42 protein-coding genes and 1 pseudogene (1 of these 43 running past the window's edge) are annotated in these 57,671 nt (G+C 35.4%); 33 read left to right on the top strand and 10 right to left on the bottom strand.

Features of this window, described 5'->3' with window-relative positions:
* Positions 1 to 225 carry the start of a mechanosensitive ion channel family protein gene (locus J2W48_RS17645; RefSeq protein ID WP_310283016.1) on the bottom strand. It extends 846 nt beyond the left edge of the window, so the window shows 225 of its 1,071 coding nt (coding positions 1–225); it begins with the start codon at positions 223 to 225; the stop codon falls past the left edge of the window.
* Positions 226 to 1,443: 1,218 nt separating this feature from the next.
* Between J2W48_RS17645 and J2W48_RS17640 the strand changes: the two genes are divergently transcribed.
* The 5 genes from J2W48_RS17640 (at position 1,444) to J2W48_RS17620 (ending at position 11,436) form a co-directional block, all read left to right on the top strand.
* On the top strand, positions 1,444 to 1,821 hold the full coding sequence (locus J2W48_RS17640) for a response regulator (RefSeq protein ID WP_310283015.1): 378 nt from the start codon (positions 1,444 to 1,446) through the stop codon (positions 1,819 to 1,821).
* Positions 1,822 to 1,888: 67 nt separating this feature from the next.
* Positions 1,889 to 3,337, top strand: coding sequence for an ATP-binding protein (locus J2W48_RS17635; protein ID WP_310283014.1), 1,449 nt, complete (start codon positions 1,889 to 1,891; stop codon positions 3,335 to 3,337).
* Positions 3,334 to 3,765, top strand: a complete 432-nt coding sequence (locus tag J2W48_RS17630; protein WP_310283013.1) for a response regulator — start codon at positions 3,334 to 3,336, stop codon at positions 3,763 to 3,765. Before J2W48_RS17635 ends, J2W48_RS17630 begins: the two co-directional genes overlap by 4 nt.
* Positions 3,766 to 3,820: 55 nt before the next feature.
* Positions 3,821 to 10,189, top strand: a complete 6,369-nt coding sequence (locus J2W48_RS17625) for a HAMP domain-containing protein (RefSeq protein ID WP_310283011.1) — start codon at positions 3,821 to 3,823, stop codon at positions 10,187 to 10,189.
* A gap of 17 nt (positions 10,190 to 10,206) precedes the next feature.
* Entirely contained in the window at positions 10,207 to 11,436 is a 1,230-nt protein-coding gene (locus J2W48_RS17620; protein WP_310283010.1) for a sensor histidine kinase, read from the top strand.
* Positions 11,437 to 11,532: 96 nt separating this feature from the next.
* Here J2W48_RS17620 and J2W48_RS17615 read toward each other — a convergent pair whose 3' ends face one another.
* A complete protein-coding gene (locus tag J2W48_RS17615) occupies positions 11,533 to 12,273 on the bottom strand; it encodes a GH12 family glycosyl hydrolase domain-containing protein (protein WP_310283009.1) in 741 nt (246 codons plus the stop codon).
* A gap of 633 nt (positions 12,274 to 12,906) precedes the next feature.
* Between J2W48_RS17615 and J2W48_RS17610 the strand changes: the two genes are divergently transcribed.
* From J2W48_RS17610 to J2W48_RS17585, 6 genes are all read left to right on the top strand, one after another.
* Positions 12,907 to 14,439, top strand: a complete 1,533-nt coding sequence (locus J2W48_RS17610) for a T9SS type A sorting domain-containing protein (RefSeq protein ID WP_310283008.1) — start codon at positions 12,907 to 12,909, stop codon at positions 14,437 to 14,439.
* A 5-nt stretch (positions 14,440 to 14,444) separates the two neighbouring features.
* A complete protein-coding gene (locus J2W48_RS17605; RefSeq protein ID WP_310283006.1) occupies positions 14,445 to 15,944 on the top strand; it encodes a hypothetical protein in 1,500 nt (499 codons plus the stop codon).
* A complete protein-coding gene (locus tag J2W48_RS17600) occupies positions 15,922 to 16,224 on the top strand; it encodes a hypothetical protein (RefSeq protein WP_310283005.1) in 303 nt (100 codons plus the stop codon). Before J2W48_RS17605 ends, J2W48_RS17600 begins: the two co-directional genes overlap by 23 nt.
* Positions 16,225 to 16,242: 18 nt before the next feature.
* Positions 16,243 to 16,821 (top strand): DUF6705 family protein, encoded by a 579-nt coding sequence (locus J2W48_RS17595; protein ID WP_310283004.1) that lies wholly within the window; start codon positions 16,243 to 16,245, stop codon positions 16,819 to 16,821.
* 115 nt (positions 16,822 to 16,936) lie between these two features.
* Positions 16,937 to 17,452, top strand: coding sequence for a hypothetical protein (locus J2W48_RS17590; RefSeq protein WP_310283003.1), 516 nt, complete (start codon positions 16,937 to 16,939; stop codon positions 17,450 to 17,452).
* A 61-nt stretch (positions 17,453 to 17,513) separates the two neighbouring features.
* Positions 17,514 to 17,915, top strand: coding sequence for a hypothetical protein (locus J2W48_RS17585; RefSeq protein ID WP_310283002.1), 402 nt, complete (start codon positions 17,514 to 17,516; stop codon positions 17,913 to 17,915).
* A gap of 375 nt (positions 17,916 to 18,290) precedes the next feature.
* On the opposite strand, the gene J2W48_RS17580 is transcribed toward J2W48_RS17585, so the two are convergent.
* Positions 18,291 to 18,767, bottom strand: a complete 477-nt coding sequence (locus J2W48_RS17580) for a CAP domain-containing protein (protein WP_310283000.1) — start codon at positions 18,765 to 18,767, stop codon at positions 18,291 to 18,293.
* Between the two features lie 553 nt (positions 18,768 to 19,320).
* On the opposite strand from J2W48_RS17580, the gene J2W48_RS17575 reads away from it, so the two are divergent.
* From J2W48_RS17575 to J2W48_RS17550, 6 genes are all read left to right on the top strand, one after another.
* Positions 19,321 to 19,977 carry a DUF6766 family protein gene (locus tag J2W48_RS17575; protein WP_310282999.1) on the top strand — a complete coding sequence of 219 codons (657 nt, stop codon included), beginning with the start codon at positions 19,321 to 19,323 and terminating at the stop codon, positions 19,975 to 19,977.
* 51 nt (positions 19,978 to 20,028) lie between these two features.
* Positions 20,029 to 22,215, top strand: coding sequence for a hypothetical protein (locus tag J2W48_RS17570; RefSeq protein ID WP_310282998.1), 2,187 nt, complete (start codon positions 20,029 to 20,031; stop codon positions 22,213 to 22,215).
* Positions 22,216 to 22,269: 54 nt separating this feature from the next.
* Positions 22,270 to 23,028, top strand: a complete 759-nt coding sequence (locus J2W48_RS17565; RefSeq protein ID WP_310282997.1) for an SDR family oxidoreductase — start codon at positions 22,270 to 22,272, stop codon at positions 23,026 to 23,028.
* Between the two features lie 242 nt (positions 23,029 to 23,270).
* Positions 23,271 to 25,412, top strand: coding sequence for a catalase (locus J2W48_RS17560; RefSeq protein ID WP_310282996.1), 2,142 nt, complete (start codon positions 23,271 to 23,273; stop codon positions 25,410 to 25,412).
* Between the two features lie 19 nt (positions 25,413 to 25,431).
* Complete coding sequence (locus J2W48_RS17555) at positions 25,432 to 26,010, top strand: ferritin-like domain-containing protein (RefSeq protein WP_310282995.1); 579 nt, start codon at positions 25,432 to 25,434, stop codon at positions 26,008 to 26,010.
* 227 nt (positions 26,011 to 26,237) lie between these two features.
* Positions 26,238 to 26,744 (top strand): DNA-deoxyinosine glycosylase, encoded by a 507-nt coding sequence (locus J2W48_RS17550; protein WP_310282994.1) that lies wholly within the window; start codon positions 26,238 to 26,240, stop codon positions 26,742 to 26,744.
* 95 nt (positions 26,745 to 26,839) lie between these two features.
* On the opposite strand, the gene J2W48_RS17545 is transcribed toward J2W48_RS17550, so the two are convergent.
* Positions 26,840 to 28,066: a PQQ-dependent sugar dehydrogenase gene (locus J2W48_RS17545; protein ID WP_310282993.1), complete on the bottom strand. Its 1,227-nt coding sequence runs from the start codon at positions 28,064 to 28,066 to the stop codon at positions 26,840 to 26,842.
* 281 nt (positions 28,067 to 28,347) lie between these two features.
* Positions 28,348 to 29,028 carry a Crp/Fnr family transcriptional regulator gene (locus tag J2W48_RS17540; RefSeq protein WP_310282992.1) on the bottom strand — a complete coding sequence of 227 codons (681 nt, stop codon included), beginning with the start codon at positions 29,026 to 29,028 and terminating at the stop codon, positions 28,348 to 28,350.
* Between the two features lie 190 nt (positions 29,029 to 29,218).
* Here J2W48_RS17540 and J2W48_RS17535 point away from each other — a divergent pair, with 190 nt between their 5' ends.
* The 8 genes from J2W48_RS17535 to J2W48_RS17500 all read left to right on the top strand — a co-directional run bounded on the left by J2W48_RS17535 (position 29,219) and on the right by J2W48_RS17500 (position 38,177).
* Complete coding sequence (locus tag J2W48_RS17535) at positions 29,219 to 31,633, top strand: heavy metal translocating P-type ATPase (protein WP_310282991.1); 2,415 nt, start codon at positions 29,219 to 29,221, stop codon at positions 31,631 to 31,633.
* An 81-nt stretch (positions 31,634 to 31,714) separates the two neighbouring features.
* On the top strand, positions 31,715 to 31,906 hold the full coding sequence (gene ccoS, locus J2W48_RS17530) for a cbb3-type cytochrome oxidase assembly protein CcoS (protein ID WP_310282990.1): 192 nt from the start codon (positions 31,715 to 31,717) through the stop codon (positions 31,904 to 31,906).
* A 92-nt stretch (positions 31,907 to 31,998) separates the two neighbouring features.
* Positions 31,999 to 34,185 carry a cytochrome-c oxidase, cbb3-type subunit I gene (ccoN, locus tag J2W48_RS17525; RefSeq protein ID WP_310282989.1) on the top strand — a complete coding sequence of 729 codons (2,187 nt, stop codon included), beginning with the start codon at positions 31,999 to 32,001 and terminating at the stop codon, positions 34,183 to 34,185.
* Between the two features lie 7 nt (positions 34,186 to 34,192).
* Positions 34,193 to 34,387 (top strand): CcoQ/FixQ family Cbb3-type cytochrome c oxidase assembly chaperone, encoded by a 195-nt coding sequence (locus J2W48_RS17520; RefSeq protein ID WP_310282988.1) that lies wholly within the window; start codon positions 34,193 to 34,195, stop codon positions 34,385 to 34,387.
* Position 34,388: 1 nt separating this feature from the next.
* Positions 34,389 to 35,333, top strand: a complete 945-nt coding sequence (locus tag J2W48_RS17515) for a cbb3-type cytochrome c oxidase N-terminal domain-containing protein (protein ID WP_310282987.1) — start codon at positions 34,389 to 34,391, stop codon at positions 35,331 to 35,333.
* A gap of 5 nt (positions 35,334 to 35,338) precedes the next feature.
* The gene (gene ccoG / locus J2W48_RS17510; protein ID WP_310282986.1) at positions 35,339 to 36,757 is read left to right on the top strand and encodes a cytochrome c oxidase accessory protein CcoG; all 1,419 of its coding nucleotides are present in this window, start codon (positions 35,339 to 35,341) and stop codon (positions 36,755 to 36,757) included.
* A gap of 101 nt (positions 36,758 to 36,858) precedes the next feature.
* Positions 36,859 to 37,308 (top strand): FixH family protein, encoded by a 450-nt coding sequence (locus tag J2W48_RS17505; protein WP_310282985.1) that lies wholly within the window; start codon positions 36,859 to 36,861, stop codon positions 37,306 to 37,308.
* A 167-nt stretch (positions 37,309 to 37,475) separates the two neighbouring features.
* Positions 37,476 to 38,177 (top strand): sulfite exporter TauE/SafE family protein, encoded by a 702-nt coding sequence (locus tag J2W48_RS17500; protein WP_310282984.1) that lies wholly within the window; start codon positions 37,476 to 37,478, stop codon positions 38,175 to 38,177.
* Between the two features lie 109 nt (positions 38,178 to 38,286).
* Here the strand turns inward: J2W48_RS17500 and hemN are convergent, their stop codons facing one another.
* Together hemN and J2W48_RS17490 are read right to left on the bottom strand one after the other, a co-directional pair.
* Positions 38,287 to 39,651 carry an oxygen-independent coproporphyrinogen III oxidase gene (gene hemN / locus J2W48_RS17495; RefSeq protein ID WP_310282983.1) on the bottom strand — a complete coding sequence of 455 codons (1,365 nt, stop codon included), beginning with the start codon at positions 39,649 to 39,651 and terminating at the stop codon, positions 38,287 to 38,289.
* A 38-nt stretch (positions 39,652 to 39,689) separates the two neighbouring features.
* Positions 39,690 to 41,504: a hypothetical protein gene (locus J2W48_RS17490; protein WP_310282982.1), complete on the bottom strand. Its 1,815-nt coding sequence runs from the start codon at positions 41,502 to 41,504 to the stop codon at positions 39,690 to 39,692.
* Between the two features lie 308 nt (positions 41,505 to 41,812).
* Between J2W48_RS17490 and J2W48_RS17485 the strand changes: the two genes are divergently transcribed.
* The 5 genes from J2W48_RS17485 (at position 41,813) to J2W48_RS17465 (ending at position 53,359) form a co-directional block, all read left to right on the top strand.
* Complete coding sequence (locus J2W48_RS17485; protein ID WP_310282981.1) at positions 41,813 to 42,262, top strand: response regulator; 450 nt, start codon at positions 41,813 to 41,815, stop codon at positions 42,260 to 42,262.
* Between the two features lie 10 nt (positions 42,263 to 42,272).
* Entirely contained in the window at positions 42,273 to 46,679 is a 4,407-nt protein-coding gene (locus tag J2W48_RS17480; RefSeq protein ID WP_310282980.1) for a PAS domain-containing sensor histidine kinase, read from the top strand.
* Between the two features lie 340 nt (positions 46,680 to 47,019).
* Positions 47,020 to 49,929 carry a sensor histidine kinase gene (locus J2W48_RS17475; RefSeq protein ID WP_310282979.1) on the top strand — a complete coding sequence of 970 codons (2,910 nt, stop codon included), beginning with the start codon at positions 47,020 to 47,022 and terminating at the stop codon, positions 49,927 to 49,929.
* 4 nt (positions 49,930 to 49,933) lie between these two features.
* Positions 49,934 to 50,686: a LytR/AlgR family response regulator transcription factor gene (locus J2W48_RS17470; RefSeq protein WP_310282978.1), complete on the top strand. Its 753-nt coding sequence runs from the start codon at positions 49,934 to 49,936 to the stop codon at positions 50,684 to 50,686.
* 96 nt (positions 50,687 to 50,782) lie between these two features.
* Entirely contained in the window at positions 50,783 to 53,359 is a 2,577-nt protein-coding gene (locus J2W48_RS17465; RefSeq protein ID WP_310282977.1) for a T9SS type A sorting domain-containing protein, read from the top strand.
* 372 nt (positions 53,360 to 53,731) lie between these two features.
* On the opposite strand, the gene J2W48_RS17460 is transcribed toward J2W48_RS17465, so the two are convergent.
* Positions 53,732 to 54,340, bottom strand: coding sequence for a thioredoxin family protein (locus J2W48_RS17460; RefSeq protein WP_310282976.1), 609 nt, complete (start codon positions 54,338 to 54,340; stop codon positions 53,732 to 53,734).
* A 3-nt stretch (positions 54,341 to 54,343) separates the two neighbouring features.
* Positions 54,344 to 54,823 carry a TlpA family protein disulfide reductase gene (locus J2W48_RS17455; protein WP_310282975.1) on the bottom strand — a complete coding sequence of 160 codons (480 nt, stop codon included), beginning with the start codon at positions 54,821 to 54,823 and terminating at the stop codon, positions 54,344 to 54,346.
* Between the two features lie 171 nt (positions 54,824 to 54,994).
* Here J2W48_RS17455 and J2W48_RS17450 point away from each other — a divergent pair, with 171 nt between their 5' ends.
* From J2W48_RS17450 to J2W48_RS17440, 3 genes are all read left to right on the top strand, one after another.
* Complete coding sequence (locus J2W48_RS17450) at positions 54,995 to 55,918, top strand: helix-turn-helix domain-containing protein (RefSeq protein WP_310282974.1); 924 nt, start codon at positions 54,995 to 54,997, stop codon at positions 55,916 to 55,918.
* A 72-nt stretch (positions 55,919 to 55,990) separates the two neighbouring features.
* Positions 55,991 to 56,827, top strand: a complete 837-nt coding sequence (locus J2W48_RS17445; protein ID WP_310282973.1) for a Rossmann-fold NAD(P)-binding domain-containing protein — start codon at positions 55,991 to 55,993, stop codon at positions 56,825 to 56,827.
* A 10-nt stretch (positions 56,828 to 56,837) separates the two neighbouring features.
* Complete coding sequence (locus tag J2W48_RS17440; RefSeq protein ID WP_310282972.1) at positions 56,838 to 57,221, top strand: DUF5367 family protein; 384 nt, start codon at positions 56,838 to 56,840, stop codon at positions 57,219 to 57,221.
* A gap of 279 nt (positions 57,222 to 57,500) precedes the next feature.
* On the opposite strand, the pseudogene J2W48_RS17435 reads toward J2W48_RS17440, so the two are convergent.
* Positions 57,501 to 57,671, bottom strand: a pseudogene (locus J2W48_RS17435) (fructose-6-phosphate aldolase); the annotation flags it as partial.

Raw genomic sequence — 57,671 nt, 5'->3', positions numbered from 1 at the left:
ATATACCGAACTGATGTATAATATAGGAATCACAGAACTTTCCAGAACAGCAATAATAAAATTATCCCACGTTGTTTCTGTTGTAAGTGACCATTTTTTTACCCGCTTTATTACTACGTTTTTCAATATTTTAATACTAAATAGTGCCACTGCTATTATTGCTGCTGCAACTATCCATTGGTAAAGTGTGTTTTCCAGAAAGGTGACATTTAAAATGTTTTCCATAGTAAAAGTTTTAAGTTTGAATTATCTAAATAATTAACTGCAAACAAAACCATGTAAATGGAGGTATAATAGAGACGCAGGGGTACTAATCAGATGGAGTTGCCGGGAAGCTTTACGAAATTCGCCTGTAGAATGAGACAGGCAATGATGAAATAACTATTTTAATAACAGCCATCGATTTATAGCAATAACGAATTATATACACAACTATATTGCATGGTAGTGTGCCGATAATCAGTTTTTCAAAGTTACATATATAAAAAACCGATTCCAAGGTATTTTAATTTAATATCTTTTTTACACCGGGAACAATTGCCATTTGAAAAATAATTGGTTTTAATATCCATGATAAGTTCTCTTTGTGCTGCAACTCTTATAATTGCACTATATTTTTCTCTATCGGAAGGTTGTATCACTATTTATTAGCCACAAATTAATTTGTGAAAATTTATGTAATTCGTGGCTAAATATTTTTTTTGAAGCTAAAGCAAAATCCACTAAAACACCTAGTTGTAAACTATATCTGAGACCAAAATATTCCCTAATTCCTGCTTTGTTTAAATTATTAAACCTGAAATTCTAATAATTTTCCTATTTTAAACATTTTTATTCCTAAATTAAATTTGTATTTTCTATATTTAAAAAATAATATAGCAGGTGTGAATTATATAACTTGTTGTTAAAATTGTATAAATTAAGGTTCGTAATTAGAGTTATCTATGCAATTATAAATATTTCAATATGAAGGAAAATAAGATTACAGGCGTATATGTATCCTTTAACATAGGGATATAATTTTACTGTAATAAGAAGATTTTGTAAGTAAACATAAAATGGAAGATTATGTTTATTATGGACGCCCGTCTCATACATATGTATTTGACGGGTTTTTCATGTTTACGCAATAAAAACACCACATATAACTGATTTACACGACATTAAAGATAATAAACAATCAAATTAGGAGTAAAATATTTGTTATTTATAATTAACTTTTAGCCCATTGTCAGGAAAATGTCATTAATAAATTTATTATATTTGATAGCGCCATTTGAATCTTAGCTTTTTCCATCTGGTAATTAATTCCCTGAAAATCATTTTATATCAGCCAGTTTGATTGCAAAGTAAGTATTACGACAAAAATTTATTTGCATCTGATTCCTTTTGATAAAGCTAAGAATACGATTTTTAATTTTCGAAAAATTTAATGCCCCGGATATGACTTATAAAAATATTTTACAAATAGACGATGATACAGATGATTGTGAATTATTTTTGGAAGCATTACAAGCAATTTCAAGTGCTTTATATACCTCTATTAATGATCCGGTAGACGCATTGCGAAAACTAATTCATAAAGAAATTTCCCCTGATGTCATTTTTCTTGATTTAAATATGCCTGTGATGTCAGGTATGGAATTTTTAACTGAAATTAAAAAGAATGATATCATAAAAAATATTCCAGTTATCATTTTTTCCACTTCGCAATTTGATGAAATTAAGCGTCAGGCAAAAAATAATGGCGCACATGATTTTATTTCAAAGCCAAGTGATTTTAATGAATTAAAAAAAATTTTAAGTCTGTATATTTCATAAATCCCTTATTTTAAATTATGGTTATAATTTTTTAAATTACAAATTGTATCAGGATTAATCAAAAACAATGAAATTATCTACTCAAATTCTTTTAGCATTTACATTGGTAATTTTACTGTCTGTTGCAGATTCGTACAGTAATTATAATTTATCTATCAAAGTGCAGCGTAATTCGCAGTTTCTATCAGAATCAGAAGAAATTATCCGTAACTCCAATAAAGCACACAGGGCGATAATTGAAATGCAGAGTGGCCTTCGTGGATATTTGCTTACTAATGATTCCTCATTTTTAGACTTTTATTATGATGGCCTTAAAAATGTCCCCCCTTTACTTAAGGAACAAAAAAAAAGAATTGGCAAAAATCCTGTGCAGCTATCTTTGTTAGATTCAATTACTGCCCTTCATAATTTATGGCTGGTACGAACAGCTGATCTGATAAACGCCCAGAAAAACAATCCGCAATATTACCAGACAGTTTATGATACAAAACAAAGACTTGTTGGGAAAAACATAAATGATGCTATTACCAAAAAGTTCAAAAAATTTGACAAAATTGAGTACAAGACAAGAAAACATCATAGTGACATGCTGCTTCACTCTTTGAGCAGCACCAGAACCTTTTCCTTAATCTTTCTGTGTTTAACTATTTTTACAGGTCTGTGCAGTACCTTTTATATTGTCCTGATGATAACCAACAGGATTAATTCTATGGTCCGGCTGGCAGATAATATATCCAAAGGTAAATTTACCATTGTCAGAGATTCCAGAAATGATGAGTTAAGTGCTTTGTCTGCTTCACTCAATATCATGTCAGGCAAGCTGGAAAAAAATATCCATGACCTCGAAAACAAAAATGAAGAACTCAACAAGTTTGCTTATGTTGTTTCACACGATCTTAAAGCCCCTATTCGTGGTATACATAACGTAATAACCTGGATCGGGGAAGATTTATCCGATGAACTTTCCCCACAACTAAAAAAATACCTGCAGATTATCCCTCAAAGAACACAACGTATGGAAGCGCTTATAAACGGGTTGCTGGATTACGCGCGAATCAACCGCAAGACCCCAACTGAACTGGTTGACGTCAATGTACTTGTTCATGAAATAGCCGAGTCTATTGTGCCGAGAAATTTTACAATTAATATTGAAAACTTACCGGAAATTTTCACAGAAAGACTTAAACTGGAGCAGATATTTGTTAATTTGATTAGTAATGCCGTAAAATATTCCAAGCCGGAAACGGGATTTATTAAAATTACCGGAAAAAAAACAATGGACTATTTTGAATTTTCGATAAAAGATAACGGGATAGGCATTGCAGTAGAATACCATCAAAAAATTTTTGAAATATTTCAGACCCTTCGGGAAAAGAATGAAATAGAAAGTACCGGAGTGGGTTTGGCTATCGTAAAAAAAATAATTGATGAACAACGGGAAACAATAATTGTAAAATCAGAACTGGGTAAGGGTACCGAATTTATTTTTACCTGGAGAAATAGCAAAACAGTATGAAAAAACCAACCATATTACTTATAGAAGACGATGAACTTGATATTATAAGCGTCGAACGATCATTAAAAAAAATCGAAAGCGGGTATATTCTACATACCGCTTACAACGGAATAGAAGCTTTTAAAATGCTCAGGGATACAACAATGCCTTTAATTCCTGATGTTATTTTATTAGATATCAATATGCCAAGAATGAATGGCATCGAATTTTTGCAACTCCTGAGATCAGATGAAATCTTAAAAGATATAAAAGTTTTTGTAATGACCACATCATCAGAAAGCAGTGATCGATCAGCTGCAGAAGAATTAGGAATATCGGGATATATTTTAAAACCGCTAAATTACACGGACAATACCAAAAGATCAGACTCAATGGATGCTTTTGTTCAGTTTCATCTTCGTAAGATATTGCACAACGAGAATACATAACCCGAAATTTTGATTTAGCAGGCACAGGATTTTATCATTTACAACCTACCAAGACATGAAAAACACAAACCAAACCAATAAAGCTGCCAAAAACAAGGTCTTACTTGCCTTACCCATTATTAGTGGTGAGAAGGAAAAAAAGTCCAAAAGCAAAAAAAATCAGAATGAAGAACCTATACTTACTGATGCTGAGTTTTTGAAAATTTTAATTAAGGTCAAAAATGGTAATTTTTCCCAGCGTTTTCCTACTGACCAAAATGGAACTAAAAGATCTATTTGTGATACACTGAATGAAATTATAGATCTTAATGAACGAATGGTTTTTGAGTTTCAAAAGGTGGGAAAAAGTATTGGTAAACAAGGTAAACTTACAAACAGGGTAGCCCTCGATGGTGCAAGAGGTTCCTGGAGTTCCTGCGTAGATTCTGTAAATACCTTAATTTCAGATCTGGTGCATCCAACAATTGAGATTGCACACGTAATTACATCAGTAGCAAAAGGAAATTTATCACAGGAAATGCCACTATCTATTGAAGGAAACCCGCTGCAGGGAGAATTCCTCAGGATTGCAAAAGAGGTAAACGGAATGGTGAAGCAGCTGAACCTGTTTTCGATGGAGGTGACCCGTGTGGCACGTGAGGTAGGAACTGAAGGTAAACTGGGAGGTCAGGCAAAAGTACGGGGTGTTGGCGGAGTTTGGAAAGATTTGACCGACTCGGTAAATAAAATGGCGAGTAACCTTACCGGACAGGTACGTAACATTGCCGATGTAACCACAGCGGTAGCAAAAGGTGATTTATCTAAAAAGATTACCGTTGACGTAAAAGGAGAAATCTTAGAACTAAAAAACACCATTAATACGATGGTGGATCAGCTGAACTCATTTTCATCTGAGGTAACGCGTGTGGCAAGAGAGGTAGGAACCGAAGGAAAATTAGGCGGTCAGGCACAGGTAAAAGGTGTTGGGGGAACCTGGAAAGATTTAACAGATTCCGTGAATCAGATGGCATCCAACTTAACCGGTCAGGTACGTAATATTGCCGATGTAACCACAGCGGTAGCCAAAGGTGATTTGTCGAAAAAAATTACCGTTGATGTAAAAGGAGAAATCCTGGAACTTAAAAACACCATTAATACCATGGTGGATCAGCTGAACTCTTTCTCTTCAGAAGTTACGCGTGTCGCAGTAGAGGTTGGTTCTGAAGGAAAACTGGGTGGTCAGGCCAAAGTACGTGGTGTTGGTGGGGTTTGGAAAGATCTTACGGATTCGGTAAACCAGATGGCATCGAATTTAACCGGTCAGGTACGTAATATTGCCGAAGTAACAACCGCCGTAGCAAAAGGAGATTTATCTAAAAAGATTACAGTAAACGTTGCCGGAGAAATCCTGGAACTTAAAAATACAATTAATACGATGGTGGATCAGCTGAACTCCTTTGGTGCCGAGGTTACCCGTGTGGCACGTGAGGTAGGTTCAGAAGGAAAACTGGGAGGTCAGGCGAAAGTAAAAGGAGTTGGTGGAACCTGGAAGGATTTAACCGATTCCGTTAACCAAATGGCATCGAATTTAACCGGTCAGGTACGTAACATCGCCGAGGTAACAACCGCAGTGGCAAATGGCGATTTATCGAAAAAAATTACGGCTGTAGCCGAAGGGGAAATCCTGGAGTTGAAGAAAACCATAAATACGATGGTGGATCAGCTGAATTCCTTTTCATCCGAAGTTACGCGTGTGGCACTTGAGGTAGGAACCGAAGGAAAACTGGGAGGTCAGGCGAAAGTAAAAGGGGTTGGTGGAACCTGGAAGGATTTAACAGATTCCGTGAACCAAATGGCATCAAATTTAACAGGACAGGTACGTAATATCGCTGAGGTAACCACAGCAGTAGCTAAAGGAGATTTATCACGCCAGATTACGGTTGATACCAAAGGGGAAATTCTGGAACTTAAAAACACCATTAATACGATGGTGGGCCAGCTGAACTCATTTGCATCAGAAGTAACCCGTGTGGCAAGAGAAGTTGGTACAGAAGGAAAACTGGGCGGACAGGCACAGGTAGAAGGTGTTGGTGGAACCTGGAAAGATTTAACGGATTCGGTAAACCAGATGGCATCGAATCTTACCGGACAAGTACGTAACATTGCCGAGGTAACAACAGCCGTGGCAAAGGGAGATTTATCGTTGCAAATTACTGTAGACGTAAAAGGAGAAATCCTGGAACTTAAAAATACAATTAATACCATGGTGGATCAGCTTCGGGGCTTTGCTTCGGAGGTAACAAGGGTTTCACGTGAGGTGGGTACAGAAGGAAAACTGGGAGGTCAGGCCAATGTACCGGGAGTTGCCGGAACCTGGAAAGATTTAACAGATTCCGTGAACCAAATGGCAGGTAATCTTACCGCTCAGGTACGTAATATTGCCGATGTGGCGATTGCCGTAGCAAATGGCGATATGTCCCGAAAAATTACCGTTGACGTTCGCGGAGAAATTCTCCAATTGAAAGAAACCCTGAATACGATGGTAGACCAGCTTCGTGAGTTTGCATCCGAGGTAACCCGTGTGGCGCGTGAGGTGGGTACAGAAGGAAAACTGGGAGGTCAGGCCAATGTACCCGGAGTTGCCGGAACCTGGAAAGATTTAACAGATTCCGTGAACCAAATGGCGGGTAACTTAACAACTCAGGTGCGTAATATTGCCGAAGTAACCATTGCGGTGGCGAATGGAGATATGTCGAAAAAAATTACTGCTGACGTTCGTGGAGAAATCCTCCAATTAAAAGAAACCGTAAATACGATGGTGGATCAGCTCCGTGCCTTCGCATCCGAGGTAACCCGTGTGGCACGTGAGGTGGGTACCGATGGAAAGCTTGGTGGACAAGCGTTCGTTCCCGGTGTTGCAGGAACGTGGAAAGATTTAACGGATTCCGTGAACCAGATGGCATCGAACTTAACGGATCAGGTACGTAATATTGCTGAGGTTACCAAAGCCGTGGCAAATGGCGACCTTTCGAAACCTATTACCGTTGACGTAAAAGGTGAAATTTTGGATTTGAAAAATACCTTCAATACAATGGTGGAACAGCTGAACTCGTTTGCATCGGAGGTAACCCGTGTGGCGCGTGAAGTTGGTACCGAAGGAAAACTGGGAGGCCAATCTGAGGTAAAAGGTGTTGCAGGAACGTGGAAAGATTTAACAGATTCGGTTAACTTGATGGCTTCGAATTTAACATCCCAGGTACGTGGAATTGCGAAGGTGGTAACATCGGTAGCGAAAGGAAACCTGAAACAAAAATTATCGATTGATGCCAAAGGCGAAGTTGCCCAGCTAACCGATACGATCAATGAAATGATTGATACGCTGGCAACATTCTCAGATCAGGTAACTACAGTTGCACGTGAGGTGGGAGCTGAAGGAAAACTGGGAGGTCAGGCCAATGTACCGGGAGCTTCAGGAACCTGGAAAAATTTAACGGAAAACGTAAATCAGCTTGCCGCGAATTTGACAACGCAGGTACGTGCGATTTCTGAGGTGGCTTCTGCGGTAACCCAAGGAGATTTGACCCGGACCATTGGTGTTGAAGCCAAAGGTGAAGTTGAAGCTTTGAAAGATACCATCAACCAGATGATTTCGAACCTGAAAGCCACTACCCTTCGTAATCAGGAACAAGACTGGCTGAAATCGAATTTGGCAAAATTTACCCAAATGCTCCAGGGGCAAAAAGAACTGAATTCGGTTACCAAAAAAATCCTCTCTGAATTGGCAACAGTAGTAACAGCACAACACGGACTGTTTTACATTCTGCAGGAAGATGAAGAATTTATGGACTCCAAACTGAACCTCATCGCTTCCTATGCCTATATCAAAAGGAAGAACTCCCCTACCCAATATGCCATGGGTGAAGGATTGATTGGTCAGGTTGCTGTTGAAAAGGAAAGGATTATTTTGAGCAATGTTCCGAAAGATTATATCAGAATCAATTCAGGTTTGGGAGATGCCAAACCAAAAGATGTTATTATTTTACCCGTCTTATTTGAAGGACAACTTAAAGCTGTAATTGAATTGGCTTCCCTGGATACCTTTAGCCAGACGCATCTTGATTTCCTGGAAGGTTTAACAGAAAGTATCGGAATTGTATTGAATACCATTGAATCGAATTCAAGAACAGAAGAATTGCTGGTACAATCACAATCGCTTGCCGGAGAGTTAAAAAGCCAACAGGAAGTACTGAAAAATACCAACGAGGAACTGGAAGAAAAAGCATTCCTTTTAGCCAACCAGAAAGAAGAAGTAGAATTGAAAAACCAGGAGGTTGAGGTGGCCAGAAAAGCCCTTGAGGAAAAAGCAGATCAGTTGACCCTTACTTCAAAATACAAATCGGAATTCCTGGCCAATATGTCACACGAGCTACGAACTCCGCTGAACAGTCTGCAGATTCTGGCTAATGAATTAATTGCCAACCGTGACGGAAATTTATCCGAAAAACAAATTCAGTTTGCTAAAACCATCAACGCTTGTGGTGATGACCTGATTCAGTTAATTAATGATATTCTGGATCTTTCCAAAATTGAATCCGGTTATATTTCTGTCGATTACAACCCAATCCGTTTTGCAGAAATCAGTCGATTTGTGGAGTCGACCTTCAACCCTATATCGCAGGCTAAACATCTGCGTTTCCAAATCAATATGGATGACAATCTTCCTGAATTGATGGAAACCGATTCGCAAAGACTGAATCAGATTTTGAAAAACCTGTTATCCAATTCATTCAAATTTACCGAAAAAGGTGAAGTAAGACTGAATATCTATAAGGCCAACAACAATTGGAAAACCAAAAATAACAGTTTAGACAATGCTGAAGCGGTTATCGCTTTTGAAATTTCGGATACCGGTATTGGTATTTCAAAAGAAAAACAAAACATTATATTTGAAGCTTTTCAGCAGGCAGAGGGATCAACCAGCCGTAAATATGGAGGAACAGGTTTGGGATTATCTATCAGCCGTGGGCTTTCAGACTTACTGGGGGGAAGCATCGAATTGGAAAGTGATACTGATGTTGGTAGTAAATTTACCCTGTATCTTCCTTTGAAATTTGTACACATTCCTGAAATTGAAAATATGGATGTCAATGAAGAAAGCAATATAATTGATACTGGAAAAAGCCGTTTAAAATCACTCCCGTCATCTAATTTCAACAGATCGGATATTGATTTATTTTTTGCAGATGAAATTGGTGATGACCGTACCGATATTAAACCGGATGACAAAATACTGTTGATTGCCGAAGATAATTTAATCTTTGCCAGGATAATGCTGGAACAGGCACATCAACATGGTATTAAGGCAATTGTTACCACAAAAGGGAACGATGTTATTGATTTTATTAATCAATTCCAGCCACACGCTATAACCATGGATTTAAACATGCCGGATACAAGCGGATGGAAAATATTAGACCGGTTAAAAACTGATTTTACACTTCGTCATATTCCTGTATACATTATTTCAGGCGAGGACGAAAGAAACAAGGGATTAAAACGCGGAGCGAGAAACTTCCTTCTTAAACCGGTTACAAATGAATCGTTAACATCCCTTTTTAATGATATTCATGAATTTAAAAAGATAAAAAACTTACTCGTTGTAGACGATAATGAATCTGATTTGAATCGAATATTAGAAGCTGTAAACGGCTCTGATATCACTATTCACAGTGCTAAAACGGCTAAAGAAGCTGTGATGCTGATAACTGAGAAATCTTTTGACTGTATCATCCTTGATTTAAAACTTCCGGATGCCGAAGGCCTTGACATTATTAATGATCTGGAAAATAATATTGCAGGACAGGAAACAGCCATTATTATTCATTCTGCCGGAGATGTCAATAAAAAACAACGTACCAGACTAAATAGATTTGCCCACAGCATCATTACTAAAAGCAGTACCTCTCTTGATGAACTGGTAGATCAGACTGCATTATTCATGCATAGGGTCCATAAGGAATTACCAGACAGCATGAGAGAAAGAATAGAGACTTATTATTTGAAAGAAGATGTACTTATAAACAAAAAAGTACTGCTTGTAGATGATGATGTCCGAAATTTATTTGCCTTAACGACAGCACTGGAGCGATTTGGATTAGATGTAATAAGTGCAGAAAGCGGTCATGAGGCTATAGAAATCCTTAATGAGAACCCAAAAATTGATATTGTTCTGATGGACATTATGATGCCTGAACTGGATGGTTATGAAACGATGAAAATTATCAGAAAAAAAGCCAAACACAAAGATCTTACCATCATTGCGGTTACAGCTAAAGCCATGAAGGGCGACAGACAGCGCTGTATAGAATCCGGGGCATCAGATTATATTACAAAACCGGTCAATGTTGAACAGTTGTCATCTTTAATGCGCGTATGGCTCAAATAATAATTTCATAATGAAAAATGCAGATGGAAGAACATCCGGTAAAAATTTTAATGGTTGATGATAAGAAAGAAAACCTTCTTTCTTTACAGATTATCCTTGCAGACCAAGGTTATGACTTTGTGGAAGCCGCATCAGGTAAAGATGCCTTACGAATACTTTTAAAAAATCAGGATTTTGCCATTATTCTGATGGATGTGCAAATGCCACTTATGGACGGTTTTGAAACAGCTGAATTGATTCGCCAAAGCGAAAAACTCAAACATGTCCCTATTATTTTTTTAACGGCCAATATGAACACCACAGATTATATTTTTAAAGGATATCAATCCGGTGCGGTAGATTATATGATCAAACCTTTATCTGCCGAAATACTGCAGGCAAAAGTAATGGTGTTTTCAGAGCTCTATAAAAAAAACAGGGAACTGCGAATTAAAGAAGAAGAGGCAAATACATTAAATGCTAAGATTACAAAAGCAAATGAAGAACTCGCCCAACAATATCTGGCCATAGAGAAACATGCTATTGAACTCAAAAAGAAAAATAGCGAACTGGACGCCTTCACATATATTGCAAGCCATGATTTGCAGGAGCCACTGCGAAAAATACAAACTTTTACTAACATACTACTCAGTAATGAATATCCTAATCTGAGTCCTGATGGTAAAGCTAAATTTGAAAGAATACTTTATTCTACCAACAGAATGCGCGAACTCATTAACGATTTGCTGGCTTTTTCACGCACAAATACAGTGGACCGAAGATATGAAAACACAGACCTTAACAAAATTGTTGAAAGTGTAAAGGACGCCTTACGCGAAAATATTAAGGAAAAGAATGCCGTTATCTCTACAGATTTACATGGAGATGTTAAAATTATACCTTTTCTTTTTGTCCAGCTTATCGAAAACCTTATCAATAATGCATTAAAATTTAGTAGAAAAGACGTTACTCCTTCAATAGAAATTACAAGTAGGATTGTTAGCGGATCCGAATTACAAAATGAAAAATTAATCCCGACAGAGAATTACTGCCATATTATGTTTCGGGACAACGGCATAGGATTTGAGCCGGAACATAGCGAAAAAATATTTGGGGTTTTCCAGAGATTGCACGGAAGGGAAATATATGAAGGAACCGGAATAGGCCTTGCTATTGTCAAGAAAATAGTAGAAAATCACTATGGTTATGTAGATGCTGTCAGTGAACCTTTGAAAGGGGCTACTTTTAATATTTATATTCCTTATTGATCTATAGGTAAATCATATATGATTTAATGTAGTATTAATTAAAATAAAAACAGACCCAAATAATAGGTCTGTTTTTGTATTTAATTTTGACAAAAATTAGTTGCTGGTAACGGAATAACTGTTGCAGGTAAAATTTAATCCGTTTCCGTTTGTACCGTAAGACGAGGTAATTTCAAATCCAAATTGTACATCACCAACATTAATATCCCCAAACCATCCTTTGGATCTTATCCAGTTTAAAATGGCTTTGGCGTCGATAGTACCGCTGTTTGTTTTTGATGTACGTAAAAATGAATATACATTGTTCCCACCATTATGGCCCCTGTACACATTCCAAGTATGACCACCAATATTTTGATTGGTAAAAACAGCAATTGCAGCCCCGGTAGCTGAATAATTGTATGAAATAGGTTTTACATTGCCGGTATAATTCATCCATAGCATTATTTCATGAGATTTAGCACTATCCCAGATATCATAACTGGATACCCACGCACCCCCGGCAGGAGTAGTGGCGTTAAAACTAGTACTAAGTGTATTAATTGTACTAAGGGCTTTACCAATATATTTGGTAGAGTTAGGATAGGATTTAATACCTCCGCTATTAGGATGATTAGCCCAAACTCCCCATTGACTGTAATTGTTTGCCCAGATAGACTGGCCGCCTGCACCAGCCCCCCAGATATTGTTGTAGACCGTATAGCCTCCATTTGACCAATTGCCGTACTGAGCAGATGATGACCAGTTTGCCTTAACTTCAGGCTCGGTGTTACTATCGGTTGCCTCGCAACTGATAAACATAGCGCATAATGCAGCAAATAAAATTGTTTTTTTCATAATAATGTGGTTTTAATAGTTAATAATAGTTATCACTAAGATACTGATAATTAAATATTTATGTAAATAAATCTTAAATAAATTGTAATTTTTAAATTATTATCATAAAAAATTAATTATTTCATTTTAAAAGACAATAATTTCATTTAGTTATGGTAAAAATGACCATAATTAAAATAAAAAAAAGAGAAATTCGTAATTTGTATGGAAACTAACATAGTAGAGATTTATCCTTAACAAGTATAATTATGCTTTCAATATCGGATTAATATAAAAATTTTTAAGAATTTAAGGGATTTAAGAATTTTCTACTTGCTGGATTTTTACGATATTATTAGATACATATTTTATCAAATTACTCCAAAGTATTTTTTAAATTTTAATCTGCTAAATGAGAAATAATTCCTTTTTAGGGCTATTTATTGAGACTCATACTTATTGAGATTAGTTCGATTAGATTTTTTGTTTTTCATTTTTAAGTTAAACCAGTAAAATGAAAAAAGAATCAGCTTTTTACAGCAATGCAACAATTGGTACCGTCATTCGATACAAAAAGCCCTTATCCAACCCTGCTCTCTTGTTATATTTGTTTAACAAGAAACCATTTAATAAACTATTGACGATTTTTAAATTATGAGAAAAAAATTACTGGCCCTGGCTGGCTGTTTGTCGAGCCTTATTGGCTTTGCACAAAACGATTGTGCAGAAACAACTAAGCTGGCCCAAATGTATTTATTAGGCACTGCCAAAACAAAACCAGATTATGCAAAAGTATATTCTGCTATGCAGGACTGTGCCGCGCAGGGAGATGCTGAGTCCATATTCCTCTCGGCCAATATGCTCCTTAACGGATTAGGCGTTGAGAAAGACGAAAAAGAAGCCTTCAGGTACATGATGCATGCAGCTTCCCGGGAACATGCAGAAGCCCAATATCTTGTTGGTGTTTTTTACCAGTCAGGTATCGGCTGCAAGATTGATTATGTCCAATCGCTCCTTTGGCTAATCCGGGCATCAGATCACAACCATCCAAAAGCAGGGTATCTTATTGGTTGCATCGCTTTAAAAGGCTTAGGGGCGCCACAAAACTACGAAGCCGCACATGCGTGGTTTGAACGATCGCCTGATCCTATGGCAAAGTACTGGTTGGGCAATTGCTATTATTTTGGGCTTGGAGTGCCTAAAGATACCCAAAAAGCCATCCAGTATTATACTCAAAGCAATACCCCCGGCAGCAGGCAGCTCTTAAAACACATTGCCAACCACGACATGGAAAAGGCAGATGCCGCAACCGACAACCAACTCAAAGAAACAGAAACACCTAAAAATACTGCCATTGCACAAGGGGTTATTGAGAAATTGACCATCGAAACACCAGGACCGCAAATCTATAGACTAAACCTTAAAGACAAAATCGTAAACGGCACATGGGAAGACAAACAAGTTCACGGCAAGACACTTAAGACCAAACACCTGAACGGTAAATGGAAAGGCAAATTGATAGAACTGGAATGGTCGGGCAAACAAATCATGCAGGTGCTGCCGCTGCAGTGTGAGTTCGCTGAACAAAAAGACAAGGTAAACTCCAAATGGGAAATCAACAAAACCACGACCGGGTCCACCGCAATATGGGAGGATAATACATTGTATTTTGACCAATTGAAGATGATTTTTGACTGGCCCTTCAGCGACGATGCCAACATAAAAACCATAGACTGGCAGGTGCTGTCGACCCAGGTGGAGTTTAAAACCATCAACAAAAAGACCTACCTGACAGGCAATCTCGAAACCTATAACCCAATATTGAAAGAGCCGGGACCGCCGATGCGCATTATCCTGAAACAATTGGAAGAGGGCGATGACGAAGAACTGACCGATAGCGAACTTCTGGCCCTAAGCCAGCAAAAAGACCAGTTTATTGCCCTGTACCCCAACCCGTTTGTAAATGATGCCCTGATAGCCTACACCCTCGATACAGCTGCCATGGTAAGCGTAAACGTATATGACCTTACCGGAAACCCCGCACCCATAACCCTGGAGGCGGGCATTATGCAAACCGCCGGAGAACACCACTACACGCTGGACGGAGCCAAACTTAAAGCCGGAATGTATATCGTGAAGGTTGCAGTAGGCAGCCAGATCTATTCCCGAATCTTAATAAAACAATAAAAAGGATGCAAAAAAGTATAAAACGGTATATTTGTATTATAGCAATATTGGGTACTATGATGGGATATGCACAGACTACGAACGGAGGGGCCCTAAATGAGGTTGTTGTTCGTGCAAACGCTGCAGATCTGGCTTATAGAGCCTGGTTGCAACAAATAGAAGACGGTCAAGGGCAAAGGGCAATGGCCGAAGCAGTTGCGAAATTAAAAGCAGAAGCACTTGCAAGAGCAGAAGCAATAGCAATAGCGGATGCACAGGCACAAGGAGGATCTCCTGCTTCGAGTACTGCAAAGTATGGTGAAAAACCAATGACAAAAAAACAATTTGATGCGTACAGACAAGTTTTGATAGACGAGAAGTTTGGTTTTAAATATAAAGCCAATTATGTTGTTACAACATCTGATGGTAAAAAACATACAGGAACGATATTTATACTAACAGATAAGAAGGGGCATGACATGCATTATTTTACCCCTAATAGCAGTGACGGCAGATATACAGTAGGAATGTACTATAGAATTACTAATTATCAAAGCAGCAGTGCGACAACAACAGGAGGTTCCGGTAGTCCAGGAAGTACAGGTACAACAACAACTCCTTTTACTTATGATGCTAGTGGCTTTCCTACAGGGCAAGCTAATTATATAAATGAATCAGGAGTATCAGCAGGCATAACTATTTTGCCTAATACCAGTCCTGTAACGGTTATTAGTACAGCACAAATAACCTACACCTGGTATATGGACTTCGACGGCGACGGCTACCATAGCTACACCCAAGATAAGGCGCGCCACCCTGGTACGTTTTGGAATTCTTCCACAAAGGGACTGGATTGCGATGACAAAGATGCCACAAAAACCACTGATTGCAGCGGCAATCTCCCTCTGAAAGGCTGGTTTCTGGACAACGACAGAGATGGTTATTTCGCAGAGGTGCAAACAAGTACAACTAAACCTACTACACCGGGAAACTGGACAGACGTCATGACAAAAGGCCCCGATTGTAATGATGCTGTGGCTAGTGCGGATAATAGTGTTTGTAGTGTTGCAACGCCAACTCCATGCACCAATAAAACAGTTTGTTCTGCTGGTTATAGTTTGGTAAAATGTGAGTGTGTGCCGGATGTGCCGCCTGATCCGTGTGAAACACTAAAGAAACTAAATGAGGATATTAAGTACAAAGAAAAACTCGCATTCGTTATAGAAAAAGCCAAGACCGACAGTACAAAAGAATATGGTTATTGCATAGCAAAAGGCGCCAGCGATTATGAAGCAGGTACGAACGATTCTTTTGGTGATTTAGATTTTCCCAATGACAGTGAATTGTACGGAATCATACATGACCATACATCGCCACGTAGAACCATAGACGCTAACGGTAATCCGGAAACAAAAAAATTCATTCAGATGTTTTCCCGGGAAGATCTAAGAACTTTTGTAATGATGCTAAACAATACAGCTTCTAATGGCGCGGCTATAGCAGATGTGTTTTTCTACTTTCTCTGATAAAAATGGCAATGTATATACACTAAAATACGAAGGCATTTACGATGATATAAAAGGGAAATCGATAGATATAAATGCAGTTGCAGGTGCTTATGGATTAATGTTAAACAATCCTAGAGCTTATGGAGGCATCGCAAGTGCTTTTGCAGCTTTTCTCGAATTAGAAATAAAAATTCCGGGCATAGTGCTATTCAAAACAACTCCTGGAACAACCCCAACAAAAATAGGAGTTACTTCTAATGGAACTAAAATTTCACCAGTAAATACGCCTTGTAAATAATTTTAAAAATAAAATAACATGAAAAGAACAGTAATAATACTATTTATGATATTAAGCAGTCTGTATTGCAAAGCACAGATCATAATGTCAATAGAAGAATATGAAAAGTATAAAAATACTACAGAGGAGGGACAATTTCCCGATTATGTAAAGGACATTAATGGTACATTTAATAAATATGTAGGAACATGGAAAGGTACTGATGACAATAATACGTATGAATTTATTGTGACAAAAGTTACAAGCAGTTTTGACATGCATGTGCGCATGTTTAAATATGATGCGCTATTGGTACGCTATAAAATTACCGACAGCAATGGTAAGGTGCTTGTAACTACCAAAACTTTAGCAGATAATAATTCTTATGTGATTAAAGGATTAGGTTTTACTGAAGAAGGCAGTTACAAATTATCTTTTAGAGGAACGGACAACAACCTTAAAAACGACGGGGATATTTTGTTAGACATTTATAATGGTAAAATGAGATTCTTGTTCTATCCGGAACCAAAGGTGATTTTCGGTGACCCACCTAATTATTTCCCAAACAAGCCCTTAACTTTTCCAAGAGAAAAGGCAATATATTTAACCAAGCAGTAAAAGTTTTTCTAATTTAAAGCAAAACCCACAGCCGTAAAAAGCTGTGGGTTTTTATTGAGAAAAAGAACAATAATACTGGTTTCTGGACAACGCCTTCGATGGTTATTTCGCAGAGGTGCAAACAAGTACAACTAAACCTACTACACCGGGAAACTGGACAGACGTCATGACAAAAGGACCGGATTGTGATGATACTAATCCTTATTTTACCATAAATTGCTATACTATTGGGGGCAGTACTCAGCAACAAGGAAGCGCATATGTTCCTCAAGCAAATGATAAATTTGCAAAACCGAATATTCCGACAACCATACCAGCACAAATACTAAGTACTTGCGCCTCAGTTGGAATGGAATATTTAGCTAAGATTTTTGGAAAGAATACTTCAAGAGAAAAATTTGAACAATACTATTTTGATCAATTTGGAGTTAACATTACGTTTGAGGGCGTAGATTATAGTAAAATGACAATTTTTGCAAGTAATTTTTTTGAAACAACTGCTTTTGTTGGGATAACCCAAGCAATTGATGCGGGTAATTTCTTGCTGACGAATCTTGACGCTGGTAACAATACTTTCCACATCACCCCAATGGCGATTATATTTATATGGATCCAATTTATGGAAGCTTAAGAGAATCCTCTCCCTCAAATTTCCCTAAAAATTATGTAGTAACAATAAAAAAACATAGATAATGAAAAACATGAAAAATTTAATAGTAGTATTTTTGTATATAATTACAGGCTTTGGATGTGTAGCTCAATCCAATATACCTTCAAATGCCAAAGAAATTCTTATGTCAAAAACCTGGATTATTGATGGAGTAGAAGATCACACATATAAAATTATTTTTACCAACACCAAAATGATAACTTATTCTAATGAAATCATTGTTGGCGAGGATGAATATTACTTGGTTGATGACTTAAGCCAATGTGGCCCCAATAAATTTATACAAAGTAACGTTGGAAATTCAAATTCAGGAAAGTATTTTGTTGCTAAGGGCTTTTGTCTAGAATTTACTAATATTTCAAATAATAAGCTAGAATTTAAAAACCTCAAGTCAAACTCCAACATGTCCGCTACCCCAGAATAAGCTTGTTTGGACTGTTGCATTTATACAGATAGCGGAATTGCATTCTGTGCCCACAAAGTTGAGCAAACCACAAACCCTTTCAGAGTTTAAAAACTATGAAAGGTTTTTTTTAAAAAGTTGTTTTTTTTGCTAAATTGGTTACGTTCTTTGACAACGATAATGATGGTTGGCATTCTGAAATTGTTGCTGATATAGATGACCATGGCGGCACATACAAAACTTCCACAAAAGGATTTGACTGCAATGATGCAGATGCCACAAAAAACTATAATTGGATCTTTTTATAGCCAATAAAATGATTATTACGGTTATAAAACACTACTTAATTGTTTCCCTGAAAAGCTTTATTTTTTCCAAGAGAAATCAGAACCAGATTTATTTTCCTAAGTTAGCAACCCACACCTTATCAGATTTTCCTGCGCCCATTTCGATATAATCACTGCTCATCATGGCTTTGCAATGATCTGTACTGTTCTTCCAGCCAATTACAACATCAACAGGAGTATCATAATTGCGGGCAATCACTTCTCCTACATAGTTACCGGTATAACCTGATGCACTGGCTCTTTGTATCGGACTTGTCCCTTCCGGGGATATATGAGAAAAATAATTGCGGACATTCATATCATGGGCATGATTGATCGCTGTCTGGGCTAATATTGAGTTGCTTACCAATTCAGGAACAGGCGGCATATCTTCATCGCCGCACTTACATCCTGTAACTCTTAATTTATTGATTTCAATCAAAACAGGATCGGTAACGTTTGTGTCAATAACAAGAGCATCATCATCATTTTCACAGGAAAAAAATAATGGTACTAAAATAAAAAAAATAAAATATTTTGTAGACATTGAAAAATAATTATTAATTAAGAAATATAGAACCTGTGGTGTAAAGATATTTGTTTTATTTGTTCCAACAAATACGGACAAAAAACTTAAACAGAAAAACTGTGATTGTCATATTTTAAGGTCAACTAGAAAGTATTTGAAAATAGAATCCGGGGCATCAGATTATATTTCAAAACCGGTCAATCTTATGGACGGTTTTGAAACAGCTGAATTAATTCGCCAAAGCGAAAAACTCAAACACGTCCCTATTATTTTTTAACGGCCAATATGAACTGCTATTGTTAAAAAATTATGGAAAACCATAACAGAATAATTACTGCTGCAAGCGCACCAATAGAAGGTGCAACATTTAATATATACATCCCCGATTAATCTAAATCTCTGCAGTCTTCAACTTCAGGGAATTGAAATATGTTAGAGAATTCTCTTTACTGCTATATAAAAAGGATTTTTTTATTGTACAGATGACTTATAAATTATATAAAGGCTGTAGTAAATTATATAATATAGATATAGGTAATGTTTGCCAAATTTGTTAGAAAATTTGACAAACATGAAAACATTTCTACGTAACAACGGATTATGTATCTGCTTCTTACTCTTATTTGCAGGAGCAATGATGGGTCAGATAATTTTTGGTTTTCAGGAACACAACAAAGAACTTATTGAAGATGGCAGTACAGCTATAAACCTTTCTTCCTATCTGGTTTCGGGGCACTTTATTCAGGCTACTTTTGAAAATTGGGAAAGTGAATTTCTACAAATGGCATTGCTTGTTGTGTTTACCATTTTTCTAATGCAGAAAGGTTCATCGGAATCAAAAGACCTTGATAAACAGGAAGAAGTCGACAGAGCCCCCTCGCCTGCCCGAAAAGATGCACCATGGCCCGTCAAAAAAGGGGGCTTTATACTTTTGCTCTACAAATATTCACTTACCATAGTATTGTTACTATTGTTTCTGGCCTCATTTATTGCTCATTTTTACGGAAGCCTAAAGGATGAAAATGAGCAATTAGCATTAAAAGGATTGCCATTGGAATCCGCATCCGGCTATATAGGAGATTCCAGGTTTTGGTTTGAATCTTTTCAAAACTGGCAGAGTGAATTTCTTTCCGTTTTTGCCATTGTCATACTTTCTGTTTATTTACGACAGATTGGCTCTTCACAATCAAAACCAGTTGATGCTCCCCATATGCAGACAGGAGAATAATGTAAGCTCAATTATCAATATAAAAAATTCTTATAATCTAAACTTATCATTATGAATACAGTTACACCCTGGAGCTCAACTGCGCAGGCAGACATTGAAAATAGTGAAGTACTTTTAGAAAAAAAAAATCTTGACTACACCTACCAGGTTTATAATACAGGCGATTCGTTATGGATAATAGTGCTTTTACCCGGTAATGGAAAAATAGCTTTTCGTGCTGCATTTGGTATGAACAGCTGTTTTGAAGTGGTTAATCTTTTTGAGGATGAAGATACTATTGTAATTGTACTAAACTCCAGGCTTGGAAACTACGAAGTTCGGATTAACTTTCCGGATGGTACTACACCCCTATTGCATTATACAACCTCCTTTACTGCAAATAGGCCACTCATGATTCCGTTTTGGCCACGTGATATTATACCGTTGACGCAAAATGGCAGTGTTGAAAATACAAATGGAAAAATTCATATCGAGCAATTTGGATCCCGCTCAGGATTATTGTTTGCAAGCATTACAAAACCACAAACAGGATCGTTTTTTTATTTTCAAAACCTTACTTCATTATCTGAATATTGCGAAGCCACCCAAACTGAATCAAAAAACACAGTTGGGGGTAGCTGGCCGGAAATTGGATTTCAACTGCCAACCACGGATAAACTGCCTCTTCCCTCAGGCAGATCTTTTATGATATCTGATACTTATGTAATACTGATGGCTGAAATAATTGAGGAAACTTCGGCAATTTGTGAACATTTTCTGGATAATCTTGTTAAGATATACAAAGTGCTTCCGCAGCCAAGAATTGAATATCACAATTGGCCTGATATCGCTCAAAATGTTTTAAGGGATTTAAATCATAACAAAGGTGCATGGACACAAACTAATGGGATTGCGTATCTCAATGCCTATCTATGCGACTACGATACACCTGCTGAAAGTATGGTCCAGCTTGCAGTATTAGCTCCATTTAAGGAATTTGAAAAGTGGAGTGGCAAAAAACAGCCGCTTTACAATGATTTAATTAACGGATTGCCTGCTTTTTATGATCCTAAAATAAATTGCATTAATAGATGGCTTCCCGCACTGTCCGAAAAACTGGATCAGTCTGAAGAACAAAAAAAGGAAATGGTGATGGATTCCTGGTATTTACATCATCCCTTAATGAATTTGGCAAGACTGGCTTTACATGGAGACAAAACAGCAGAGAAGCTGGTATTGGATTCCATTGATTATGTTATAAAAGTCGCACATCATTTTAAATATGTATGGCCTGTATTTTATGATATGGAAACCCTTGAAATAATTAAAAAAGAAACAGCTCCGGGTGCTGGAGGAGAAAGGGATGTGCCAGGTGCTTACGCACATTTAATGTTGCTTGTCTTTAAATTAACCAAAGAAAAACGCTTTTTAAACGAAGCAGAAAAAGCAGCAAAAAAATTAGCAGCACTGGGCGTTGAAATTTTATATCAGGCCAATAATACTGCTTTTGCGGCTGGGGCATTATTAGAATTATATAAAATTACCCATAAAAAATTATATCTGGAGATAAGCTACACCTGCCTTACCGGATTATTTAAAAACATACAGCTTTATGATTGCAAATATGGCTACGGTAAAAATTACACTAATTTCTTTTCTATTTTTCCGCTCAATGATGCACCCTATACTGCCGCATATGAAGAATTAGAAGTCTACGCTGCATTAACAGAATATTTTATTCAGGCGAAGGATATTGCTATTCTGCCATCGCTAAAAACCCTGATTCCGGAGTTCATTAAATATGCCATTAGCAGAATTGCCTATTATTATCCGCCGATGCTGCCAAAAGAAATGCTTTCAGAAGAAGTAAAAACCGGAGAATTACAATCTGATTTGTGGGTGCCTTTAGAGGATTTATATAACGGGTGGGAACAAAGTGGTCAGGTTGGCCAGGAAGTTTATGGTGCGGGAATGCCATTTGGAATTGTACCAAGACAATACATCAAAATCGATGACGATTTTCTCCTTTTTATCGATTATCCTATTATGCAATATACCAAGAGAGGCAATTCATTGACAATAAATCCTGACGGGGATAAAGACATGTCCTGCAATTTAAAACTGATTAAGGTTGCTAAAATTAGCAAGGAAATAAAAGTATTTCAGGATGATGAAATGCTTAAAGCATTCAAAAAAAACACCAAAATACACGAATATAAAATTAGCGGAAAAGGTACAATCAAAATTCAATGGAAATAAAAAAGCAATAAGCTGTTGCAGAAATAATTTTAATCATCTAAAAACAAACACATTATGAAGCAGTTATCAGAATATTTTGGACAAAACATCGATCAAAAAAGAATTATTATTACCGGTGGTACTACCGGCATTGGGAAAGTTACAGCAGAATTGCTGGTTTCCCTGGGTGGACGCGTTTTTATTTTCGGAAGAAATGTTGAAGATTTTGAATGCGCCATTAATGAAATCAAGGAAAAATATCCGGAAGGCGAAATTTATGGTACGCCAGGAGATGTAACTATTAAAGAGGATATTCAAAAGATATTGAAAATGGTTGAAAGTGAGCTTGGCGGAATTGATATTCTGATTAATAACGCTGCCCTGCCGGCTGACGGTATCACAGAGAGCATTTTTGAGGATTACAAATATGTAATTGATACCAATATTACCGGATATCTGGCCTTTGCCGAGGAAGCCGTTTCCAGAATGAAAGAGCAAAAATCGGGTCATATCATCAATATCGGATCCATGAGTGCAGAAACCAAGAGCCCAACAAGTACTATTTATGTGGCAACCAAAGCGGCGATAAGAGCCTTTAGCACTTCGCTCCGTAAAGAAATTAATCCGTTGGGAATTAAGGTATCACTTATCGAACCCGGAGCGGTAACCAGCGATATGCAATCAGGTACCAGGGAAGAGCATCAGGAAAAAATAGATAAAATGGAGATGCTGGAAGCAGAAGATATTGCCATGAGCGTTGTATTCTGTTTGTCGCAACCTAAAAGATGTGATATTGTGACATTACAGATAAGACCCCATTTGCAGATAATATAATAATTTAAAACAATTTGATTTCAGGAATTACAGGAATTGATTTGATATGATAGAAAAATTATATGTAATGGTAATTGTACAATGTTTAAAATTAATCTTATAAAAAGCTTGGCAATCACATAATTTAAATTTGAATAACTAGGGATTTAACTCATAACTCACTCAATATCTGATAGTAATAATTAAATATATTATTAGAAATTCCTTTCAACTTCAAACATTTAATCAAAAATATTTATTACATGAAAAATTTTCAAGACGAAAAACAGCGTGATTTGTCGATAAACAAATCAGATGGAACCAACAAGTTCCTGACTACCGATCAGGGTGTTCGCATCAACGATGATAATAATTCACTAAAAGCTGGCGAACGCGGACCTTCCCTACTCGAAGATTTCATCTTAAGAGAAAAAATCACACACTTTGACCATGAAAGAATCCCGGAAAGAATTGTACATGCGCGCGGATCCGGAGCCCATGGTTTCTTTGAAGTAACCAACCCGATACCAGAATTAACAAAAGCCGGATTTTTAAAAGAAGCCGGATTAAAAACGCCTGTTTTTGCACGATTTTCGACAGTAGCAGGATCACGGGGTTCTACTGATTTGGCAAGGGACGTAAGAGGGTTTGCTGTTAAGTTTTATACACAGGAAGGCATTTATGATTTGGTTGGAAATAATATTCCGATATTTTTTATTCAGGATGCTTCAAAATTCCCGGATCTTGTTCATGCCGTAAAACCTGAACCTCACAACGAAATGCCACAGGCAGCATCTGCACATGATACATTTTGGGACTTCATTTCCCTAATGCCGGAATCTTTGCACATGATTATGTGGACGATGTCTGACCGTGCGATTCCGAGAAGTTATCGTATGATGGAAGGATTTGGAGTTCACACTTTCAGATTAATCAATGAAGCAAATGAATCTACTTTTGTAAAATTCCACTGGAAACCTAAATTAGGAACCCACGCTGTTGTCTGGGATGAAGCTCAGAAAATTTCAGGAAAAAATCCGGATTTCCATAGGGAAGATTTATGGGAAGCTATCGAAATGGGTAATTTTCCGGAATGGGAATTGGGTGTGCAAATAATTCCTGCAGAAGACGAACATAAATATGAATTCGATTTACTGGACCCAACGAAAATTGTTCCTGAAGAATTAGTGCCTGTTACCATTGTGGGAAGAATGGTACTGAACAAAAATCCGGATAATTTCTTTGCAGAAACAGAACAAATCGCTTTTCACCCCGGACATGTTGTGCCCGGAATTGATTTTTCAAATGATCCGTTACTTCAGGGAAGGTTATTTTCTTATACTGATACACAACTTTCAAGATTGGGAAGTCCTAATTTTCATGAAATTCCAATTAACAGAAGTGTTGCTCCGGTACATAACAACCAACGTGACGGACACATGCGCCAGGAAATCAATATTGGCCGCGTAAGTTACCATCCTAATTCACTTGGCGGAGGCTGTCCTTATCAGGCTAAAATTGCCGAAGGCGGATTTTCAAGTTTTAACGAACGTGTTGATGCCCATAAGGTAAGAGAAAGAAGCGAAAGTTTTGCGGATCACTTTGGCCAGGCAAAATTATTCTTTAACAGTCAGACAGATGTCGAAAAAAGCCATATCGTAAAAGCTTTGCGTTTTGAGCTTGGTAAAGTAGAAACGACAGCTATCCGGGTAAGAATGTTGGGACTTCTATCTCAAATAGATATGCAATTGGCTGAAAAAGTGGCCTTAGGACTTGGAGCTACTGTTCCTCCGGTACTTGAAACACCTATAAATCAAGGTGTCTCACCGGAAAATGAAATGGGGAATCAGGAGCCCAAAACAGTTGAATCTTCTGTTGCCAATTCTGATGCCCTTTCAATGCTTAAAAACCCAACTAATTCCCCAACGATTGCTTCCCGAAAGGTTGCTATTATTTGTGCCGATGGCGTTTCTGAAGCCGCAGTAACGAATATTAAAAGTGCCCTTATAAAAGAAGATGCCAAAGGTTTTGTAATTGCACCACATTTAGGATCTGTTCTTACGGATTCTGATGGAGCACTTGCTGCTGATTTTAGTTTCCTAACCGCATCATCGGTTTTATTTGATGCAGTTTACCTTCCACATGGATTAGGCGTGAATGCTTTAACAGAAAATGATGATGTAATGGAATTCCTGAATGATGCTTATAAACATTGCAAAGTTATTGGTGCTGATGGTGAAGCTATAGAAATATTGAACGAAACAGCATTTGCTTCTAAACTCAGTAATGATGACGGAGGGCTTATATTATCCGGAGAAGCTGCAACCAATTCATTTGCGCAACAGTTTATTGCCGCCATGGGCGAACATCGTTTCTGGGAACGTGAAACCAACTTATACAATTAACATTCAAAAAATAAAGGATATGAAAAATTCAGAAAAACCTACTGAAAACAAAGTTATGTCAGCAAATCCAAAAAGCAATAAAGATAATTTTGTAGCACCCGCAGCTGGCGCAGCTGCAGATTTAAAAGATTTGTTTATTGACAATCTAAAAGACATTTACTGGGCCGAAAATGCATTAGTGGGTGCCTTACCAAAGATGGCCGCAAATGCTACAGCTCCTGGTCTTGCATGTGCTATTTTAGAGCATCTTGCCATTACTCAAAACCAGGTTGCAAGACTTGAAAAAGTTTTTGATTTACTGGGAGAAAAAGCAGCAGGAAAAAAATGTGAAGCGATGGCCGGATTGTTAAAAGAAGGCGATGGTATTCTTGAAGAGACTACTCCGGGAGCAGTGAGAGATGCAGGTATTATTGCAGCATCACAAAAAATTGAGCATTATGAAATTGCAACTTATGGTACTTTATGTGCCTTTGCAAAAGCATTAGGTGAAAATGACGCAGCAAAATTACTGACACAAACTCTGGCAGAAGAAAAAGAGGCAGATTGCATTTTGAATGATGTTGCATTAAACAGTGTGAATACTGTTGCTGCTGAGTAAACTCTCCTTTTTCGGACTGAAAGCCTGCAAGGTTTTTAACAATTTATCAGCTACGAATTTTTACAAATTAATTCGTGTAATTCGTGGCTGATATTTTTTAGTAGCTAAAGCAAAATGCATAAAAGTTAATAGTCAACTTCTATCTGAGACCAATAAAAATTTACTTATTTTCATTTTTACAAAAACATCTGTACTTTGTGCAGATGTTTTTGTAATTAATTTATATCATGCAAAAATTTGCCTTGCCACCACTAATAGACAGTCACAGCAAAATATTAATTCTCGGAACTATGCCTGGAGACCAGTCTATTGCCAGACAACAGTATTACGGAAATAAAGGAAATCATTTCTGGAAAATAATATTTAATATATTTGGAGAAAGCTATAACACCAACTATGAAGAACGTAAAGAATTACTGAAAAAACATCGTATTGCATTATGGAATGTTCTGGCTTCATGTGTAAGAGAAGGAAGCAGTGATTCTAAAATTAAAAACGAGTGTGCTAATGACTTTGAAAATTTACACCTGCAATATCCCAATATCAGGCATATCTTTTTTGAAAGTAAAACTGCTGCAAAGTTTTTCGGGAAATATGCAAACCCTAATGATGGAATAACGTATCACATCCTGCCCTCAACAAGCGGTTTAAATGCCGGATTGAGTCTCACGCAGAAAATAGAAATGTGGAAAAAATTGGCGGAAACAGCAAAAACACTACAGAAGAAATTATAAACATAAAGTGTATTAAAAAAAATGATGGCGCTGTGTTGGCGCCATCACTCTTAAATTTCATCAAAAGTTTACTACTATCTAAAGAATGATGAATATTATTTTTTATCAATTTTATAAAGTCTTCCTTCATCAGTAACAGCATATAAAGCCCCATCATTACCTTGAGTAATATCTCTAAATCGTTGATTTTCCTGAGCAAAAAGTCTTTCCTCACCCACAACACGATTATTGTTAATAGCAAGACGTACAATATGTTTACCGCTTAATGCCCCTATAAAAAGATTATTTTCCCATTCCGGTACACGATTACCGCTATAGAATGTCATGCCGCTTGGCGATATAACAGGATCCCAATAATATACCGGCTGTTCCATACCTTCTTGCTGCTGAATTCCTCCACCTATCACTGCTCCATTATATTCAATACCATAAGTAATAACAGGCCATCCATAATTAGTTCCTGCAATTAAACGATTGATTTCGTCACCACCTCTTGGCCCATGTTCGCTAAGCCAAACTTCGCCAGTAACAGGATGCAGTGCCAATCCTTGTGGATTTCTATGCCCGTATGTGTATAATTCAGGTAGTGCGCCAGTTTCGTTAAAAACAGGGTTACCAGTAGCCGGCTGGCCCTCTTTATTGATTCTGACAACTTTTCCAAGACTTCCGACAAGGGATTGTGCCAATGGTCTGGTTTCAATCACAGAACGTTCTCCGGTGCTAATCATCAGGCTGCCATTTTTATCAAAAAGAATACGCCCTCCATAATGAAGATTACTTGCATTTGCAGGAGTAGACCTAAAAATTACCGTTGCCCCTTCAATTGTTTTCTCATCATCAGATAACTTACCTTTAGCAACAGCTGTAATATTTCCACCTGCTACTACTTCTGAAAATACCCAGTAAATCATTTTATTAGTTGCAAATTCAGGATCAAGGCATAACCCTAATAATCCTCCCTGACCCGAAGCATTAACAGCCGGAACACCAGTAATGGCAGTGCTAATTTCTCCTGATGTTTTTACTATTCGTAACTGCCCTGATTTTTCAGTAATTATAAGTCTGCCATCCGGAAGACATTTTACTCCCCACGGACTGCTTAAGGCTGTAGTAATAACTTTTCCTTCGTAGCTGGTATTGGTCTGAAGGCCACTACTACGGGTTTGCCCTGCAAATGCCGGTTCATAGCTGGTATTTGGGTCTGTCGTTTCAACAGGGTCCGTAACGGTGCCTGGATCCGCAATTGGATCTTTATCATTTGAGCAGCTGAACAAAGTAAACAGTACGCTCGAAAAAAACGAAATGTAGGTTATATTTTTCATCGTTTTGGTAATTAAATTTATAAATAGTTACTTATCGTATTAGTTAACAACAATCTCAATGACTTTTTATTGTATTGCAATTTGGTCCAGATTCAAATAACAATAATTTTAAAAGAATATCTGTTTATGTTATTGAAACCAAATTTCTAAAAATTCGATAATAAAAATTTACATAATTTTAAGTTAAATTTATACAATTACCCGTTCCACAACAACATAACTACCTAAATACCAAATACGTACAACGATTTACATAAATAAAAGTTAATTTTTGACTGCAATTAATTTGCTTCAAGCTTTAGTCTTTTTATATCTTTCAGTATAATTTTCTTTCCTTTTAATTCAATCAGTCCTGATTTATTAAAATCGGATAAGAGACGGATACAGCTTTCAGTAGCGGTTCCAATCATTCCGGCAAGTTCTTCCCTGGAGAGCTGAACATTTAACGCGTTTTCCTCATTAACCCCAAACGTATCGTTTAAATATAATAAGGTTTCAGCTAGTCTTTCTTTTACTGTCTTTTGAGTCATATCCACCATGTGATCGTCAGATTTTTTCAAATCCTCACAAACCGATTGCATCAGATTCATCGAAAACTGATTGTTGGTATTAAAGAAATGAAGGATTTCGCTTTTAGGAATAAAACAAACTTCCATATCGGCAACAGCTTTGGCAGATAAGTTAGCCGGCTCATTGCTAATCATAGAGCGTTGTCCCAGAAGTTCCCCAGATTTTACCAATTTAACAATCTGATCTTTTCCGTTAGCACTTAATTTAGAAAGCTTACCAATACCATCCTTAACACAGAAAACACCATTGGTTACCTCACCTTCTTCAAAAATGGCCTCTCCTTTTTTTATGATATGAGTGGTTTTACTATTGGCTAATTGTATGACTTCTTCTTTATTAAGCGCTTTTAGAGAACTAAGCTGCCTTACGATACATTGGTCACATTTGTTCATAGTAAAATTGTTTGTTGCAAAATTAGATATAATTCAAGTTGATACGCTTAATGAAGGCTGAAAAATATATAGAAAATAATCTTTCTACATAAAAAAAAAAACCGTTTATTTTAATTTATAGCGATATGATAAATGTCATAGTATAGCCTTTTGCAAATTATAACCTTTGTAAGGTACAAAAAACAAAGTTATGAGTGAGCAAAGTTGTTTTCACTGTGGATTAACCATTCCTAAAAATGAAGAAATTACTTTTGACCAAAAAAAGTTTTGTTGTAACGGTTGCAAAACGGTCTATGAAATTTTCAGTATTCATGATTTAACCTGTTATTATGACTTTGAAAAATCTCCGGGAGCAACACCGCAGGATATTCATGGCAAATATGATTTTTTAGACAACGAGGCAATCCTTTCAAAATTACTGGAGTTTCAGGAAGGCAATACAGCTATAGTTTCATTAAATATTCCACATATTCATTGTAGTTCCTGTATCTGGATTCTCGAAAATCTAAATAAAATTCAAACCGGAATCAGCGTTTCACAAGTTAATTTTCCAGAAAAAAGAGTACGGATCACTTTCGATTCCGACAAGATTTCACTTAAGGAAATTGTTTATTTATTGAGTTCTATTGGCTATGAGCCATATATTAGTCTGGAAAATTACGAAACAGGCAAAAAAAATATTGACCGAAGCCTGACCTATAAACTGGGCGTTGCCTTTTTTTGTTTTGGAAATATTATGCTGCTTTCGTTTCCCGAATATTTTGAAATCAAAGAATTCTGGCTGGACAATTACAAACCTTTTTTCAGGGCTTTAATTTTTATTCTTTCTTTACCCAGTTTTATCTATTCTGCCAAAGACTACTATGTTTCAGCCTATAAAAGCATTAAATCGGGAATGCTGAATATTGATATTCCGATTGCTTTGGGAATTATCGTCATGTTTGTCCGCAGTACTTTTGATATTATAATGGATTACGGTCCCGGCTTTTTTGACAGCCTTACCGGACTAATCTTCTTTATGCTATTGGGAAAAATGTTTCAGATTAAAACCTATAGTTTTTTAAGTTTTGAAAGAGATTTTAAATCGTATTTCCCAATTGCTGTTACCCGAATTAATACAGATACCACCGAAGAAAGTGTTCCGGTTTATGACATTGAAAAAGGAAACCGATTGCTGATTCGCAATCAGGAATTGATTCCGGTTGATGGAATTTTAATAAGCGAAAAAGCCGAAATCGATTATAGTTTTGTAACTGGTGAAGCGGTTCCGATTACCAAAAAATCTGGCGATAAAGTATTTGCCGGAGGAAAGCAAATTGGGAAAGTTATCGAAATGGAAGTCCTTCATTCGGTTTCACAAAGTTACCTGACGCAGTTATGGAGCAATGAAATTTTTCAGAAGAAAGTGCTCCAAAAACACAAAACCATAACAGATGCAATAAGTCGGTATTTTACCCCAATTTTACTGCTGATTGCATTTGCTGGTTTTGGATATTGGATTTTTATAGATGCTAATACCGCTTTTAATGTTTTTACTGCAGTATTGATTGTCGCTTGCCCTTGCGCATTGGCACTTACAGCTCCGTTTACTTTTGGAAACATTTTAAGAATTCTGGGCAAACAGAAATTATACCTTAAAAATGCATTAGTAATTGAGCAATTGGCAAAAGTGGACACTATTGTTTTTGATAAAACGGGAACCATTACCACCAATAAAAAAACGAATATTCTATATGAATCCTCCCCCGACCTCTCCAAAGGAGGGGAACCGGAATCAGGACTTTCTGATGAAAATAACATTCTGATAAAAAATGTGCTTCGGGCATCCAACCATCCGTTAAGCCGGATGTTATATGATTTTTTACCTGAAACAAGAAAAATTAAAATAGACGACTTTCAGGAAATAACGGGCAGGGGAATTCAGGGTATCATTGATAATAAAGCTATCCAAATGGGTTCGGCAGAATTTGTTAATGCTTTGATTTCAGAACCTTTAGAAATTGAAAAAACAGCAATTCATATTAAAATTGAAGGAATCTATTACGGCAAATTCATTTTTGAAAACCAATACAGAAAAGGACTGGAAAAATTATTTTTTGATTTAAGTAAAAATTATCAAATAAAAGTTCTTTCAGGTGATAATGATGGTGAAAAGACTAATCTGGAAACTATTTTGCCTGAAAACACAGAACTGATCTTTAATCAAAAACCGGAACAAAAACTCGATTACATCAAACAATTACAGGAAAAAGGATTAAATGTAATGATGGTTGGCGATGGACTGAACGACGCCGGAGCTTTGGCACAAAGTAATGTAGGGATTTCCATTTCAGAAAATGTAAATGTGTTTTCTCCTGCCTGTGATGCTATTTTGGATGCCGGCGAATTTGCACATTTAGATTATTTCCTGAAACTATCTCAAAAATCCATCACAATCATCAAAATGAGTTTTGTGCTTTCGCTCCTTTATAATGTTGTCGGATTGGGTTTTGCCGTAACTGGAAATTTACTTCCGCTGGTAGCCGCCATCATAATGCCTTTGAGCACCATTACCATCGTCAGTTTTGTCACTGTAATGAGTAATTTTTATGCTAATCAGAAATAAATAATATGTCATTGCAGCATGATAATTATCATATTTTAAGAATTAGCAACGCACTAATTTTGTTGCTATAAATAAAAAGGTATGAGTGTCATTTATCTATTAATTTCAGTCAGTATTTGCGTAGCAATCGGGTTCTTTATTGCTTTTATAATCGCTGTCAAATCGGGACAATATGATGATGACTATACGCCATCTGTCAGAATGCTTTTTGATGACGAAACCAAAATAACCACCCAGACTAATCAATCAGCAACCGAAGAAAAACAAGTATAATTATGATAATGAGCATCCCGGAAATTTCGTCGTAAAACGAATGACAATATGTGAATTGCATAAAACCGAAAAAAAACAATAAACAACAACTTATGAAAATGGAACAGTTTTATTACGACAACAAAATTGTAAAAAAATTCATTTATGCCACTATTCTTTTTGGAGTAGTAGGTATGTTAGTGGGATTAACCTTAGCGGTTATGTACCTTTTTCCCAACATCACAGATGGGATATCATGGCTTAGTTATGGTCGGTTAAGACCATTGCATACCAATGCGGTAATTTTTGCCTTTGTGGGAAATGCCTTTTTTGCCGGAATGTATTATTCTTTACAGCGATTGCTGAAAGCCAGAATGTTTAGCGATTTCTTAAGTAATCTTCATTTTTGGGGCTGGCAGCTTATTATCGTAGCCGCTGCGATTACATTACCATTAGGATATACTTCCTCTAAGGAATATGCCGAATTAGAATGGCCTATTGATATTGCGATTGCTCTTATTTGGGTAGTAATGGGAATCAATATGATTGGTACTATGCTGCGCCGCAGAGAACGTCATTTGTATGTTGCGATTTGGTTTTACCTCGCTACGTTTGTTACCGTTGCCGTTTTGCATATTTTTAATAATATCGAAATCCCTGTATCCCTTTGGAAAAGTTATTCTGTGTATGCAGGTGTTCAGGATGCTTTAGTTCAATGGTGGTACGGTCATAATGCGGTGGCATTTTTCCTGACAACCCCATTTTTAGGATTGATGTATTATTTTGTACCTAAAGTAGCCAATCGTCCGGTGTATTCTTATCGTCTTTCGATTATTCACTTTTGGTCATTGATATTTATTTATATCTGGGCAGGGCCTCACCATTTATTGTATTCTGCTTTACCAAACTGGGCTCAAAATTTAGGGGTTGCATTTTCTATAATGCTGATTGCTCCATCCTGGGGTGGAATGATTAATGGACTTTTAACACTAAGAGGTGCCTGGGATAAAGTGCGTGAAGAACCTGTTTTGAAGTTTTTCGTAGTAGCAATTACAGGTTATGGAATGGCCACTTTTGAAGGCCCGATGCTTTCTTTAAAAAATGTAAATGCTATTGCGCATTATACGGACTGGATCGTTGCCCACGTACACGTTGGCGCTCTTGCGTGGAACGGATTTATGTCTTTTGGGATCATTTACTGGCTAATTCCCAGAATGACAAAAAGCAAATTATTCTCCACTAAATTGGCCAATTTCCATTTCTGGATCGGGACCTTAGGGATTATTTTATATACCGTACCCATGTATGTAGCTGGTTTTCTACAGGCTTCAATGTGGAAACAGTTCAATCCTGATGGTACATTAACGTATGGAAATTTCCTTGAAACCGTTACGCAAATTATGCCAATGTATTGGATGAGAGCCATTGGAGGTACTTTATATCTGATAGGAATGTTTACGCTGGTTTACAACATCATAATGACTGTTAAAGTTGGTGAAACTATAGAAGATGAATTGGCCCAGGCTCCCGCTTTACAAAGAATCAGCAGCAGTAGAATTAGTGGAGAAAAATTCCATAGCTGGTTAGAAAGAAAACCAATTCAATTGACCATTTTAGCCACAGTTGCTATTTTAATTGGAGGAATCATTCAGATTGTGCCAACGATTATGGTCAAATCTAATATTCCAACAATTGCCAGTGTAAAACCTTATACCCCTTTAGAATTAGAAGGCCGGGATTTATACATCCGTGAAGGTTGTGTGGGTTGTCATTCACAATCTGTTCGTCCCTTTAGAAGTGAAGTCGAGCGTTACGGACCACAGGCGAAAGCTGGAGAATTTGTTTATGATCATCCATTTCTTTGGGGATCAAAACGTACTGGCCCTGATTTACAGCGAGTAGGCGGAAAATACAATGACAACTGGCATTTTAATCATTTCTGGAACCCGCAAAGTACTTCTGCAGGTTCGATAATGCCCGGTTATAAATGGCTGTTCGATAATGAAGCAATGGATATTTCATTGACCCAGAAGAAAATGCAGGCTATGGTTTCGCTTGGTGTTCCGTATTCGGATGCTGAAGTTGCTAATGGATTAAAGGATTTAAGAGCTCAGGCTATTTCGATAGAAAAGAATCTTGAAAATGACCCTGATTTTGTAAAAAGCTATGAAGAAAGCAAGAAAAAAGCAGCTGCCAAAGGAGAGGAATTTGTACCGATGAACGAAAGAGAAATTGTTGCCTTAATTGCTTACATACAAAGACTTGGAATGGATATTAAAGTAAAAGAAACTTCTAAATAACAACATTATGTTTGAGCAAATAAAACACAATATGGAGACTATTTCGGGTGTAGAAATTTACCCGATTCTTTCTCTCCTAATTTTCTTTTTCTTTTTTGTAGGCTTAGGCTTTTGGGTATTCTCCTATAAAAATGAGAAGATTCAGGAATTGAGCCAAATGCCTTTAGATGAGGGTTGTAGTATAATTTCAAAAGATAAATAGAATGAAAAAATTATTTCCAGTATTTGTATATCTAAGAGTACCGCTGATTTTCATTACCGGTTTTGGTTTGATGGAGTATTTTATAGATTCAGGCGATCGCCCTGCATTTATCAAGTTTCCTATGGTGTCCTTATTTCTATTTGTATTTCTGTTTGTCCTGATTGCAATTGAAATTACGCTCACCGCTGTCAGTCGCGTCATGTATCAATTAATGACTCCTGAAGAAAAGGCAAAAAAAGCGTATGAAGACAGCTTAAGTCTAAAAGAAAGCGATTGGTATAAAAACCTCATGCAAAGGCTTACCAGGACACAACCTATTGAAAAAGAAGGCGATTTATTGATGGACCATGACTATGATGGCATTAAAGAATTGGATAATAATTTGCCGCCGTGGTGGGTTTATTTATTTTATATTTCTATCATTTTTGGAGTAGTGTACGTTTTTCGCTATGATGTTTTTGGAGCAGATGATCAGGAAATGGAGCTCAAAAAAGAAATGACCCAGGCTAAAATTGAGGTTGAGGAATATCTTAAAACAGCTCCGGATTTAATGGATGAAAAAACAGTAGTTGTACTTACCGATGCACCAGGTCTGGATGCCGGAAAAGAAATTTATACGACCAATTGTGCCGCCTGCCACAGAGCTGATGGCGGTGGACAAATTGGTCCTAACCTTACTGACAAAAATTGGATTTTAGGCGGTGGAATTAAAGAGATATTTCACACCATAAACAACGGAGGACGTGATGGCAAGGGAATGATTGCCTGGAAAGGGACTTTAAAACCAAAAGAAATTCAAAAAGTAGCCAGTTATATTTTGTCATTACAAGGCAGTAATCCAAAAGACCCGAAAGAATCAGAAGGTGAAATTTGGGCAGATGAAACTTCTCCAAAAAAGGAAGTAATTACTAACCAACCAGCAGAAAGTACTGAAGTTAAAAAATAATTATCATGTCAAATTTACCAGACGAAGCTTTTAGAGATACCATCGGAACCATTGATGAAAGTGGTAAACGAAAATTTATTTTTCCGAAAAAGCCATCTGGTATGTTCTATGAGTATCGAAAATGGGTTAGCTACGTGTTATTGGCTATTTTAATTGCCAATCCGTTCATCAAAGTAAACGGAAACCAATTTATGATGTTCAATGTTTTAGAACGTCGGTTTAATATTTTTGGATTTCCGTTTTGGCCACAGGATTTTTATCTTTTTGTGATATCCATGTTGGTTGGTGTCGTTTTCATTATTTTGTTTACGGTTATTTTCGGAAGGATTTTTTGTGGCTGGATTTGTCCGCAGACTATTTTTCTGGAAATGGTTTTTCGCCGAATCGAATATTGGATTGATGGGGACCGCGGTGCACAAACCCGTTTAGCCAGGCAAGAATGGAACGGGGAAAAAATTAGAAAAAGATTACTGAAATGGTTTATTTTTTTCCTGATTTCTTTTGGAATTGCCAATATCTTTCTGGCTTATTTAGTAGGTAGTGATACGCTGTTTTTAATGGTGGAAGAAGGGCCAATTCAACAATCGGGTAACTTTATTGCATTGCTTATTTTTACCGCGGTTTTTTATTTTGTTTTTGTTTCATTCCGCGAGCAGGTTTGTATTATCGCTTGTCCCTACGGAAGATTACAAGGTGTCCTTTTAGATAATAAATCGATTAATGTTGCCTACGATTTTGTGCGTGGCGAAAAAGAAGCAGGTCGCGCCAAATTCAACAAGAAAGAAGAAAGGGCCACTACCGGAAAAGGCGATTGTATCGATTGCCATCAATGTGTACACGTTTGCCCAATGGGAATTGACATTCGTAACGGAACGCAACTCGAATGTACCAATTGCACTGCCTGTATCGATGAATGCGATACGATTATGGAATCTGTAGGTTTGCCAAAAGGCCTGATCCGATATGCCTCTGAAGATGAGATAGAGAAAAACACCCCTTTCAAATTCACAGCCAGAATGAAAGGCTATACCACTGTTTTGCTCATTTTATTGAGTATTCTTGTTGGAATGCTGTTTTTGCGCACTGATGTTGAAGCAATTATTTTGCGTCTACCAGGCCAGCTCTTTCAACACAAAGGCGATAAAATCAGTAATGTATATACTTATAAAATTGTCAATAAAACGATAAAAGATTACAGCGATATTCATTTTGAATTAATGGATCAGAAAGGCGAAATCAAAAATGTCGGAAATACCCATTTTAAAATAAAAAAAGAAGGAATTTCACAGGGAACTTTATTCATAGAAATAAATGAAGCACTTCTGGAAAGCGATAAAACCAAAGTAAAAATTGGTGTTTACAATGGTAATGAATTGCTGGAAACCACCACTACGAATTTTTTAGGACCAAGAAGTTTTAACTAAATAACAATATTATGAAATCGCCACTAATAAACTTTGTGAAACAAAAACAATAATTAAAAGGCGATACCATATTGGACAACTAACACATAAAATCCACAAATATGAAAATGAACTGGGGAACAGGAATAGTCTTTGCTTTTGGGTTGTTTATGACCTTTATTTTATATTTTGTTTTTCAGGTACAATCCAATAGCAAGTATGACAATGATTTGGTTGTGGAAGAATATTACAAACACGATTCTCATTTTCAGGATGAAATGGCACGCATTCAAAATGCCTATGATTTACAGCAAAAACCTTCTATTACTTATAATTCAGAAGGAGTGAAAGTTGTTTTTCCCGCCACTTTTGAAAGTAATAAAGTAAAAGGAAATGTATTATTATACCGACCTTCCAACAAGAAATTTGATTTCAATACACCAATTGCTTTGAGTAATTCTACTTTATTAATTTCAAAAAACAAATTAATCAAAGGGCAATGGAATGTAAATATAGAATGGCAATACCAGGAAAAAAAATATCTTTCGAAAGAGGTAATTTACGTTAATTAAAAAAAATGAACGCAGATAAAACCAGTTTTCAAAGTAATTTTCAATTTTAGGACCTGCAGAAATTCGTAAAATCTGCATGTCAAGATTTTCACGCAGATTTTGCAGATTCAGCAGATTTTTAAATCATTTTTAATCTAATTAATCTGTGCAAATAAATAAAAAGTAAAATGTTGTATTCTGCTTTCATATTAGGTCTTATCAGTAGTTTGCACTGCATCGGAATGTGTGGTCCAATTGCTATGATGCTGCCTGTAGATCATCAGAATGAAACCAAAAAAACAACCCAAATCATAACGTATCATTTAGGCCGGCTGACAGCTTATGCTACAATTGGTTTTATTTTTGGATTATTAGGAAGAGGTTTTTTTCTGGCCGGACTACAACAAAAAATGTCTGTTTTTATTGGGCTGGCAATGATTTTAGTCGTCTTGATTCCTGAAAAAGTATTCTCAAAATACAATTTCTCCAAACCTGTTTATAAAGTTATTTCAGGAATAAAATCGACTTTAGGAAGTCAGTTTAAAAACAGAAGCTATAAATCACTTTTTACAATTGGTTTGCTCAATGGTTTTTTGCCTTGTGGAATGGTGTATGTGGCTTTATTTGGGGCCATCGCTATGCAAAGCGCCCCTTTTGGGGTTTTATATATGTTGTTATTCGGGTTAGGAACTGTGCCTTTAATGACCGCTGTTGTCTATATCAATTCAATGATAAAATTACCTTTTCGTAATAAAATTCAAAAAGCAATTCCGTATGTAGCAGTGATTATTGGAGTTTTATTTATTCTTAGAGGCTTAGGTTTGGGAATCCCCTACATTTCCCCATCCAATATGAGTTTGTTTGTGCAGGGAACTCCTAATTGTCATTAAAAACATCAATTTATGATGCCCTGCATTTTTCCTGCAAGGTCTTTTTTCGGCCTTGCAGGAGTCCAAAAACTATTCACAAATCAATTATCAACACAGAATCTAAATGGTATTATACTGTCATTGAAAATAAATTGGTTTCCGGTGATTTTCTTTTTAAATGCAAATCAAAAGCCATACAAATATTACGGACAAATGGTCTTCCTGCTTCTGTAATTCTGATTTTATTCTCTTCCATTACAATCAGGTTGTCGTTTTCCATTTCTTTTAATTCGGCTAAAACACTTGGAAGTTCCTCAAAATAAAATGCTTTGTCATTCCAGGAAGTTTCAAACTGACAGGTTAAATTCAGAATGTGTTTCCTGATAATTAAATCTTCATCAGTAAGAATATGACCTTTTACAATAGGTAATTTTTCCCATTCCAATATCTGATAATAATCTTCTAAATTCTTTGTGTTTTGGACAAAGCCATACCAGCTGTCACTAATAGACGAAACGCCCAATCCAATCATCAATTGGGTTTTAGATGCACTGTATCCCATAAAATTTCGGTGCAATTCCTTATTCTGACCAGCCTTATACAAACTATCAGTTGCTAAAGCAAAATGATCCATTCCAATTTCGTGATAACCGTTTTTAGAAAGCAAAAGCTTTCCTGTTTCATATAACTGTCTCTTTTCAGTATCTTTTGGAATATCTTCGTCATTGAATCCTCGTTGCCCGTTTCCTTTAATCCAAGGCACATGAGCGTAGCTGTAAAACGCCAAACGATCTGGCTTTAAGGAGTTTGTTTTTTCGATAGTATCAACAATATTTTCAATTTTTTGAAAAGGAAGGCCAAATATTAAATCATGACCAATTGAAGTATATCCAATTTCCTTGGCCCAAAAAGTTACTTTGGCTACATTATGAAAAGGTTGGATTCTGTGAATAGCTTTCTGTACTTTTTCAGCATAATCCTGAACGCCAAAACTCACCCGGCGAAAGCCTAAATCGTATAATTTATGAAGTTGCTCATAGGATGTATTGTTAGGATGTCCTTCAAAACTAAATTCGTAATTTTCAGCCTTATTGGCATAAGAAAAAATACCGTTTATAAGGTGCTCCAGATTGTTTTTAGAGAAAAAGGTTGGAGTTCCCCCGCCTAAATGTATTTCTTTTATGATTGGTTTTTCCGGAAGTAATTTACAGTACAAACTCCATTCTTTTAAAAGTGCTTTAATGTACGTTTCTTCAACCGAATGGTTTTTGGTAATACGTTTGTTGCATCCGCAAAATGTGCACATACTTTCGCAAAAAGGCAAATGAATGTATAGGCTAATTCCGTTTTTTGAATTACTTTCTGCGAATGATTTCCGGAAAGAAGCAATCCATTTCAAGTCCGTAAAATCGCTTTCATTCCAATAAGGTACGGTTGGATAACTGGTGTATCTTGGACCAGGAACATTGTATTTTTGAATTAAAGACGTTGACATAATCGTAATTTTAGGAATTAGAAATGGTAATGCAGTCATTAACTATTGGATTCACCCGGAATTTCAATAGCGTTAATTTGTTCCTGATAATAAAAAAGTCCTCTTTTTATAATATTTTTATCTGATTTAAAAAAAGTGATTTCGTCAAAAGTTAAAACATAGTAGGCAATACCTTCTAATAGATTAGTCTTGAACGTCTGCCATTTTTTGATATTCTTTTTGGTAACTTCGGGCGTTTTTTCGATTTCCTCTTTCAAGTAATCCACATAAAGCTGTAGTTCTTTGATAAACATATTTGGGCGGTAACCTTCTGCAAGAATAGATTCATATCCGTTGATATGTCTGGTCATTTCGTTCAGGGAAACCTCCTTGTCAAAATAAGCCAAATTGGGACCAGGACATACAACAACACCTTGTTTTTCGCCTTTTATTTCAATGTCATTTTCAAGATAGGCCGTATTGGCAAGTCCAACACACAAACAGGATTTTACTGTAATCCCGGCACTCCTCTCTTTCCATTTCGTTAACGAAATACTCTTGTTTTCTTTCAGGTTGTCTAATTCCTGTAATTTTAACTGCTGGTATTTTCTGGAAGCGGTACAAATTCCTTCTTTAGCATAGTCAGTATTCAATGCCAAAAGTTTTTTAGGACAAGAACTGCCTGCCTTATTTTTTGCAATACGATGATTCCTGATGTCTTCGTTTGTTGTTCCATTTACTGTATTAAACGGGACACCTAATGGTGAAATCGCACTGCGGTAAAAATCTTTTTCGGTTGCTCCCATAAGCAGTTTTCGAGTGGCTTCATCTGTTGAAGTGGCTTCAGGTACCAATAAAAAAGGAGAGCCCCACCCTACTCCGTTTACGTTATAAAATTCCAATAAAAACTGATGTTCTTCTGCAGTCCCTACGCCACCCTGAACCGTAATATTTAAATCAAATGGCTGATTAGGAACAGGAATGCCTTTTTGAGAAAAAGCGGCTGTCATCAATTGATGGGCTGATGCTATGAGTTCATGTTTTCGTAATTTGAACTCTTCCATAATTGGCCCTAATAAAAGACCATCAGTTGCAAAAGCGTGTCCTCCGCAATTAAGTCCGGATTCTATTCGATATTCAGAAACCCAAATTCCTTTTTTGGCCAAATAATTCCCCTGAATAAGAGCTGAACGAAAGTCACTTACCTTAAGAATTATTTTCTTTTTTAAAATGCCATTTTCATCCGGGAAAAAATCTTTGAATTCCGAAATATAATTGTAAAGAGAAGGGTTCATTCCTGCCGAAAGTATCAATGACGAATTGAGTTCGCTCTCTGCAAAGCCGCGCAAAGCGGCATGAGCATCATTAAAAACAGGTGCCAGTGGCTCGCCATTTTTATAATTGGTCTTATCTACTTTAGTCATGATATTCACATCGATAGCTCCCGGATGCAAATATTGGGTGATATAATTCTTCACCATGTCAAATGAATCCGCATTTTTAGAAATAATTTCTTTCAGGCTGTTTTTTATATTGGATGTCTGGGGTAAGGTTTCTAAAAAATTCAGAAGTGATTGTTTGTTTTCGGCTATTTCTGAACAGAAATTATGGTACTTCTGTTCGACTATTTTACTGACAAGGTTAAGATAGGATTTGGTTCGCTCTGCACGATAATCATGAATTTTGGTTGAGATTTCATTATAGGAGAAATGAAACTTTTTGCTATAAAAAGAATTCATTTTTTCCATCAACTCATCGTCAATTATAGAAATTACAGAGTTAATACCCAGATGCGCTACCCTGATTGGGCTGTCTATCGTGTAAGCCAATCCCATAACCGGGATGTAAAAATTTTGTAACTGTTCTTTTTTCATTATGATAAAAATTTCAGCTACAAATGTTTAAAACATTGACCACACATAATATGATAAATATCATGAGTTCATTAAATGTTAATGACTTAAAAAATAAAAGCTTTATTGTGAGTAATTACATTCTTACAAAATAAAAATTTAGCATTTTTAACTATATTTTTGTACACCTCAAAAGGCTATTTCTACAATAATTATTCTATATTTAATCTATGCAAATTTTTAGATAAAGTCATTTCTTCTGATATTTATTTAAATAACAATAACACTACTATGCAATTGTTATCTATGTTCAATTTATAATATAAAAAATGAATACACGGGTTTATAATCTTTTACTGGCGGATGATGATGAAGACGATTGTGATTTTTTTAAGGAAGCACTTGAGGAACTATTAATTCCTTTTTCTCTTTCAACTGTCAATGATGGTGCTGAACTTATGAAATTTTTATCTGATAAACCGGTAGAAAACCTCCCTGATATTGTTTTTCTGGATCTGAATATGCCCCGGAAAAATGGTTTAGAATGTTTGACCGAAATAAAGCAGAATAAAAAATTGCAACATCTTTCAGTGATTATTTTTTCGACTTCCCTTAATATGGATATTGTTGATATAATGTATGAGAAAGGCGCAATTTACTACATACGCAAACCTGGTGATTATGCTAAATTGAAAAAAGTTATCGGAAATGCACTTACCCTAATTCCCGAAAATAATTTAAAACAGCCAGAAAGAGAGCAATTTGTTCTTGAATCCTAAAATCTACTGAATGACAAATAAGGAACATTATTTTCTCTCTGGCGGTGGTGAAATGGGTAAATTAATCCGCTCTAAAGACTGGGGTAAAACTTCGTTGGGAAATCCTGACACCTGGCCCCAGAGTCTTCGTACAATGGTAGCGGTAATGTTAGAAAATCCTTTTGGAATGTATATTGCCTGGGGAAATGACTACATACAAATATATAACGATGGATATCGTCCTATTCTGGGTTCAATAAAACATCCGGACGCCCTCGGAATCAGTACAAGAGAAACATTTTCAGAAATATGGCATATCATCGGCGAGATGTTTGATGACGCAATGGAGGGAAAAGCAGTTGGCTTTCCTGATTTCATGTTGCCTTTAAACAGAAATGGATTTATTGAGGAATGTTATTTTGATTTTTCATACAGTCCCATCAGAAAAGAAAATGGTGAAGTTGGCGGAGTTCTCGTTACTGTTCTTGAAACCACAGAAAAGAAGAGAGCTACAGAAGCATTAAAAGAAAGTAACACAAGATTTATAAATAACATCTTGCAGGCTCCGGCTGCTATGTGTATTTTTAAAGGTGAAAATTTTGTAATAGAAATTGCTAATGGGCACATGCTTGAATTGTGGGGAAAAAATGCTGAGGATGTACTCCATAAGCCCATTTTTGAAGGACTCCCTGAAGCTAAAAATCAGGGACTGGAAATATTACTAAGAGGAGTTTATACCACAGGAGAAAAATTCATTGCCAATGAAAGACCTGTTCAGCTGCCACGGAATGGAAAAACAGAAACTATTTATATCAATTTTGTATATGAGGCACTTAGGGAAGCAAACGGTACTATTTCTGGTGTCATTGCAATAGCAATAGAAGTAACGGCACAGGTAGTATCACGTTCTAAAGTAGAGGAAAGTGAACACAAAATAAGAGCATTGGTAGAAAATGCCCCTTTTGCTATTGCCGTATATACTGGCGAAGAAATGATTGTTGAACTTGCCAACGAATCAATAATCAATATTTGGGGCAAAGGTAATGATGTCATTGGAAAATCCTTTATGGACATTTTACCTGAACTCGACAATCAACTCGTATTTGAACAGATTAAAAGTGTTTATAAATCCGGACAATCATTCCATACTGAAAACACCCCTCTGGATTTGGTTGTGGATGGAAAATCAGGTACCTATTATTTTAATTACAGTTTTACTCCATTATATGATTTAAAAGGTAATATATATGGTGTGATGAATACTGGTATAGACCTGACGGATTTAAATCTGGCCAAGAAAAAATTAGAAGAAAGTGAGGGAAATTTACGTAGTATGGTATTACAATCCCCTATTGGTATTTGTGTATTGGATGCAGAAACCCTTGTGAGCGAAATTGTAAACGACAGTTTTGTAGAAGTAGCCGGAAAATCGTATGAAGAAATTGCAGGAAAATATTATTGGGATACATTCTCCGAAGTAAAATCTTATTATGAACCCGCACTGAAAAAAGTCGTTAATGAAGGTATTCCTTTTCATGTTAATGAAGTAGCAATGACGCTGGTTCGACATGGCAAAAAAGAAGAAATATATGTAAGTTTCGTTTATGCTCCATTAAAAAATGCAGCAGGTAAAGTAAACAAGGTTGCTATTTGGGTACTTGACAACACTCCGCAGGTAACCGCCAGACAAGAAATAGAAGAAAGCGATAAGCGTTTTAGAAACACCGTTAAGCAAGCTCCTGTTGGTATTACAATTTTACGTGGTTCAGAACATATTGTCGAAATGGCCAATGAAGCTTATCTCAAATTGGTAGACAGAGAAGAAAGAACTTTTGTTGGCAGGCCCTTATTTGATTCCTTACCGGAAGTAAAAGAAGCCGTAAACGTATTATTAGATAATGTTTTACTTACCGGAATTCCTTTTCATGGAAATGAAGTTCCTGTTCCGATAAACCGAAACGGAGAATTAGATATTTTTTATTTTGATTTTCTGTACCATCCTTTAAGAGAAGTTGATGGAGCAATTTCAGGAATAATTGTAACGGTTACGGAGGTAACGGAAAAAGTAGAAGTCAGAAAAAAAACAGAAGAAAATGAGCAACGCCTTAATATTATAGTAGAAGCCAGCGAACTGGGTACCTGGGAATTAAATCTAAAAACTAAGGAACTACATTATTCAAAAAGATATCTGGAAATTATTGGAGGATATGGAGAGTATAATAATTTAACCTATGAACAACTATTAAAATATATTCATCCGGAAGATTTGCATATAAGGGAAAAAGCCTTAAAAGAAGCCATAATTTCAGGGCATCTCTATTATGAAGCAAGATTGATCTGGGATGATAAGTCTGTTCATTGGGTAGAAGCTAAAGGAAAAGTTTTTTATGACGATGAAAACCATCCCGAAAAATTAATTGGTACCGCAAGAGATATTACAGCACTTAAAAATTATCAGCAGGAATTAGAAGAAAGTGAAAAAAGATTCCGCAATCTTGTAATGCAGTCCCCAATACCAAAAGCTATTCTGAAAGGCCGCCATATGGTTATTGAATTAGCGAATGAAACTCTTCTGAAAAATATCTGGAGAAAAAAAGAAAGTGATGTTCAGGGAAAAAAGATTCTTGAAATTTTCCCTGAACTCAAAGATCAGAAATACGAGAAACTACTTAATGAAGTATACACTACCGGAAAAGTTCATTCTGAATCAGAATCTCCACTTTATCTGAAAGATGGTGATATAGACTATAAATTATATATCGATTTTGAATACGCACCGGTTTGTGATAGTGATAACAACATTTCCGGAATAAAAATTACTATAATTGATGTAACCGAAAAAGTAGAAACCAGAAAAAAAATCGAAGAAAGTGAAAAAAGATTTCGTTCGTTAACAGAAAGTATTCCTCAATTAATCTGGGAGACGGATGAAAAAGGAAATCCTTTATTTGCTTCAGGAAAATGGCTGGAATATGCCGGAATTCAGCCTGCCGGAGAAGAAGAATGGAAATCTTTAATTCATCCCGAGGATTACGTTCAGAATGTTGAAGCGTGGAACCATAGTCTGGCAACTGGAGAAATTTACAGATGTGATGTCCGTATTAAGAGTAAGGAAGGAATTTACCGATGGCATACCGCAATTGGTGAACCTATATTTGGTAAAAATAATGAGATTCTAAAATGGGTTGGAGCATTTACAGATATCCAGACAGAGAAAGCTTTTACCCAGGAATTAGAAAATCAGGTAATTAATCGAACAAAAGAACTTAGCCAGATAAACGAGTCTCTCAGAAAAAGTGAGGAACGTTATCACTTAATGGTTGAAGAGGTACAAGACTACGCTATTTTATATTTGAATAATTTGGGAGTAGTAGAAAACTGGAATATTGGTGCTGAAAAGATAAAAGGATATAAATCAGAAGAAATCATTGGAAAGAATTTTTCGACTTTTTATACTGAATCTGACCAGAAAAATAAACTTCCGCAAAAATTATTATCCCTTGCAAAAGAAAAAGGTAAAGTAGTACATGAAGGATGGCGTGTTCGAAAGGATGGTACACTAATCTGGGCCAATGTTGTAATAACGGCTATTCATAACAAAAAAAATGAAGTCATCGGATTTTCAAAAGTAACGCATGACCTGACAGAAAAAAAGAAAGCGGATGACAAGTTAAAATTAAATGCCCGTGAATTAGAACAAAAAAATAGGGAACTCGAAAACATGAATAAGGAATTACAATCCTTTACTTATATTTCTAGCCATGATTTACAGGAACCTTTAAGAAAAATACAAACATTTGCTTCGCAGATTATTGAAAGGGAATCTCAGAATCTATCCGATATTGGAAAAGATAAATTTCAAAGAATCCAAAATGCGGCACACCGAATGCAGGCCCTTATCAATGATTTGCTTAGCTATTCCAGAACTAATGTTCAGGAAAGGGTATTCGAAAAAACAGATCTTGCTGACATTATCAATCTGGTAAAAGAAGATTTAAAAGAAGAACTGATACAAAAGCATGCAACTGTTGAAAGTAATGAAACCTGTGAGATTACTATCATTCCGTTTCAATTCAGGCAATTGTTATATAATCTTTTAAGTAACTCGCTGAAATTTTCTATTCCTGAAATTCCTGTACATATAAAAATTCAATGTAAAATAACAAAAGGAAAATCGCTGAACCATAACAGGCTGTCAAAGGAAACAGATTATTGCCATATCAAAATTTCAGATAATGGTATTGGTTTCAGCCCCGAGTACAATACTAAAATATTTGAAGTGTTTCAGCGTCTACACGGAAAAAATGAATTTCAGGGAACAGGTATTGGACTTGCCATTGTAAAGAAAATTGTTGAAAATCATAATGGGATAATTACAGCAAATGGAGAAGTAAATAAAGGTGCTGCCTTTGATATTTATATTCCGGTAATTAACTAAGAACTAACTAATACCATTTAGATATAAAACAGTTTTTTGTTTTCCTCACCCCAGCCATCTCCAAAGGAGTTAAAAAATCGGATTATTTTATATTTCTAAAAATGGATTGTCAGTGAATCAAAACAACCACCTAAGACAGTAATCTCTCCATTAGAGGCCAAAACAAAAAGACTTGAAAGCCGAGAAAGAAATTCAATATACTGAATTTTAGCATCCTAACTAATATGTAATCCGTTTTTTACTTCAATTAATTTCATTCAACGGGTTAATTTAGAAAGTCAAAAGCGGTTTTTAGAAATACTATACAGCTATCTCACCACAAAGTTCTATTTTTGAATAGTTGAAAACATTACCTTCATATAGTCTTTTTCTATTTTTAATGGTAAACATATTGTTTGCCCAAGATCCTATCGCTTTAAAGTTAACAGAAAAAGAAGGTTTGCCTGATGTCGAATTTTACGACATTATCGAAGATAATAAAGGATTTATTTGGCTGGCTGCCGATAAAGGTTTGTATCGTTTTGACGGAAAAGAATATGTTTCTTATTCCAATAAAGAAAAGAGAGGACTTTCTGTCTTTGGATTGAAATTTGACCATCAAAATCAACTTTGGTGCAATAATATTTCAGGACAATTTTTCTTTTTAAAAGACAATTCCCTAATGCTTTTCTTAGATTTAAAAAATGAACTTAAAGGAGAATTAGCAGAATTTTTATTTCTTGATAATAAACTATTCATATTTTCTACTTCACTCCTGTTTTCTGTTGATTTAAAAACCAAAGAAAGAAAAAAAATACTGTTACCTTCTAAATCTAAATCCCCCATTATTCGTGCTCCTTATAAATTAGGTGATAAAATTCATTTTACTTATGATGATATCGTTTTTAGTATCTCAAAAGCTAATGAAATTGAGATTTTAAATTATAAGACTAAAAAATTTGGCAGTAATATATTTCCAAAATTTTTTGAATATCAGAAAAAATGCTATTTGCTTTTGTATGATAATTTTATGAATAAAAATCAAATTTTTCAAATACAAGAAAATGATTTAAAAGAAGTCTCTTTTCCTGAAGAATTGCAAAATAATAGAATTATCACAATTTCAGAAAATGATGGCAATTTATGGTTATGCTCTTCAAACGGAATTATAATATTAAATAGAAAAAACAATCAGTTTACATTAAAAGACGTGATTTTTAAAAATGATTTCATAACAAAAAGTATAGTTGATAAAAATGAAACTGTTTGGGTTTCTACTTTAAACAATGGGGTTTTTATAATTCCAAGTTTACAAATCAAATCGTACCTAAATGTCGTTAACAATGAAGTTATTTCTGCTGTAGAAAAAATTACAACTACAAAAATTGCTGTTGGCACTACTAAAGGCAATTTGTTTATTCTGGACTTAACGACAGGTATAAAAGATAAAGTTGAAATCAAGAACAAAAGAAAAGTTTCAGCGTTATTATTCTTAAGAAATGAAAACGTTTTATTGATAAGTACTGAAGAAGCAGCTTATGGTTATCACTTAAATTCAAAAAAATCAATTCCGTTAGAAAGTATAACGAATGCAAAAGACTTTCAGCAAATAGATAATTCTAATCAGCTTATTTTTTCTGGTTTTGACAGAGCTACCATTTTAAAATTTGAAAATAATAATCTCACGAAAGTTAAAGACTTAAATTTCAGTAGAGCATATCGTTCTTATTCAGATAAAGAAACCCATGAAGTTTTTGTTTCTTATGTGGATAATTTAATAGTTTATGATAGTACTTTTAAAGCTAAAATTCTAAAATATAATAACAAAAGTATTATTGCAAAAGATATTTGTCAGACAGCAGATAAAATAGTGTGGGTTGCTACTTTTACAGATGGAATATTGGGATACAAAAACGGCAAGTTTGTTAATAAATTAGATTTAACAAATGGTTTAAAATCTAAAATCATCCAAAAAATAAAATGCGATAACAATAATTTGTGGATTGTAACCGATAATGGAATACAGGTCTTTAACTCTAATATCAATAAATTTAAGCCATCTTTAATAAGTAAAAGTAGTGCTATTGGAAATATTAAGGGAGTGATTGTAAATGAAAAAAGTATCCTTTTTGCCAGCCAGGAAGATTTTTTTGAAATTGATAAAAACATAACCCCAAAAAGTTATCCAAAAGAAATTTATATAAGATCTATTACAATAAACGAAAAGGATACGTTACTCCAAGCGAATTACTCCTTGCCTTATGATAAAAACAGAATCAAAATTGCTTTTCATGTCAATGGTTATTACCCTGAAGATGAATTATTGTTTGAATACAAATTATCAGGTCTAAATGAAAATTGGATTGCATTAGATAGAAATGTAAATTTCGTTAATTTTAACAGCCTTCCTTCAAGAGAATATGTTTTCGAAATAAGAACGAAAAGTAGTAATGGATCTGAATATGTCTCTGAAAAGATTGTTTTTGAAATTAACCAGCCTTATTGGAAAAAATGGTGGTTTGTTTTAGTGATATTTTTAATTGCCTTAGGATTAATCATACTTTTTTACAGAAATAAATTAGCTGTAAAAGAGAAAGAAAAAGAATTGGCTTTGAAGAATGCAAAATTTGAAAGTGAACTAGCGGTTTTAAAATTAGAAAACTTAAAATCACAAATGAACCCACATTTCATTTTTAATGCTCTAAATTCTATTCAAGAATATATTGTATTAAATCAGAAGAATTTAGCCAGTTCTTATTTAGCAAAATTTGCAGACTTAATCAGAGCTTATTTAGACCATAGTTCCAAAGGTTATATTTCTCTGAAAGAAGAAATCGAATGTTTGAATATTTATTTAGAATTAGAAAAACTGCGATTTGAAGAGAAATTTGGTTATAAAATTATTAGTTTAGAAAGTAATGAGGATATTAAAATACCAACGATGCTTATTCAGCCTTATGTAGAAAATGCTATCAAACATGGCTTATTGCACAAAAAAACAGATAGAGTTCTGGAAATATTTTTTGAAATACTAAAAGAAGAGCAAATGCTAAAATGCACTGTTTCAGATAACGGTATAGGAAGAGAAAGAGCTTCTCAATTACGCAATAAGAAATACCAATCATTTGCTACAAAAGCCAATAAAAACAGACTCGAATTATTGAATTTTGGAAAAGAAAAAAAGATTGGTGTAACCATTGATGATTTAATAAATGCTAATAATGAACCTATTGGAACCCAAGTCACTTTGCTAATTCCAATATTAAAATAAAAAAATGAAAGCAATAATTATTGATGATGAGCCTAAAGCAAGAAATCTGCTGGAAATTTTAATAAAGGAAAATACCACCAAAATTGATGCGATTTTTCAAGCGGAAGATTTGCTTTCCGGAGTCCGGTTAATTAAAGAAGAACAACCACAAATTGTTTTTTTGGATATTGAAATGCCAGAACATTCGGGTTTAGAAATTTTAGATTTTATTAGCAAAGAAGAATTAAATTTCGAAATCATTTTTACTACAGCTTATAGTGAATATGCAATAAAGGCTTTTCAACTATCTGCAATAGATTATTTATTGAAGCCTTTACGTGCTGAAACTGTAAAAGAAGCTGTCGAGAAAGCAATCCAGCAAATAGGAAAATCAGAAATTAGTACTAAGCTGGAAGAGTTAAAAAAGAGTTTAAAATCGGCCAATTTTAACAAAATCGGATTACCATTCGCAGACGGATTTAAGTTTGTCAATTTTGATGATATTATCCTTTTTGAAGCAGATGGAATGTATACCAAAGTAAGCACAACAAAAGAAACAGAATTGTTAATTTGCAAGCCATTAAGACATTTTGTAGAAATCTTAGAAATGCAATCTAATTTTTATAAGCCACATCGTTCTTATCTAATTAATTTAAAATACATAAAAGAATATATTAAGAAGGATGGCGGTTATATTGTTATGGATAATGATAAGTCTGTTTCGATTTCAAATGATAAAAAAGAAGAATTCTTAACTATAGTCCAAAATATAGGATAATTACTTCAGCAAGTCAAAACCCAGTTTCAGAAAGTCGTTTTAAAAACGGCTTTTTTTATACTCAATTTTGTTCTTATAAACTATAAAATATTTACTATGAGAGCAATTTTACTTTTTCTTACAATTCTAACTACAAATTTTTGTTTTTCACAATATCCTATAAATGGATTAGTGGCTCAATATGGGTTTGATAACGGAAGCGTTTTAGTTGATGGTGCAAATGGGAACAATTTCACGCAAACTGGAACATCGTTAGTAGAAACAAACAACCGTTTTGGCAATGCTCCAACTAGTGCGGTAAATTTAAATGGAGATCATTTAACTAGACCTGACATAAACTTTCCTGCAGATGGATTCGGTTTTGGAAATTTCGAAACACTTAGTTTTTGGATCAAAACGACTACAAATGATGCAGATACAAGAATTATAATTGATGATAGCAATAGAACTAGTTTTGCTACTTCAAATTGGGCTGGAAATTATGTTTACTTACAAAATGGTTTTATAGGTGCTCAACTAGGTGTTCAATATTATCAAGCGACTTTGGGTTACAGGAGTGGAGGTGTATTAACTTCAAAATTTATTAGTGATGGAAATTGGCACCATGTTGCCGTATTACTCTCTAATTCAATTAGTTATGGAGGTTGTTGTACAACTACAATACATAATTCATTAACAGTTTATGTAGATGGGGTTAATTCTGGAAGTGGAGGAAATAGTCAATCTTCTACACAAAGCATAAGTTTAGCGCAATCACATGACACAAATGGAAATATTACTGTTGGAAACAATAGGTCTAATTCGCTTCCAATCAACAATAGATATTTTGATGTAATAGATGATATTCTATTTTACAATCGTTTATTATCTCCAACAGAAATTACAGATATTGTAAATTATAATAGTTTTTGTTTTACACCACAGTCTTCAATTCTTGCCGCAACAGCAATTACAGAAACTACGGCAACTATTACTCTTTCAGGAGGAGGTACATATGATGTTGCGTATCATAAAACTTCAGAACCTTTTTCAAGTGCAACAATTGTTACAGGAATTACTTCTGGTTCTACAATTTTAACTGGTCTGGATGTTTTTACAGATTATGAAGTGACTGTGAGGGAGCAATGTACAAACAATATTACAGGTTGGTCTTTGCCAATAACTTTTAAAACAGGTAGAACTTTAGGTTTTATTTATGTAAATGCCAACGCAACAGGAAATAATAATGGTCTTTCGTGGACCAATGCTTATACTAATTTGAATGATGCATTAGTTGTAGCTCAAAATAATGAAGAAATTTGGGTTGCTCAGGGAACATATACACCCCATGCATCCAATAGAAATACTTCTTTTACCATAAATGCATCCGGAATTAAACTATATGGAGGTTTTAATGGTACTGAAACACAACTCTTTGATCGTGTTTTTGGAGCTAACGAAACAATTTTGTCCGGAGATTTATTAGGAAACGATGATAATAATATAACCTACGTAAATGCAACTCGTAGTGAAAATAGCTATACGGTATTAACGCTTCAGGGAGAAAACACTTTACTAGATGGTTTAACTATTACCGGAGGTCATGCAAATGCAACATCTGGTGGTACAGAAACAAGATATGGAGGTGGTATTCGCAAAAATGGAAGTACAAGAAACCTAACAATAAATAACTGTAAATTAATTAAAAATATTGCTACGGAAGCCTCAGGTGCACTAGATGCGGCTTTTACTGCTGCGGGAGGTACAGGAAGTTTAACAATTAACAACTGCGAATTTTCAGAAAATTTATCTGCTATGGGTGGAGGTATATATTCTGTAAACACAAGTAATTCAACAATAACCTATTCTATTTCTAACACGTTATTTAGTAAAAATAAAGCCATAAATACTAGCGGAGCTACAAATGGTTATGCCGGAAGTTCTATGTGGTTGCGTTCTTATGGAACAGGTTCAACAATATTAACAAATCTTACAAATTGTACTTTTGTAGATAATATTGACGAAGGTGCCAATGCAACAATGAATAATTTGAATAGAACGACGCTTGCTTTAACTAAAAATACAAGTGCTAATCATACTGCTGCCATTTCAAATTGTATATTTTGGAATAATAAAGCAGCTTCAGGAGTTACTGCAAGACCTATTGGCGGATTTATAGAAAGTACAATTCCTTCAGCTACAATTATTAATTCTACTGATGAAACTAATTTTACAGGAATTACGATTTCCGGAACATCTGCAAATACAAACAATTCAAATCCATTATTTACTGATTTAGCAGGTGGTGATTATACTTTAAGTTCGGGTTCACCAGCTATTGGTAGTGGAGATAATGCTAGTGTTGTTGGATCTACAGATTTATTAGGAAATCAAAGAATACATAATACAACTGTTGATAGAGGAGCTTACGAGTTTGGTTCAACAGTTTTAGGAACACAATCCTTTGCTTCTTTTACTGAATTTGAAGTGTATCCAAATCCAACAGCTTCTTTATTAAATATAACTTCTAATGATGAGATTAAATTAATCGCTATTTATTCTTTAGACGGGAAATTAATTTTAGAGACAAAAGAAAATAAAGTTGATGTCTCTAATCTACAAAATGGGTTATATATCATTAAAGTAACTACTAATCAAAATGAGGTAGCAACTAAAAAATTTGTAAAAAGGTAAGCATGTTATAAGAGGCTGTCTAAAAATATAGACAGCCCTTTTTTTGTTATTTAATCAAGAATTATTATTCTGTCTGGAGAGACTCAGAAATATTTTTACAAATCTCAACCAAACTCTGCTCAACTGGTTCAGACAAAACTACGTCGATATTTATCGGAATAAGCCAGATGATAAAGAAGCAAACTCTTATAATCTGTCTTTCGGATAAATTTGATGATTGTCAACTGTTTTTACGGGTTCATCAACATTTTTGGGTTGTCGAAATCACTTCAAGTAAAAAATCCCAATCTTGCAAACCGATTTTAAAAATGCAGCTTGATTGAGATACAAAAAAGGCAGCCTATTTTTAGACAACCTCTTTGATTTTAAAAATTACACTTTAGCTTTCCTTTTCACCGTACACCCTATTTCTTTTGTGACGGTTAGTGTTGGCTTCTGATTATTTTTTAATGATGAAATAACGTCTTCAACATACTTTATTTTATCTTCTTTTGTACCTTCAGGATCATTATCAATAGCTCCCGTATATTCTACAATAGTTCCTTTTTCTGTTTTAGATACGATAAAAAGATGCGGTGTACGCTTTGCGCCGTACTGGTCCGTAACCACCTGACCTTTATCAAACAAATATGGAAAAGTATATTGTTTTTCTTTGGCATGCTCCTGCATTTTATCAAAAGTATCAGCTTTTGATGCCTCAGGATCATTTGGATTAATGGCAATTACAGGATAGCCCTGAGGCCTGAATTTTTTATCGAGATCGATAATTCTTTGTTCATAAGCTATGGCATACGGGCAGGTATTGCAGGTAAAAACTACAATAAACCCTTTTGCATCAGGATAATTAGAAAAGGAAACCTCTTTATTATCTATATTTTTAAGTTTAAAATCCGGAGCCTCTTGCCCGGCTTTTAGCGTATTATTTTGTGCCTGTGAAAAAAAGGCCGTAAAAACCAACAAAATTGTGATGTACTTTTTCATAATTTATAATTTTTTATATTCTGTTAATAATTGTTCATAGGTAAATTCACTTTCAATAAATTTTCGTTTATCATTTTTAATAAACAGCGTTGCCGGAATACTCCCTGACCAGGAGCTGTCTATACGATCAATATAGTCCTGCGGGCTGGATTCATTTAATAAAAAAACTTCATTCTTTATTTTTTTTCTATTGATGAATGGAATGACGGCCGAATTCAGTTTAGATTTAAAATCGACACTTACTAATAATACCGCCAATTTCTCCGACTTATATTCTGCAGATAATCGTTCAAAATGAGGCAATTCCTTAATGCACGGAGCGCACCATGTTGCCCAGAAGTTAACAACATAGGTACTATCTTTTCCGTTTTTTATCCTTTCATTCAACTGATCAATGTTAAGCAAACGGACTTGTTGACTATAACTTTGAAATGAAAATGCCAGCAATAAAAAACTACCGATTATAAAAGCTTTAATATTCATTATTCAACGGTTTAATTCAAATTACCTGAAATTGTTCTTACAAATATAAAATAATGTCTTTACATCAAAAGCCATTTTGTTGTTAATAAAATCAGTATCAGCATTCTTCAGAAGAAAAAAATTAATGCCTTCTCAAAATTTCTGCAATAGTAAATACGTAATTAAAAATAAATGGTAACTTTTCATGCTTTTTTTATTTCAACCTTTACATTTAGCATGACGACAGATATCATAGAATTAAACGATTTTATTGTCTTAATTGAACAGTCTAACACAACTAAAACCATAATTCAGAAATGTGAAATAGAAGGAGATGCCGTAGGCTTTGCTTTTTATGGCTCGGGAAATGTAGAGCTTGAAATAAAACATAATAATCAGACCAAATACTTAACCAATACCACTGGCCTTGCCATTTGTTTCTTTGGAAATCAGAAAGTAGCATTTTCCCATAAAATCGAACCCGACAGACCATTGCAGTCCATAAGTATTTTTACCAAACCGAAAAAGCTTCACTCATTGCCACAGGCAGAAAAGGAAATTTTTGAAAGCTATCTTCCTGAATTGCTGAATCCGAAAGAGCATTTTGTAAAAGGTCCTTCATTTTATATGACCCTTGATATGCAATTGGCCATTCAGAAAATATTTAATACAACTTACACCGGCAACACACGATTATTGTTTCTAAAAAGTCAGGTCAACGAACTTTTAGCCCATTTCTTTGCATTACTAACTACTGATAAAAAACCTGATTTTTCAGAAAAAGACAAAAGCAGGCTTTTTGAAGCAAAAGAGATTGTAACCAACAATTATTCGAAACCTCCTTCTATAACACAGCTCTCGAAAATGGTAGGCTTGAACAGTCATAAGCTAAAAAAGAATTTCAAAGAATTATTCGGTGTTCCCGTTTTCAAATACATTCAGGAAGAGAGGCTTCATAAAGCATATGAATTACTTCGTAATAGCGAAAAAACAGTTCAGGAGGCAGCATGGGAAGTAGGCTATGAAAGTTTAAGTTCTTTTTCTAATGCCTTTTATAAAAAATTTGGGACACGTCCTAATGAAGTAAAGCAACAATCCCTTTCAAACAAATCATAATTCTTTTGCAACAAATGACTCCATGATAAACCAGTCATCTTTGTGTCAGTATTCATTTAAAATAATATTGACATGGAAAAAAAGAAAATTTTAGTTCTGGGTGCCACCGGCAAAACAGGGAGCAGGGTAATTGAGAGATTAGAGCAAATAAACAATATTGAAATTCGTAAAGGCTCACGCAACGAAAAAATTTCTTTTGATTGGGAAAATCCTGAAACCTGGCAACCCATACTTCAGGGCATTCATACCGTTTATATCACCTTTCAGCCTGATTTGGCAATTCCTTCAGCAGCAGAAACCATCAAAATTTTTACAACCCTTGCTACTCAGCTAGGTGTTCAAAAAATGGTACTACTTTCCGGAAGAGGAGAAAAAGAAGCCCAGATTTGTGAGGAAATAGTAAAAAACAATGCCAGACAGTGGACAATAGTAAGAGTCAGCTGGTTCAGTCAGAATTTCAGCGAAAGTTTTTTCTTAGAACCTATACTTTCGGGCACAGTCGCGTTACCAAGAGCAGAAGCCCTCGAACCTTTTACTGATGCTGATGATATTGCAGATGTTGTTGTAAAAGCACTTTTAGAAGATAATCATAACGGGGAAACCTACGAACTGACTGGCCCTGAATTATTGACATTTGAGCAGGCTGTTGCTGAAATTGCCAAAGCAACAAACAGGGATATTAGCTTTCAGGGATTAACATTAAAAGAATATATACAAATACTCGAAGAGTATCAAATTCCACAGGATCACATTTGGCTGGTTAATTATCTTTTCGAACAAGTATTGGATGGCAGAAATGCTTATGTAACTCAGGATATAGAAAAAATTCTGGGTAGAAAAGCTAAAGACTTCACTTTTTATGCAGAACAAACTGCAAAAACAGGAATCTGGAATAGTATCAATCAATAAAAAAGGAGCTATGAATTACATAAAAGCATTATTTTCGGGCTTTTTGGTTTGGCTTTCCGTTAGTATTACCTTTTTTATTTTGGAAAATATTCCTGTAATGAAAGAATCTTTCATTACAGAAATAGTAATAATAATTGCTATTGTTTTTTATGCTGTTGGAAGTGCTGCCTTGTATTACAAAAAAGAAAATAAACCAAATGGATTACTTCTTGGAATAACAATGTCGGCCACGGCATTATTATTAGATACTTTTATAACTGTTCCTTTCATTGAAATTCCAAATGGAAGAGGTTATGAAATTTTTTTTAGCAGCCCTTTTTTATGGTTACTGGTAAGTATAACTATATTGTCTGTATATTTTTATTGGAGAAAAAAAATCAGGACGGCCAAATAACCCATATATCAATGCAGCAATACAGATCTGACAATTACATTTTTTTAAGAAAAAACAGAATGTATTTATACGAAACCATTATAAACTGAAAGTTCATAGATTTGGTTGACAGGCAGAAAGTCTGCAAGGTTGCAACATTCTTTATTAGTCACAAATCACACGAATTAATTTGCGGAAATTTGTGTAATTTGTGATTAATATTTTTTTAGAAGCTAAAGCAAAATACACTCAAATACATAGTTGTAAACTATATCTGAGACCAACTAATCAAAGTTTAAATTACAAATTCATTTTTTTTGCGTCTTCTACAAATTGTTTCAATCCAATATCTGTCAAAGGATGTTTTAATAAGCCCTTGATAGATGATAAAGGTCCTGTCATTACATCTGATCCAACTTTTGCACAATTAACCACGTGCATGGTATGCCTGATAGAAGCAGAAAGAATTTG

It is taken from the genome of Flavobacterium piscis, assembly GCF_031457575.1.
GTDB classification, from domain to species: domain Bacteria; phylum Bacteroidota; class Bacteroidia; order Flavobacteriales; family Flavobacteriaceae; genus Flavobacterium; species Flavobacterium piscis_A.
This window is presented reverse-complemented; position numbering and strand designations above follow the sequence as displayed.

Excerpts from the sequence above, each read along its gene's own strand:
- J2W48_RS17445 (WP_310282973.1), top strand. The coding sequence starts at position 55,991 with ATGGAAAAAAAGAAAATTTTAGTTCTGGGTGCCACCGGCAAAACAGGG.
- J2W48_RS17480 (WP_310282980.1), top strand. The coding sequence starts at position 42,273 with ATGACAAATAAGGAACATTATTTTCTCTCTGGCGGTGGTGAAATGGGT.
- J2W48_RS17635 (WP_310283014.1), top strand. The coding sequence starts at position 1,889 with ATGAAATTATCTACTCAAATTCTTTTAGCATTTACATTGGTAATTTTA.
- J2W48_RS17450 (WP_310282974.1), top strand. The coding sequence starts at position 54,995 with ATGGTAACTTTTCATGCTTTTTTTATTTCAACCTTTACATTTAGCATG.
- J2W48_RS17630 (WP_310283013.1), top strand. The coding sequence starts at position 3,334 with ATGAAAAAACCAACCATATTACTTATAGAAGACGATGAACTTGATATT.
- J2W48_RS17640 (WP_310283015.1), top strand. The coding sequence starts at position 1,444 with ATGACTTATAAAAATATTTTACAAATAGACGATGATACAGATGATTGT.
- J2W48_RS17500 (WP_310282984.1), top strand. The coding sequence starts at position 37,476 with ATGTTGTATTCTGCTTTCATATTAGGTCTTATCAGTAGTTTGCACTGC.
- J2W48_RS17605 (WP_310283006.1), top strand. The coding sequence starts at position 14,445 with ATGCAAAAAAGTATAAAACGGTATATTTGTATTATAGCAATATTGGGT.
- hemN (WP_310282983.1), bottom strand. The coding sequence starts at position 39,651 with ATGTCAACGTCTTTAATTCAAAAATACAATGTTCCTGGTCCAAGATAC.
- J2W48_RS17565 (WP_310282997.1), top strand. The coding sequence starts at position 22,270 with ATGAAGCAGTTATCAGAATATTTTGGACAAAACATCGATCAAAAAAGA.
- J2W48_RS17465 (WP_310282977.1), top strand. The coding sequence starts at position 50,783 with ATGAGAGCAATTTTACTTTTTCTTACAATTCTAACTACAAATTTTTGT.
- ccoG (WP_310282986.1), top strand. The coding sequence starts at position 35,339 with ATGTCAAATTTACCAGACGAAGCTTTTAGAGATACCATCGGAACCATT.
- J2W48_RS17485 (WP_310282981.1), top strand. The coding sequence starts at position 41,813 with ATGAATACACGGGTTTATAATCTTTTACTGGCGGATGATGATGAAGAC.
- J2W48_RS17620 (WP_310283010.1), top strand. The coding sequence starts at position 10,207 with ATGCAGATGGAAGAACATCCGGTAAAAATTTTAATGGTTGATGATAAG.
- J2W48_RS17585 (WP_310283002.1), top strand. The coding sequence starts at position 17,514 with ATGAAAAACATGAAAAATTTAATAGTAGTATTTTTGTATATAATTACA.
- J2W48_RS17580 (WP_310283000.1), bottom strand. The coding sequence starts at position 18,767 with ATGTCTACAAAATATTTTATTTTTTTTATTTTAGTACCATTATTTTTT.
- J2W48_RS17515 (WP_310282987.1), top strand. The coding sequence starts at position 34,389 with ATGAAAAAATTATTTCCAGTATTTGTATATCTAAGAGTACCGCTGATT.
- J2W48_RS17555 (WP_310282995.1), top strand. The coding sequence starts at position 25,432 with ATGAAAAATTCAGAAAAACCTACTGAAAACAAAGTTATGTCAGCAAAT.
- J2W48_RS17570 (WP_310282998.1), top strand. The coding sequence starts at position 20,029 with ATGAATACAGTTACACCCTGGAGCTCAACTGCGCAGGCAGACATTGAA.
- J2W48_RS17545 (WP_310282993.1), bottom strand. The coding sequence starts at position 28,066 with ATGAAAAATATAACCTACATTTCGTTTTTTTCGAGCGTACTGTTTACT.
- J2W48_RS17615 (WP_310283009.1), bottom strand. The coding sequence starts at position 12,273 with ATGAAAAAAACAATTTTATTTGCTGCATTATGCGCTATGTTTATCAGT.
- J2W48_RS17600 (WP_310283005.1), top strand. The coding sequence starts at position 15,922 with ATGTGTTTTTCTACTTTCTCTGATAAAAATGGCAATGTATATACACTA.
- J2W48_RS17490 (WP_310282982.1), bottom strand. The coding sequence starts at position 41,504 with ATGAAAAAAGAACAGTTACAAAATTTTTACATCCCGGTTATGGGATTG.
- ccoS (WP_310282990.1), top strand. The coding sequence starts at position 31,715 with ATGAGTGTCATTTATCTATTAATTTCAGTCAGTATTTGCGTAGCAATC.
- J2W48_RS17625 (WP_310283011.1), top strand. The coding sequence starts at position 3,821 with ATGAAAAACACAAACCAAACCAATAAAGCTGCCAAAAACAAGGTCTTA.
- J2W48_RS17575 (WP_310282999.1), top strand. The coding sequence starts at position 19,321 with ATGAAAACATTTCTACGTAACAACGGATTATGTATCTGCTTCTTACTC.
- J2W48_RS17540 (WP_310282992.1), bottom strand. The coding sequence starts at position 29,028 with ATGAACAAATGTGACCAATGTATCGTAAGGCAGCTTAGTTCTCTAAAA.
- J2W48_RS17455 (WP_310282975.1), bottom strand. The coding sequence starts at position 54,823 with ATGAATATTAAAGCTTTTATAATCGGTAGTTTTTTATTGCTGGCATTT.
- J2W48_RS17560 (WP_310282996.1), top strand. The coding sequence starts at position 23,271 with ATGAAAAATTTTCAAGACGAAAAACAGCGTGATTTGTCGATAAACAAA.
- J2W48_RS17440 (WP_310282972.1), top strand. The coding sequence starts at position 56,838 with ATGAATTACATAAAAGCATTATTTTCGGGCTTTTTGGTTTGGCTTTCC.
- J2W48_RS17535 (WP_310282991.1), top strand. The coding sequence starts at position 29,219 with ATGAGTGAGCAAAGTTGTTTTCACTGTGGATTAACCATTCCTAAAAAT.
- J2W48_RS17520 (WP_310282988.1), top strand. The coding sequence starts at position 34,193 with ATGTTTGAGCAAATAAAACACAATATGGAGACTATTTCGGGTGTAGAA.
- J2W48_RS17470 (WP_310282978.1), top strand. The coding sequence starts at position 49,934 with ATGAAAGCAATAATTATTGATGATGAGCCTAAAGCAAGAAATCTGCTG.
- J2W48_RS17550 (WP_310282994.1), top strand. The coding sequence starts at position 26,238 with ATGCAAAAATTTGCCTTGCCACCACTAATAGACAGTCACAGCAAAATA.
- J2W48_RS17595 (WP_310283004.1), top strand. The coding sequence starts at position 16,243 with ATGAAAAGAACAGTAATAATACTATTTATGATATTAAGCAGTCTGTAT.
- J2W48_RS17610 (WP_310283008.1), top strand. The coding sequence starts at position 12,907 with ATGAGAAAAAAATTACTGGCCCTGGCTGGCTGTTTGTCGAGCCTTATT.
- ccoN (WP_310282989.1), top strand. The coding sequence starts at position 31,999 with ATGAAAATGGAACAGTTTTATTACGACAACAAAATTGTAAAAAAATTC.
- J2W48_RS17505 (WP_310282985.1), top strand. The coding sequence starts at position 36,859 with ATGAAAATGAACTGGGGAACAGGAATAGTCTTTGCTTTTGGGTTGTTT.
- J2W48_RS17460 (WP_310282976.1), bottom strand. The coding sequence starts at position 54,340 with ATGAAAAAGTACATCACAATTTTGTTGGTTTTTACGGCCTTTTTTTCA.